Annotated in this window: 45 protein-coding genes (2 of these 45 cut by a window edge); 30 read left to right on the top strand and 15 right to left on the bottom strand. The window is 72.8% G+C overall.

Annotation, left to right across the window (positions count from 1 at the left end; all coding sequences use genetic code 11):
• A protein-coding gene (dnaE, locus tag Cs7R123_RS11155; RefSeq protein ID WP_212825798.1) for a DNA polymerase III subunit alpha crosses the window boundary here: on the top strand, window positions 1–2,048 show its 3' portion. Its footprint begins 1,480 nt before the window's first position; only the last 2,048 of its 3,528 coding nucleotides appear in the window; the start codon falls outside the window, past its left edge; its stop codon occupies window positions 2,046–2,048.
• Between the two features lie 372 nt (window positions 2,049–2,420).
• Here the strand turns inward: dnaE and Cs7R123_RS11150 are convergent, their stop codons facing one another.
• Both Cs7R123_RS11150 and Cs7R123_RS11145 read right to left on the bottom strand, forming a co-directional pair.
• A complete protein-coding gene (locus Cs7R123_RS11150) occupies window positions 2,421–2,807 on the bottom strand; it encodes a hypothetical protein (protein ID WP_212825797.1) in 387 nt (128 codons plus the stop codon).
• The gene (locus tag Cs7R123_RS11145) at window positions 2,804–3,241 is read right to left on the bottom strand and encodes a YbaB/EbfC family nucleoid-associated protein (RefSeq protein ID WP_212825795.1); all 438 of its coding nucleotides are present in this window, start codon (window positions 3,239–3,241) and stop codon (window positions 2,804–2,806) included. Before Cs7R123_RS11145 ends, Cs7R123_RS11150 begins: the two co-directional genes overlap by 4 nt.
• Before the next feature lie 148 nt (window positions 3,242–3,389).
• Here Cs7R123_RS11145 and Cs7R123_RS11140 point away from each other — a divergent pair, with 148 nt between their 5' ends.
• From Cs7R123_RS11140 to Cs7R123_RS11125, 4 genes are all read left to right on the top strand, one after another.
• Window positions 3,390–13,157 carry a toxin glutamine deamidase domain-containing protein gene (locus Cs7R123_RS11140; protein WP_212825793.1) on the top strand — a complete coding sequence of 3,256 codons (9,768 nt, stop codon included), beginning with the start codon at window positions 3,390–3,392 and terminating at the stop codon, window positions 13,155–13,157.
• Window positions 13,158–13,230: 73 nt separating this feature from the next.
• Entirely contained in the window at window positions 13,231–13,752 is a 522-nt protein-coding gene (locus Cs7R123_RS11135) for a hypothetical protein (RefSeq protein ID WP_212825791.1), read from the top strand.
• 9 nt (window positions 13,753–13,761) lie between these two features.
• Entirely contained in the window at window positions 13,762–14,391 is a 630-nt protein-coding gene (locus Cs7R123_RS11130; RefSeq protein ID WP_212825790.1) for a hypothetical protein, read from the top strand.
• Window positions 14,381–15,649, top strand: a complete 1,269-nt coding sequence (locus tag Cs7R123_RS11125) for an SUKH-3 domain-containing protein (RefSeq protein WP_212825788.1) — start codon at window positions 14,381–14,383, stop codon at window positions 15,647–15,649. The genes Cs7R123_RS11130 and Cs7R123_RS11125 overlap by 11 nt, the downstream gene beginning before the upstream one ends.
• Here the strand turns inward: Cs7R123_RS11125 and Cs7R123_RS11120 are convergent, their stop codons facing one another.
• Window positions 15,650–16,921: an SUKH-3 domain-containing protein gene (locus tag Cs7R123_RS11120; protein WP_212825786.1), complete on the bottom strand. Its 1,272-nt coding sequence runs from the start codon at window positions 16,919–16,921 to the stop codon at window positions 15,650–15,652.
• A 112-nt stretch (window positions 16,922–17,033) separates the two neighbouring features.
• On the opposite strand from Cs7R123_RS11120, the gene Cs7R123_RS11115 reads away from it, so the two are divergent.
• Entirely contained in the window at window positions 17,034–17,783 is a 750-nt protein-coding gene (locus tag Cs7R123_RS11115; RefSeq protein WP_212825784.1) for a DUF2567 domain-containing protein, read from the top strand.
• 11 nt (window positions 17,784–17,794) lie between these two features.
• On the opposite strand, the gene Cs7R123_RS11110 is transcribed toward Cs7R123_RS11115, so the two are convergent.
• On the bottom strand, window positions 17,795–18,478 hold the full coding sequence (locus Cs7R123_RS11110; RefSeq protein ID WP_212825782.1) for an LON peptidase substrate-binding domain-containing protein: 684 nt from the start codon (window positions 18,476–18,478) through the stop codon (window positions 17,795–17,797).
• 329 nt (window positions 18,479–18,807) lie between these two features.
• Here Cs7R123_RS11110 and hisD point away from each other — a divergent pair, with 329 nt between their 5' ends.
• From hisD to priA, 6 genes are read left to right on the top strand one after another with little or no spacing between them, the layout of a single operon-like run.
• A complete protein-coding gene (gene hisD / locus Cs7R123_RS11105) occupies window positions 18,808–20,163 on the top strand; it encodes a histidinol dehydrogenase (protein ID WP_212825780.1) in 1,356 nt (451 codons plus the stop codon).
• On the top strand, window positions 20,160–21,236 hold the full coding sequence (locus Cs7R123_RS11100) for a histidinol-phosphate transaminase (protein WP_212825778.1): 1,077 nt from the start codon (window positions 20,160–20,162) through the stop codon (window positions 21,234–21,236). Before hisD ends, Cs7R123_RS11100 begins: the two co-directional genes overlap by 4 nt.
• Window positions 21,233–21,847, top strand: a complete 615-nt coding sequence (gene hisB, locus Cs7R123_RS11095; protein WP_212825776.1) for an imidazoleglycerol-phosphate dehydratase HisB — start codon at window positions 21,233–21,235, stop codon at window positions 21,845–21,847. The genes Cs7R123_RS11100 and hisB overlap by 4 nt, the downstream gene beginning before the upstream one ends.
• Window positions 21,844–22,473 carry an imidazole glycerol phosphate synthase subunit HisH gene (gene hisH / locus Cs7R123_RS11090; RefSeq protein ID WP_212825774.1) on the top strand — a complete coding sequence of 210 codons (630 nt, stop codon included), beginning with the start codon at window positions 21,844–21,846 and terminating at the stop codon, window positions 22,471–22,473. The genes hisB and hisH overlap by 4 nt, the downstream gene beginning before the upstream one ends.
• Window positions 22,474–22,522: 49 nt before the next feature.
• Window positions 22,523–22,855 (top strand): hypothetical protein, encoded by a 333-nt coding sequence (locus Cs7R123_RS11085; RefSeq protein ID WP_212825772.1) that lies wholly within the window; start codon window positions 22,523–22,525, stop codon window positions 22,853–22,855.
• On the top strand, window positions 22,856–23,581 hold the full coding sequence (gene priA, locus Cs7R123_RS11080) for a bifunctional 1-(5-phosphoribosyl)-5-((5-phosphoribosylamino)methylideneamino)imidazole-4-carboxamide isomerase/phosphoribosylanthranilate isomerase PriA (protein WP_212825770.1): 726 nt from the start codon (window positions 22,856–22,858) through the stop codon (window positions 23,579–23,581).
• Here the strand turns inward: priA and Cs7R123_RS11075 are convergent.
• Window positions 23,578–24,486: a LysR family transcriptional regulator gene (locus tag Cs7R123_RS11075; protein WP_212825768.1), complete on the bottom strand. Its 909-nt coding sequence runs from the start codon at window positions 24,484–24,486 to the stop codon at window positions 23,578–23,580. The genes priA and Cs7R123_RS11075 overlap by 4 nt on opposite strands.
• A 72-nt stretch (window positions 24,487–24,558) precedes the next feature.
• Between Cs7R123_RS11075 and Cs7R123_RS11070 the strand changes: the two genes are divergently transcribed.
• Window positions 24,559–25,479, top strand: coding sequence for an EamA family transporter (locus tag Cs7R123_RS11070; RefSeq protein ID WP_212825766.1), 921 nt, complete (start codon window positions 24,559–24,561; stop codon window positions 25,477–25,479).
• Between the two features lie 67 nt (window positions 25,480–25,546).
• Window positions 25,547–26,320: an imidazole glycerol phosphate synthase subunit HisF gene (gene hisF, locus Cs7R123_RS11065; RefSeq protein WP_212825764.1), complete on the top strand. Its 774-nt coding sequence runs from the start codon at window positions 25,547–25,549 to the stop codon at window positions 26,318–26,320.
• A 117-nt stretch (window positions 26,321–26,437) separates the two neighbouring features.
• Here hisF and Cs7R123_RS11060 read toward each other — a convergent pair whose 3' ends face one another.
• On the bottom strand, window positions 26,438–27,166 hold the full coding sequence (locus tag Cs7R123_RS11060) for a Bax inhibitor-1/YccA family protein (RefSeq protein WP_212825762.1): 729 nt from the start codon (window positions 27,164–27,166) through the stop codon (window positions 26,438–26,440).
• 525 nt (window positions 27,167–27,691) lie between these two features.
• Here Cs7R123_RS11060 and Cs7R123_RS11055 point away from each other — a divergent pair.
• Window positions 27,692–28,408 (top strand): phosphatase PAP2 family protein, encoded by a 717-nt coding sequence (locus Cs7R123_RS11055; RefSeq protein WP_212825760.1) that lies wholly within the window; start codon window positions 27,692–27,694, stop codon window positions 28,406–28,408.
• A gap of 284 nt (window positions 28,409–28,692) precedes the next feature.
• Here the strand turns inward: Cs7R123_RS11055 and Cs7R123_RS11050 are convergent, their stop codons facing one another.
• Window positions 28,693–29,328: a YitT family protein gene (locus Cs7R123_RS11050; RefSeq protein WP_212829081.1), complete on the bottom strand. Its 636-nt coding sequence runs from the start codon at window positions 29,326–29,328 to the stop codon at window positions 28,693–28,695.
• 182 nt (window positions 29,329–29,510) lie between these two features.
• Here Cs7R123_RS11050 and Cs7R123_RS11045 point away from each other — a divergent pair, with 182 nt between their 5' ends.
• Window positions 29,511–30,962 carry a PLP-dependent aminotransferase family protein gene (locus tag Cs7R123_RS11045; protein WP_212825758.1) on the top strand — a complete coding sequence of 484 codons (1,452 nt, stop codon included), beginning with the start codon at window positions 29,511–29,513 and terminating at the stop codon, window positions 30,960–30,962.
• Between the two features lie 63 nt (window positions 30,963–31,025).
• Here the strand turns inward: Cs7R123_RS11045 and Cs7R123_RS11040 are convergent, their stop codons facing one another.
• Both Cs7R123_RS11040 and Cs7R123_RS11035 read right to left on the bottom strand, forming a co-directional pair.
• Complete coding sequence (locus Cs7R123_RS11040) at window positions 31,026–32,849, bottom strand: long-chain fatty acid--CoA ligase (protein WP_212825756.1); 1,824 nt, start codon at window positions 32,847–32,849, stop codon at window positions 31,026–31,028.
• Window positions 32,850–32,980: 131 nt separating this feature from the next.
• Window positions 32,981–33,613, bottom strand: a complete 633-nt coding sequence (locus Cs7R123_RS11035) for a TIGR03085 family metal-binding protein (protein ID WP_212825754.1) — start codon at window positions 33,611–33,613, stop codon at window positions 32,981–32,983.
• A gap of 209 nt (window positions 33,614–33,822) precedes the next feature.
• Between Cs7R123_RS11035 and Cs7R123_RS11030 the strand changes: the two genes are divergently transcribed.
• Window positions 33,823–35,616 carry an ABC transporter ATP-binding protein gene (locus Cs7R123_RS11030; RefSeq protein ID WP_212829080.1) on the top strand — a complete coding sequence of 598 codons (1,794 nt, stop codon included), beginning with the start codon at window positions 33,823–33,825 and terminating at the stop codon, window positions 35,614–35,616.
• Entirely contained in the window at window positions 35,613–37,409 is a 1,797-nt protein-coding gene (locus tag Cs7R123_RS11025; protein ID WP_212825752.1) for an ABC transporter ATP-binding protein, read from the top strand. Before Cs7R123_RS11030 ends, Cs7R123_RS11025 begins: the two co-directional genes overlap by 4 nt.
• A 70-nt stretch (window positions 37,410–37,479) precedes the next feature.
• Here Cs7R123_RS11025 and rpsD read toward each other — a convergent pair whose 3' ends face one another.
• A complete protein-coding gene (gene rpsD / locus Cs7R123_RS11020) occupies window positions 37,480–38,088 on the bottom strand; it encodes a 30S ribosomal protein S4 (protein ID WP_212825750.1) in 609 nt (202 codons plus the stop codon).
• A 141-nt stretch (window positions 38,089–38,229) separates the two neighbouring features.
• Here rpsD and Cs7R123_RS11015 point away from each other — a divergent pair, with 141 nt between their 5' ends.
• Window positions 38,230–38,631 (top strand): hypothetical protein, encoded by a 402-nt coding sequence (locus Cs7R123_RS11015; protein ID WP_212825748.1) that lies wholly within the window; start codon window positions 38,230–38,232, stop codon window positions 38,629–38,631.
• Here Cs7R123_RS11015 and Cs7R123_RS11010 read toward each other — a convergent pair.
• From Cs7R123_RS11010 to Cs7R123_RS40715, 4 genes are all read right to left on the bottom strand, one after another.
• Window positions 38,586–39,203, bottom strand: coding sequence for a TetR family transcriptional regulator (locus Cs7R123_RS11010; RefSeq protein WP_212825746.1), 618 nt, complete (start codon window positions 39,201–39,203; stop codon window positions 38,586–38,588). The two genes, Cs7R123_RS11015 and Cs7R123_RS11010, sit on opposite strands and share 46 nt — an antisense overlap.
• Before the next feature lie 61 nt (window positions 39,204–39,264).
• Window positions 39,265–39,993, bottom strand: coding sequence for an ABC transporter permease (locus Cs7R123_RS11005; RefSeq protein ID WP_212825744.1), 729 nt, complete (start codon window positions 39,991–39,993; stop codon window positions 39,265–39,267).
• Entirely contained in the window at window positions 39,990–40,712 is a 723-nt protein-coding gene (locus tag Cs7R123_RS11000; protein WP_212825742.1) for an ABC transporter ATP-binding protein, read from the bottom strand. The genes Cs7R123_RS11005 and Cs7R123_RS11000 overlap by 4 nt, the downstream gene beginning before the upstream one ends.
• A 128-nt stretch (window positions 40,713–40,840) precedes the next feature.
• Window positions 40,841–42,688, bottom strand: a complete 1,848-nt coding sequence (locus tag Cs7R123_RS40715; protein ID WP_212825740.1) for a hypothetical protein — start codon at window positions 42,686–42,688, stop codon at window positions 40,841–40,843.
• A 197-nt stretch (window positions 42,689–42,885) separates the two neighbouring features.
• Between Cs7R123_RS40715 and hisI the strand changes: the two genes are divergently transcribed.
• The 8 genes from hisI (at window position 42,886) to Cs7R123_RS10955 (ending at window position 49,874) form a co-directional block, all read left to right on the top strand.
• Complete coding sequence (gene hisI, locus Cs7R123_RS10990; RefSeq protein ID WP_374706929.1) at window positions 42,886–43,260, top strand: phosphoribosyl-AMP cyclohydrolase; 375 nt, start codon at window positions 42,886–42,888, stop codon at window positions 43,258–43,260.
• The gene (locus Cs7R123_RS10985; protein WP_212825736.1) at window positions 43,257–43,520 is read left to right on the top strand and encodes a Trp biosynthesis-associated membrane protein; all 264 of its coding nucleotides are present in this window, start codon (window positions 43,257–43,259) and stop codon (window positions 43,518–43,520) included. Before hisI ends, Cs7R123_RS10985 begins: the two co-directional genes overlap by 4 nt.
• Window positions 43,504–44,301: a spermidine synthase gene (locus Cs7R123_RS10980; protein ID WP_212825734.1), complete on the top strand. Its 798-nt coding sequence runs from the start codon at window positions 43,504–43,506 to the stop codon at window positions 44,299–44,301. The genes Cs7R123_RS10985 and Cs7R123_RS10980 overlap by 17 nt, the downstream gene beginning before the upstream one ends.
• A gap of 181 nt (window positions 44,302–44,482) precedes the next feature.
• Window positions 44,483–45,286 (top strand): indole-3-glycerol phosphate synthase TrpC, encoded by an 804-nt coding sequence (gene trpC, locus Cs7R123_RS10975; protein WP_212829079.1) that lies wholly within the window; start codon window positions 44,483–44,485, stop codon window positions 45,284–45,286.
• 40 nt (window positions 45,287–45,326) lie between these two features.
• Entirely contained in the window at window positions 45,327–46,559 is a 1,233-nt protein-coding gene (trpB, locus tag Cs7R123_RS10970) for a tryptophan synthase subunit beta (RefSeq protein ID WP_212825732.1), read from the top strand.
• On the top strand, window positions 46,556–47,335 hold the full coding sequence (gene trpA, locus Cs7R123_RS10965; protein ID WP_212825730.1) for a tryptophan synthase subunit alpha: 780 nt from the start codon (window positions 46,556–46,558) through the stop codon (window positions 47,333–47,335). The genes trpB and trpA overlap by 4 nt, the downstream gene beginning before the upstream one ends.
• A gap of 184 nt (window positions 47,336–47,519) precedes the next feature.
• Entirely contained in the window at window positions 47,520–48,608 is a 1,089-nt protein-coding gene (lgt, locus tag Cs7R123_RS10960; protein WP_212825728.1) for a prolipoprotein diacylglyceryl transferase, read from the top strand.
• 66 nt (window positions 48,609–48,674) lie between these two features.
• Window positions 48,675–49,874: an NAD(P)/FAD-dependent oxidoreductase gene (locus Cs7R123_RS10955; RefSeq protein WP_212825726.1), complete on the top strand. Its 1,200-nt coding sequence runs from the start codon at window positions 48,675–48,677 to the stop codon at window positions 49,872–49,874.
• A 158-nt stretch (window positions 49,875–50,032) separates the two neighbouring features.
• On the opposite strand, the gene Cs7R123_RS10950 is transcribed toward Cs7R123_RS10955, so the two are convergent.
• Window positions 50,033–50,884, bottom strand: coding sequence for a hypothetical protein (locus Cs7R123_RS10950; protein ID WP_244871754.1), 852 nt, complete (start codon window positions 50,882–50,884; stop codon window positions 50,033–50,035).
• A 541-nt stretch (window positions 50,885–51,425) separates the two neighbouring features.
• On the opposite strand from Cs7R123_RS10950, the gene gltB reads away from it, so the two are divergent.
• The 3 genes from gltB to Cs7R123_RS10935 form a co-directional block, all read left to right on the top strand.
• Window positions 51,426–56,003, top strand: coding sequence for a glutamate synthase large subunit (gene gltB / locus Cs7R123_RS10945; protein WP_212825724.1), 4,578 nt, complete (start codon window positions 51,426–51,428; stop codon window positions 56,001–56,003).
• Window positions 55,996–57,465 (top strand): glutamate synthase subunit beta, encoded by a 1,470-nt coding sequence (locus Cs7R123_RS10940; RefSeq protein WP_212825722.1) that lies wholly within the window; start codon window positions 55,996–55,998, stop codon window positions 57,463–57,465. The genes gltB and Cs7R123_RS10940 overlap by 8 nt, the downstream gene beginning before the upstream one ends.
• A gap of 179 nt (window positions 57,466–57,644) precedes the next feature.
• Window positions 57,645–57,671, top strand: the 5' portion of a protein-coding gene (locus Cs7R123_RS10935) for an LLM class flavin-dependent oxidoreductase (protein WP_212825720.1). The gene runs 867 nt beyond the window's last position; the window shows 27 of its 894 coding nt (coding positions 1–27); its start codon is at window positions 57,645–57,647; its stop codon lies off the right edge, out of view.

The following is a 57,671-nucleotide window of genomic DNA, read 5'->3' as shown; positions in this document are numbered from 1 at the left end:
GCCACCCCCGCTACCCGGAGGCGGTCGAGTTCCGGACGCTGTACGACACCGACCCCGACGCCAAGAAGGTCGTCGACACGGCCAAGGGCATCGAGGGCCTCAAGCGCCAGTGGGGCGTGCACGCGGCCGGCGTGATCCTGTCCGGCGAGCCGCTGATGGACGTGCTGCCGATCCAGAAGCGCGAGCAGGACGGCGCCATCATCACCCAGTGGGACATGGGTGCGTGCGAGTCCATCGGCCTGCTGAAGATGGACTTCCTGGGCCTGCGCAACCTCACCGTCATGGACGACTGCCTGGAGGGCATCCAGATCAACCGGGGCGAGACCCTGGTGCTGGAGGACCTGCCGCTGGAGAACCCGCCCACCTACGAGCTGCTGGCCCGCGGCGACACCCTGGGCGTGTTCCAGCTCGACGGCGGCCCGATGCGCGCGCTGCTGCGCTCGATGGTCCCCGACGGCTTCGAGGACATCTCCGCGGTGCTCGCGCTCTACCGGCCGGGTCCGATGGGCGCCAACGCCCACAACGACTACGCCGACCGCAAGAACAACCGCAAGCCGGTGGTGCCGATCCACCCGCAGCTGGCGGAACCCCTCAAGGACATCCTGGGCGACACGTACGGCCTGATCGTGTATCAGGAGCAGGTCATGGCGATCGCGCAGAAGCTGGCCGGGTACACCCTCGGCCAGGCCGACCTGCTGCGCCGCGCGATGGGCAAGAAGAAGAAGGAGATCCTCGACAAGGAGTACGTGCCGTTCTCGGGCGGCATGAAGGAAAAGGGCTACTCCGACGAGGCGATCAAGACGCTGTGGGACATCCTGGTCCCCTTCTCGGACTACGCGTTCAACAAGGCCCACACCGCCGGATACGGCCTGGTGTCGTACTGGACCGCCTACCTGAAGGCCAACTACCCGGCCGAGTACATGGCCGCGCTGCTCACCTCGGTCGGCGACGACAAGGACAAGTCCGCCGTCTACCTCGCCGAGTGCCGCCGCATGGGCATCAAGGTGCTGCCGCCGGACGTCAACGCGTCCACGGCCCGGTTCACCCCGGTCGGCGGCGACATCCGGTTCGGCCTGGCCGCGGTGCGCAACGTCGGCGGCAACGTGGTCGACGCGGTCGTGCGGGCCCGCAAGGAGCACGGCGCGTTCACCGACTTCTACGACTACCTGCGCAAGATCGACGCGGTGGCGTGCAACAAGCGCACCATCGAATCGCTGATCAAGGCCGGGGCGTTCGACTCGATGGGGCACACCCGCAAGGGCCTGCTGTCGGTGCACGCCGACGCCATCGACTCGTTCATGGGCGTGAAGAAGAACGAGGCCATCGGCCAGTACGACCTGTTCGGCGCAGCCTTCGCCGACACCGCCGGCGCGCCGACCATGGTCGTCACCCCGGCCATCCCGGCCGGCGAGTGGGACAAGACCGACCTGCTCGTCTTCGAACGCGAGATGCTCGGCCTGTACGTCTCCGACCACCCGCTGTTCGGGCTGGAGCACGTGCTCAGCAAGGCCGCCGACATGTCCGTCGCCGCGCTGAGCGAGGAGGGCTCGGTCTCCGACGGCCAGATCGTCACGCTGGCGGGCATCCTGTCCGGCGTCCAGCGCCGGATCACCAAGCAGGGCAAGGCCTGGGCCTCGGCCACCCTGGAGGACCTGGACGGCGCCGTCGAGGTGCTGTTCTTCCCCAACACGTACGACCTGGTCGGCCAGTACATCGCCGAGGACGCCATCGTCGTGGTCAAGGGCCGCGTCGACCGCCGCGACGACCAGGCCCGGATGATGGCGATGGACCTGTCCATCCCCGACATCTCGGCTCCCGACGACGCCAAGCCCGTCGTGCTCGCGCTGCCCGCCAACCGGTGCACCCCGCCGCTGGCCGAGCGGCTGCGCGAGGTCCTGTCCACCCACCCCGGGCCCGCCGAGGTGCACGTGAAGATCACCAACGGGCAGAAGTCCAGCACCTACCGGCTCGGCCCCATGCGTGTGGCGCCCGTCCCCGCCCTCATGGCCGACCTCAAGGCCCTCCTGGGCCCGACCGCCCTGGGCTGAGCCCACCCGTCGTCCGCGGTCGGCGCCACGGCCGACCGCGACTCGTCACTCTGCGATTCGCGGCGCGGCGCGGCGCGGGGTTCGCGGGGTTCGCGGCGTGGCGCGCGGTTCGCGGCGCGGTTCGGGGTTCGCGGCGCGGCGCGCGGTTCGGGGCGCGGTTCGGGGTTCGCGGTGAAGATCGCTGATTGAGGTCGGATAGTGTCGCTGAGCCGCAGATTCTGACCGCAGACGGCGATCACCAACCCATCGCGCGACCGCAGACGGCGATCATGAACCCATGGTGCGACCGCAGACGGCGATCATCAAGCCATGGGCGGCCGCCGGCGGCGATCATCCGAGTCGTACCCGGCGCCGGGCGGCCGGGTCGCGGCCTCAGACCGGGATGTCCGGGTGGCGGGTGCCGGCCTTGTCGACGTTTTCGCTGGTGGCGATGTCGGTGCCGGTGGTCTCGTTCGCGGCGGCGGTGATGTTGACGCCCATGCTCTGCATCGCCTCGCCGACCATGCGCCACATGGCCAGGATCGCCGGGCCGATCTGCTCGTAGTTCTGCTGGATCTGCTTGCCGGAGTCGTCGTTGCCCCAGGGGCGGGCGCCGCCGGCCGCCTCGATCCGCGCGCCGAGCCCGTCGCGCAGGCCGCTGACCTCCTGCCCGGCCAGGAACATGCGCCGTCCCGCGTCGCGGCCGGTGTCCGGGTCGAGGTGGGTGCCGTCGCCGGGCGGCCAGGACAGGTGCCGGACCGGGATCTCGTCGCCGCTCACGGGCGGCCGCCCTCGGGCTCCTCGGGCTCGTAGCCCATGATGCCGTCGTGGCGGCGCATCATCACGTTGATGTCGTTGGTGCGCAGGAACTCCGCCGCCCCGGAGCCGGCGGGCAGGACCTGCGACATCAGCGCGGTCACCCCGGCCCCGGCGGCCTCGGCGGCCCGCGCCGTCGTCTTGGTGATCTCCTCGGCGAGCTTGGCCGCGCCGTATTCCCGCAGGCTGCTCGGGTGCAGCTCCAGGTGCACCAGGCGCCCGCGTGCGTCGACCGTCGCCTTGATCAGGCCGTCGGCCGTCTTCGCGGTGCTGCGCAGGGCCGCGAGCTTGGTCTGCAACTCGCCCATCCCGGTCCGCAACCGCGTGTACTGGTCGTGCACCTGCGCGAAGCGCTCCCGCAGCGCAAAGTTCGCGTCGCGATCGGACTGCTGTGCCACGAAGTCCACCCCTCCCCGCGTACGGCCGTCCTGACTGTATCGTCCGCACCGGCGCTGCGCCGCAACGGCTTCGCCCAGGGTTGGCGCGCTCTTGGAGGCATCGAGTAACTTACCCAAGTCGTTGCTCGGCTCTTGGGGAGGGTGCGCGATGTCCTGGTTGCCTTCGCCGATCCCGCATCCGCTGTCCTACTTCGACGCTCCGGGCTGGTGCAAGGAGCTGCTCGACTGGGTCATCGGCATGGACTGGCCCGAGGGTGACGAGCAGGCCACCTGGGACGTCGCCGACGGCTGGTACACGGCCTCCGCCGAGCTCCAGGACCCGCTGCTGGAATCCGAACGCGCCGCGCTCGACGCCGTGATCGCCTTCGGCGGGGCCGAGGGCAAGGTCGCCGCCGCGATCAAGGACGCCTGGCTCCAGATCGGCAGCGGCTCGGACAAGTCGGCCCTCCAGGCGGCGGCGTTCGTCACGCACGCGCTCGGCGAGATGCTGGAGGGCGCGGGCTGCGACATCCAGGGCGCCAAACTGGAGTACTACGTCGAGCTCGGCCTGCTGCTCATCGAGCTGATCGCGATGGCGGTCGCCGCCTTCTTCACCTTCGGCGCCTCGACCGCCGCCGCCGGTCCGATGTGCATGGCGACCCGGTTCGCCATCAAGGAGATCCTCAAGCGGCTGCTGAAGTCGCTGATCGAGCGCGGCATCAAGCGGGCGGTCAAGGACAAGCTCAAGGACCTGGGCAAGGACTTCGGCAAGAAGCTCGGCAAGTGGGCGATCAAGGCGGGCAAGGAGGGCCTGGACGAGGCCAAGGAGGAGCTGCTGACCCAGGGCGGCATCCAGGCGTACCAGAACGCCATCGGCCGCCGCCACGGCGTCGATCTCGTGGACCTGGCCGTCTCCGCGGGAGCGGGGTTCGCCGGGGGCGCGGCCAGCACGCTCGCGGGCGGCCACAACGGGTCCTTCACCAGCAAGATGGCCCACGGCGCGCGGGCCGAGGTGCTGGGCGAGCTCGGCGGCTCCGCGGCCACCGGGCAGCTGCCCGGCCTGGACAACCTGGGCATGTCGGCGGTGTCCGGCGCCCGGGGCAGCGCGACGCACCACGTCACGCACGAGTTCAACGCGATGACGGACACCATCGTGGGCAACCTGGCCGCGATCCACCTCGACGGCGACGCGGGCATCTCCGCCGCGGCCGGGATCACCACGACGGGCGGCTCCCCGCCGAACACCCAGCCGGTCACCGTCACCGGCGACGACGGCGCCCAGTGGCCCAGCGCCCCGGCGGGCGGCACCGACGGCCACCACGGCGGCGGCTCGGCCTCGCTGGCCGGGATCACCCCGCCCGCCGACACCGGCCAGGCCCCGCCCGGCGCCACCGTCACCGCGACCGGCGCGGCCGCGCCCCCGGGCGGTCCCGCCATCGGCCCGGTCGTCGCCGCGCCCACCGGCATCCCGGCCCAGACCGGCCCCGCCTCCGGCCTGGCCGCCGCCCCCGCCACAGCCGCCCCGTCCACCGGCGGCGGCTCCACGGGCGGCGTCTCCACGGGGGTATCGGCCGGAGCCTCGCCCAGCACGGGCGTCTCCGCCGGCACCGGCACCTCGGCCGGGCTCGCGTCCACCACGCCCGGCACCAACACCAGCACCAGTACGTCGGCCAGCACCGGCACCCCGACCGGACCGAGCACGGGCACCACCAGTACGTCGGCCAGCACCGGCACCCCGACGGGACCGAGCACGGGCACCACCAGCCCGACGTCGACCAGCACCTCGACGTCGGGGTCGTCGCCCGCCACGCCGTCCAGTTCCGGCTCCCACGCGAACGGCCCTACGGCGGCCACCGGGCCCGGCGGCACGACAGATGCGGGCGGACACCGGCCCGCGACCGCGCCGCACGTGCGCCCGGCCGCTCCGGACCCGACGAGCGACGGCCAGACGACCGATCCGGCGGCCCCGCCGGCCGTGGTGCCCACCCCGGTCACGGTCGCGGGCGGCAGGCCCGACGGCGGCACCACCGGCACCGGGCCCGACCGCGGCGGGCTGCCCGACACCGAGGCGCGGCGGTGGAGCGACGCGTACCACGGCGGGCTGCGCGCCCAGCGCCGGGCCGTCCTCGCCTCGATGGGCGCGCCCGGCGCGCTCGCGGCGGCGGCCTGGGACGCGCTCAACCGGCACCGCGGTCCCGAGTTCACCACCGGCGGTGTCACCTCCGACGACGTCTCCGCGCTCACCGGCACCGGCACGCCGCCGCCCGTGGACGCCTCGCGGCGCTACCACCAGCGCGGCGGCTACCGGCCGGTGCTCGCCCGCCACCAGCGCGAGCTGGAGGACGCGGTCCCGCGCGGGGCCGACGGGCGGCCGCGCCGGTTCCCGTCGCTGTCGTCGGGCTGGCTGGGGCTGGCCAACGACGGCGGCCCGCAGGCCGACCCGAGCCGGGGCGTGAACTGCGTCGACGTCGTGCTGTCGGTCGCCGACACCTGGCTGCACGGGCGGCCCCGGTGCGCGGCGCCGCGTACGCTCGACGGGTTCTCGGCCGGGCGGCCGGTGCCCTCCGGCGGCGAACCCGGCGGGCCCCGCCGGATCGAGGACTTCTTCGGCGGCCGCCTCCAGCAGCTGTGCCCGAACACCCGGGGCATGGAGCCTGACCGGGCCGCCGACGCCGTCACCGACGCGTACGCGCGGCTGGAGCAGCAGCTGCTCGCGGCCGGACCCGGCGCGATGGCCGTGATCATCCACCAGGGTGCCGACGGGACCTCGCACACCTGGCCGGTCTTCAACGACGGCGGCGTCGTCATGTACGCCGATCCGCAGCAGCCGCCGGGCGAGCCCAGCACCACACCTCCGTTCACCGACGGCATCCGCCGGATGGACGCGCTGGTCGTGGCCCCGGACGGCACCCCGTCGACCATCGCCGACGCCCCGGCGGGCGCCTGGTCGCAGTACCGGCCCAGGCCGGGCGCGGCTTCGACCGGTACCCCCGACGCGTCCGCGGCCGCCGCGACGCCCGGCGCCGGCCCGCTCGCCCCTGCCACCGCGGACCCGGCGGCGGCCGGTCCCGCGACCGTCCCGGCCGCCGATCGGCCGACAGCCGCACCGGACCCGGACGGCGCCGCAGGCGACCGGGCCACAGGCGACGCGGTGCCCGACCCGGCCGGGACCGGCCGGGGTCCGGCCGAGCCGTCCGCCGACGTGATGCTGCGCAACCTCACCGACGCCGAGCTGGCCCGGCTGGGGGTGGGCGCGGCGACGCTGGCCGACCTCGGCTACCCGGACCCGGCGGAGCTGTCGCCGGCGCAGCGGGCCACGCTGGAGGCGATGCTGCCGCAGGTGGCGGTGGTGTCCACCCAGGACGTGCGGTTCACTCAGCGGTCGGTGAGCCCCCACAGCGGCAGCATGTCGCTGGCGGAGTTCGCCCGGCAGCTGGGCGAGACCGGCTGGCGCGGCGGTCCGGCCCACGTCGTCGCCTGGGGCGACGGCAGTCTGACCAGCCTGGACAATCGGCGGATGCGGGCCGCGCGGCTCGGCGGCCTGGACGCCGTGCCGGTGTGCGTGCACACCCCCGACGAACCGCTCGCGGCGCTGCCCGAGGGCGAGGACCCGGAGCGCGAGAGGTACCGCGCGCCGCTGACCACCGAGATCCGCAGGCTGCCCGACGGCACCCTGGCGGTGGGCGGCGACCGCGGCGAGGTGCTGTACGCGCGGGGCGCCGTCCCGGCCACGTTCGGCCAGGCGGCGATGTTCCGCGCCGCCGAGCAGCGCAGCCTCCTGCCCGGACGGCTGTTCGGCGCCGACGCCGCCCCGGTCACGATCGGCAGGCCGCCCGGCCCGCTGTCCGTCGACGGCGACGTCACCCCGGACGAGGCGCAGGTCCTGCGCGCGCTGCACGACCAGGCGACGGCCGCCGCCGACTCGATCATGGGTGACCTGTCCGGACTGGCCGACGCGGTCAGCGACCAGCTCGGCCTGGCCGACGGCGACCGGGTGCGGCTGCGCGGCACGGCTGAGCGGGTCAAGTCGCTCGCCTCGCTCACCCGCAAGTTCCTCGTCGAGGGCGGCGCGGTCGGCATCGACGCCTTCGCCGACGGCGTCAACGACGCCGTCCGGTTCTCCGTGCAGCTGCCGGGCGGTGCCGCGTACCGCCAGGCCTTCGACCGGCTGCGGGCGGGGCTGGAACGCGACGGGTACCAGCTGACGGGGCTGAAGAACTTCTTCCGGCCCGGCAACCGGTTCCAGGGCCTCAACGCCACCTTCACCAGCCCGGACGGCCAGCTCTTCGAGGTGCAGGTCCCGACCGCGGACTCGTTCCGCGCCTGGGAGCTGACGCACCACGCGTACGAGGTCATGCGCCAGGCGAGCGAGGACGACAACGAGCAGGCGCGGCCGGACGGCGCCGGGCCGGAGGTCGACGACCTCGGTCGCGGCGAGCTGCCGCCCCGCCGGGTGCACGCCTTCCTGTCCATGCTCGCCGTCAACGCGCAGCTGGGGCTCGACCAGGGCGTTCCGCCGGGCGTCGCGGACATTCCGGGGCCGGACGGCCGGCCCGTCGGCGCCGTCGACACCGGATTCGCCAAGTGGATCACGAAGAACCGCAGGCTCTGGGCGCGCTACCAGGCGTGGTTGGATGGCCAGGGCGCATCGTTCGACAGCTTCGCCGACGTGCTCGCCGAGTTCGGCCTCGACGCCGAGAACCTGCCGATCGAGCCGGGCACCGCCGTACAACTGGAGCGACTAGATGCTGGACTACTACGCGTTCTACGCGGTGGACAAATCGCAGCCGCCGCCCCGGGGGATCCTGATCTCGGACGGCCTGGACGCGATGATGTGGAACCATCGCCAGAAAGCCTGGGTGTACGACCCGGCGGGAGTGCACTGGCTGCTGGACAACCCGACGTACGCCGACCGGTCGGAGGTGATCACCAGGGCGGCGGCCGAGGAGCTGACCCTGCAGATCACCAACGGGACGGAGCCCCTGCCGGACGAGGAGACCATCCTCTGGATCTTCCAGTGGAAGGGCGCCCCGCCGCAGAGCGACGACTAGCCGAACCCGCCGCCGACGACACCCCGCCCGACCCGGCGGGCACAGCGCCGCGGCACGACCTGATGATGCGGGGCCTGTCGGACGCGGAGCTGGCGCGGCTCGGCGCGGGCCGGGCGACCCTGGCCGACCTGGGCTACGCCGACCCGTCCGAGCTGTCGGACGCCGAGCGTGCGCGGCTGGAGGCGCTGCTGCCCCGGATCGCGGTCGTGCCGACCGCGGACGTGCGGGTCAGCCAGCGGTCGGTGAGCCCGTTCAGCGGTGTGAAGTCGATGGCGGAGTTCGCCCGGGAGATGGGCGAGACCGGCTGGCACGGTGGCCCGGCGCACGTCGTGGTGTGGGGCGACGGGAGCCTGTCCAGCCTGGACAACCGGCGGTTGCGGGCGGCCCGGCTCGGCGGCCTGGACCGGGTGCCGGTGTGCCTGCACACCCCGGACGAGCCGCTCGGCGGGGAGAAGGGCGACACGCTCGCGGTCGACCTGCGCCGCCTGGATGACGGGACCCTGGCCGTCGGCGGCGACCGCGGCGAGATCGCGTACGCCAAGGGCACGGTGCCCCGGACGTACGGCGAGGCGGCCCTGTTCCGCGCCGCCTGGCAGCGCAGCCTGCTGCCCGGCCGCCTGTACGGCGCCGACGCGGTCCACGTCACCATCACCAAGCCGCCCGCGCCCGTCTCGCCCGACGTGCGGCTCACCGAGCAGCAGGCGCGGGTGCTGGCCGCGGTGCACACCGCCGGCCAAACCCGCGCGAAGACCGCGCTCGGCCACCTCAGAGGCATCCTCGCCGACCTCAACGGGCAGCGGGGGCTGGCGCCCGACGCGCCGCAGGCGCTGCGGCTACAGGGCACCCAGCACATGGTCAAGTCGCTGGAGTCCCTGCAGCGGAAGTTCTGGACCGAGGGGCGGCAGCGGGGTGCCGAGGCGTTCGCCGAGGAGGTGAACGACGCGGCCCGGTTCTCGGTGCAGCTGCCCGGCGGTGCGGCTTACCCGACCGCGCTGCGGCAGGTCATCTCGGGTCTCGAAGGCCAGGGTCACCAGCTCGTGCAGCTCAAGAACTTCTTCCGGCCGGGCAACCGCTACCACGGTCTGAACGCGACCTTCCGGGCGCCGGACGGCGGCCTGATGGAGGTGCAGTTCCCGACCGCGGACTCGTATCGCGCCTGGCAGCAGACGCACGAGGCGTACGAGGTCGTGCGGCGCGAGGACGAACTCCATCCGCGCCGGATCCACGCCCTGCTCGGCATGTACGCCGTCAACCGTGGGCTCGGCCTCAACGGCAGCGTGCCGCCCGGCATCGAGCAGCTCATCCGGGAACGCTTCCCGGACGCGCCGACGGTGCAGAACACCAGCCTGCTGCGCTGGATCACCCAGAACAAGCAGACCTGGCCGGGGTACCGGGCCTGGCTGGCCGAGCAGGGCGCTACCTTCGACGGGTTCGGCGCCGTGCTGGACGAGTTCGGACTGCACGGGGCCGACCTGGTGATGGACCCGGATCTCGTACGGGAGATGGAGGGCCGAGATGATCCACTACTTTCAGACCTACGCGTCCGACAGGAACGACGGCCGGCGCCGGGGGCTGTTCATAGTGGGGGAGACCGACCAGGACGCGATGCTCTGGGACTACGACCAGCAGGCGTGGACGTACGACCCGCGGTCGATAGCGGCGTTCCGCTTCAAGCCGGAGAACATGGACCGGTACGACGAGATCAGTCGGCAGGAGGCGGAAGCCGTCTTCCAGACGGTCAGTCACCAGGGCGACGAGTTCCCGGACGAGGAGACCATCCACTGGATCTTCCAGTGGAAGGGGGACATCCCGGAGAGCCCGGACTGGACGGACCAGCATCCGAGCTGACCGACGATGACACGCCGCCGGACCCGATGGGCCGGGCCTTCGAGCCCCGGCCGGACACCGGGCTCAGCGCCGCCGAGCGCGCCATGCTCGACGACGTCCACGAGCGGGCGGTACGCAGCTCCGACGTCATCCTCGACGACCTGACCGACATCGCCGGCGACGTCGAGCGCCGCCTCGGCCTGGCCCCGGGCAGCCTGGAGCCGCGCGACACCGAGTCCAGGGTCAAGAGCCGGGAGTCGCTGGAGCGCAAGTACCTCACCGAGGGCCGGCTGGCCGGACCGGACGCCTTCGCGGCGACGGTCAACGACGCGGTCAGGTTCTCGCTGGTCCTGCCCGGCGGCGCGGACTACCGGCCCGCGCTGGACCGGTTCCTCCAGGGCATGGCGGCGGCCGGCTACCAGCCGGACGGCCCGCCGAAGGACTTCTGGCGGCCCGGCAACCGCTTCTACGGCACCAACGCGACCTTCCGGGCGCCCGACGGCACCCTGTTCGAGGTGCAGCTGCCCACCGAGCTGTCCTACCAGGTCTGGCACGCGACGCACGCCCAGTACGAGGTGCTGCGCGACGACGACGCGGACCCGGAACCGCGGGTCCGGGCGCTGCTGCGCATGATCGAGATCAACCGGTCCACCGGTATGATCGACGCGATTCCGCCGGGCATGGGCGGGCAGTCCAAGGACACCGGCCTGGCCAAGTGGATCTCGGACAACCCGGCGGTCTGGAACGCGTTCGTGGACCGCCTCGCCGCGCAGGGCCGTACCCCCGACGACGTGATCGCCGAATACGACCTCGCGCCGGGCGACTTCCCGGTCACCGACAAGGTCGCCGCCGTGCTGGAGGGGCAGGATGCTGTACTACCAGGCGCTCTATCTCAAGGACGTCGAGGACTTCCCGGACCAGCAGCCGACGGGCCTGCTCATCCAGGGCGAGGGGTTCCGGGAGTCGATGATCTGGGATCACCGGGCGCAGGAGTGGCGCTACGACCCGGAGACGGTGCGCGAGTTCCTGAAGGACTGGCGCAACGACTCCCGGCGCAGGCCGGTCCTGCGGACGGAGGCCGAGCAGGCCGCCCTGACCGTCACCGGGGGGACCCGGCCGCTGCCGAGCGAGCCGGAGATCGCGGCGATCTTCGAGGAGTCGCACCGCAGACGCGCGGCGGGGACCCTGGAGTAGCCGCCGGGGCGGACCCCCGGACCGGACACGGCATCCCGGAGCAGCGCGGACCGGTCGACGGCGACGTGCCGCCGCCGGACCCGGCCGGGCAGCCGCGTCCGGCCCCCGCGGACCCGGCACACCCGCAGTGGTCGTACCGGGCGGGCCTGCAGACCCGGCTCAGCTCGTATGAGCTGCGACGCCGCCAGCAGGAGTCGGATTCGCTGGCGGACCGCTCGGCGTGGCACCTCAACGAGAGCCGGCGCCTGGACGCCTGGGCGCGCCACTACCGCGCCCAGGACCCGTACTCGTCCCAGGGTGCGGAGTGCGAATACTGGGCCGACCAGGCACGCGCCTGGTCGGTGGAGTACGGCAACCGTTCGCGGGCGGCGTACAACGGGACCTACACCGAGCACGAGGTCACCACGGTGCCCGCCGACCAGTGGGCCCACCTGAACACCGACAGCGGCGAGCTGTACGCCGATCCCGCGCCGGTCGACGGCAGGCCGTACCACCAGGTCGGCGGCCTGCGCCCGCCGCTGCGCGCGCACCAGGACGACCTGGCCGCCGCGATGCCGCGCCAGGCTGACGGCAGCCTCGAACCGTTCCCCGACGCGCGCACGGGCACCTGGTTCGGGCTGGCCAACGACGGCGGGCCGGAGTTCGACCCGTCCCGGGGCATCAACTGCCTGGACTGCATGGTCTCGCTGTGGCAGACCTGGCGCGGCAACCCGCGCGTCTCCGCGCCGCGCACCTGGGACCGCTACCGGGGCACCGATGTCACCCAGATCGACCGGGGCGAGGAGTGGGGGCGGGAACGGGCCGCCGCGGTGGCCGGGCGGCAGTGGGAGACCGTGTTCCCGGACATGTCGCGGCAGCTCGCGCCGGACCAGATGCGGCAGTGGTCGGACTGGGGCTTCGCGGCCCTGGTGCACCAGTTGCAGGCGGGCGGGCACGGGGCGGCCGCGTTCCTGGAGACGAGCTGGCAGGGCGGCGGCGGACACGCGTGGCTGGCGGTCAACCAGAACGGGACGATCCTGTTCCTGGATTCGCAGACTCGGCACATCAGTGAGAACGTCCCGATGTACAGCCACACGGGCGATCCGGACCGGCCGCAGAACGTGGTCGAGCTGAAGGCGATCTACCTGGACGCCCAGGGCACGGCCCAGCCGATCGCGGCCCTGTCCCAGACCTCCTGGGGCAGACAGGCCCAGCAGACCACTGCCCAGAACGGCACGGGCGAGAAAGCGGCGGACCTTGATCTGCTTGAGCCGCAGGTGGAGCAGGACCAGTCGGAGCGATCCGATTCCGAGAAGGTGTATGCGCCGGACGATGAGGCTCTGCCGGACCCGGCCGGGCGTATTCCGGACGGGCCCGCCGAGCACACTCCGGGTTCTAAGCAAAAGGACATGGACGACTACGTCGGAATCAGGGCTCTGCCGGACGACATCGAGCGGATCGCGCGCAACCTGGGTGTGCCGGAGGAGGTGGTGGCCCGTGCGCGACGAAATCTGTTCCTTGAGGTACATGATGTGGCGGACGGACCGGGGCCCGACTACTTCTACCGTGACCACTACTTCCGTGCGCACGACTTCATCGTCAATCTCTGGACCTGGTCCTACGAGGGTAAGTTCCCGTCCGCTCTCGAACGCGAGACGGCGCTGGCGATGCTGGCGCATGAATACATCGAGTCTAAGATCATGGAGTTGACCGACCTGCCCTATGCGCCCTCGGACCCGCGATACTGGGGGGTCGACGATGAGGGCACCTGGCAGGCCCGACCGACCCGAGAGTTGTTCGGGGCGCATGATCTCGCTCCGCTCCTGCGCTATGAGCATCCATTCGCGCACTACGCAGCCGCTTCGACGTCCACCCCCCGGACGTGACGATTCCCCTCGATCTGACAGAACTAGACCGTGTTGTCGACATGATTCTGCACCTGATGGGAGTGCCAAGGCGATGAAGGTCAACGAGCAGGCGACCCGAGTGGCGGCACGCCTCGAAGCGGTGGATTGGAAACTGCCCAATTTCCTCCACTCATCGTCGCGGGTGAGGCTGATGCGCGAGTATCTGCGCCGTAGTGCGCTGTGGGCTCGAGAGCTGGCTGTTCTTGACCTATATCCGTTCTTCGACGTGACGGCGCAGTTCGATCCGGTGGCGGCGCAGGACAACGGCTTCGCCGACTCGGTTCTCGACGGGTTGCTCGGCCGAGGGTTGGCACTCCCGCACCGTGATTTCTGTCGGTACATGCTCAATTTCGCGGTCTCCGTCGCTGAATGCCCCGACCTGCCCGATCCCTACGAGCCCTTGCTGCAGGTGTACGAGCGGGGCGGAGGCTTCGACCTGGAGCGAGGCGTGATCCTCATCGATCACACGCTGCGGGTGGCCGTCTGGCCGGCGGACCGCTACCTCACGCCTGAACTCAGCTACGACATCAGTCCGCAGGCGCTCGCCGACATCGACGCCAAGCACAACCAGTGAGGTCGGCGCATGACGAGCCCTGATCTCAAGCTTGCTCAAGCGGCGATGGCTGACGTCGACATGTCGCTGGTGAGCCCGCCGGTTCGGCGGCTGGCGCTGCGGTTGATGGAGATCGACTGGCCGCAGACCTACCTGCGTACCCCGTCACGGATCCGGCTTTTCAACGAGTACCTGCGGCGTAATGCGCTGTGGGCACGCAAGCTGGGGGCTCCTGCAAGCTACTTCTGGGACATCGCTGACCGCGTCGACTCGAAGTCATACATCGACGAGCAGTTTGTCCGGCAGGTATGGCGTGTACTGGACCTGCGCTGGGTGAATGCGCCACATCACCACTCCTGCCGCCATGCGCTGCGGTTCGCATCGCTCAAAGTTGCGCTGCCCGACCTGCCGGACCCCTTCGAGCCGCTCATCCGCTGCTTCGAACGCGGCGGGAACCTCGGCTTGAGCAGCTGCACGATCCAGATCGACAGCCGGGGACTCGCCTACTCGAATCTGGACAGTTTCGCGGACAGGGAGCCGTACGACATCAGCGAAGCCGTCCTCGACGCACTCGATGTACCCCATATGGCCCTGGTGGCCGAACGAAAGGCCGAAGCCGAGCGGGAAGCGGAAGAGGAAAGGGTGAGCCGTGGTCACTGAGCTGGAGGCGCGTCGGCTGGCCGAGCAGCTGGCCCGCGCCGCCGCCGAACCCGGCGACCCGCCGCTGCGGGCCCACGTCGCGGAGTTCCCCGAGTGCTTCATCGTCTGGGCGCTGCCCGACCCCGACGACGACGTCCCGCCCCCGCCCGGCGCGGGCGCCCGCACCGTCATCGACCGGAACACGGCCGCGTTGAGCACATACCCCTCGGTGCCGTTGGAGCATGTCCGCAGCCTGCACCGGGCCCGCCTGGCGGAGCACCCGCCCGCCCCGGTCACCGCCGACCCGCTGGCCCGGCTGCGCCGCGTGGGCGGGCTGGAGTTCCCGGGCCTCGCCGCCGAGCTGACCCCCGCCGACGGCCGCACCCGCCGCGCGACCGGCGCCAAGGGCGACCAGCTGCTGCGCCATCACCCGATGATCGCCGACTGGCTGGCCGACCAGCCCGCCGGTTCGCTGGTGCGGGGCGCGGCCCGGCACGCCGAGCTGATCGTGCTGTCGGACTGGCTGCACGAGCTGGACCAGCGGGCCGCTGCGGACGGGTCGCCGCCGATCGACCTCGCGGCGGTGCGCGGGCTGGCCGCGACGGTCGAGGACGTACGCCTCACGCTGCTGCGCGACCCGGACGACCCGCTGAACGACACTCCGGCGGGCCCGTGCGACACCTGCCTGGCGCTGTGGATCCACGTCGGCCTGGCCCCGGCGTCGGCCGCCCCGGCGCCGCGCGAGCCGGTCACCCCGCTCACCGGCATCCCGGCCGCGCTGGCGGGGCTGCCCGAGGACATCGCGGTGACCCTGGCCGCGGGCGGCTGGGACCGGCCGGTGCGGGTCGACGGCCGCGAGCTGAGCTCGGCGGAGTGGGCGGACCTGTCGGTGCGGGCGCTGGCCGCGCACGGGCACCCGCCGCTGGCCGCGCTACGCGAGGCGATCGTGAAGTTCCCGTACCTGGCGTCGGTGCGGCGCGGGCCGGGGGTGGCGCAGCGGGTGCGGCCGTTCGAGTTCGGCGCGGAGCTGGTGTCGGAGACGGCGGCCGTGTTGGCGCGGTTCGCCGAGGTGGTGCGTGCGCCGCTGGCGCCGATCGGGGCCGAGCACGACGGCGACGGCATCATCGCGATCGACGCGCACGGCCGGGTGTGGGTGCTGGACCAGGCCGGGGAGTGGTACGCCGGGCCGGATCTGGACACCGCGTTCACGGTGCTGCTGCAGGGGCATCCGATGCCGCGGGTGCGCGACGACGGCAACCTGGCCCCGCCGGGGCAGTAGTCACCAGCTCCCGTCGGCGCGCACGCGCGGGGTGGCCGCGCCGGTGTTCAGTGCGTGCAGCGCCGAGGGCAGGTCGGCGCCGAGGAACCACGCTCCGGCGTGGTCGACGGCGTACACGCGGCGCAGTTCGTCGACGGCGAGCAGCGCGTAGTAGCCGCCCTCCTCGGTGCCGATCGGGAACAGCCGCGCCCCGATGCGTTCGGCCAGGTCGCCCAGGGTGTCGGCGGTGTGCTGGTGGACCCAGGCATTCAGCGTGTACGGCTCCAGCCGCTGCTGCGCCCCGGAGGCGCTCTGCAGCACGGCCGTCATCGGCGCGTACGGCAGCAGCACCTCGACCAGGAACGGCAGCGCCGTCAGCCGGTGCCGCGCGCCGGGCACCGCCGCAGTCGCCGCGAACGCCTCGACCAGCAGCGGGACGACTATGCCGTCCCCGCCGGGCGGTCGCTCGCCCGGCGGCGGGGCGAGCAGGTCGCGGGGCGGCTCGCCGGGCAGGCCGAGCCCGGTCAGCACGGTGGCGCAGGTGTGGCAGGAGCGGGCGGGCTCGACCACCGCCGGGTCGGCGGCCTCGCGCAGGCGGCGCAGCTCCAGCCGCGCCCCGGCGAGCAGGTGCTGCGCCCAGGCCGGGTCGGCCTCCTCGCCGGACAGCGAGAACAGCGCTCGGGACGCGGCGACCAGCTCCGGGTGCCGCGCGGCGCCCCGGCTGCGCGCCCCGGGCTCGATCTCGGCCAGGGCGCGCAGGACCGCGGGGTGGTGGTCGTACTCGTCGTCGTCGGTGTGGGCGGCGGCCTCGAACGTCCGGCCGTCGACGGTCAGCGTCGCGACCAGCTGCGGCATCGTGGCCGGCACGCCGAGGCGGGCCAGCTCGGCCGCGGCCGCGGCGGCGCGCTCGCGCAGCACGGCGAGCGGCAGCGGCGCGGGACCGAACGAGGAGAACGGGAACGTCGGCGTCGGCGGCGCCGACCCGTCGTGGAACGCCGGGGCGGGCAGGTCGGGCAGGTCAGGCACGGCCAGGGGCCGGCGCGGGACGTACCGGTCCATCGCGACCTGGGGTGGCAGGCCCGGCACCACGGTCAGCTCGCCGGTGTTGCGGTCGATGATCACGGTATGGCCGCTGCCGGGCTGCTGCCGCGGCGCGTCGGCGGGCGGCTGCGCCCACACGACCCAGCCGCCGGCGAACTCGTGCAGCCGGGGCGGGCACGGGTAGCCCCGGCGCAGCGTCTCGGTGGCCTCCCAGTGCCGCACGATCTCCTGCAGCCGGTCCTGTGAAATCATTGCGGCTCCCGTGAATGTCTCGGTCTGGACAACCTATCGCAGGCGGGCACGAACGCCCTATCCCGCCGGATCTGTCCACGGGCACCGCCGCAGGGGGGACTACGGTATGGGAATGCTTTCCGACGACACGTCCTCGTACGAGGTGCCGCTCCAGGTCGAGCCGCGGCCCCGCCCGCCGGTGGGCGCCGAGGTGGGGTCCGCGGTGGTGGCGGCGCTCGTGGTCGGCGTGCTCGGACTGGCCCTGGGCTGGGCCTGGCACCTGCTCGCGCCGACCCTGCCGCTGAAGGTCGTGCAGGACGGCGCCGTCTACACCTCCAACGAGCCGGAGCAGCTCGCGGCGGCCGACGGCTGGTTCGTGCTGCTCGGGTTCGGGTTCGGGCTGCTGGCGGCGCTGCTGGCCTGGGTGCTGCTGCCGCGGCGCCGCGGGCCGTGGCAGCTCGCCGGAGTGGTGGTCGGCTGCCTGATCGCCGGGTGGGCGGCGTGGTGGCTCGGGCACAGCATCGGGCTGGCGCACTACCAGGACCTGCTGGCCCACGCGCCGGTCGACACCATGATCAATAAGCCGGTGGACCTGCGTGCCGTCAAGCACCTCGACGTCTTCCCGTGGGCGATCGGCGGCAGCCTGCTCGTCCCCGCACTGGGCGCCGTGATCATGTACGCGATGCTGGCGGCCTGGTCGCGCTGGCCGTCGCTGCGCCGCAACGAGGAGCCCACCGAGCTGTACGACGACGAGCCCGACTTCGACCCGCAGCCCGGCTTCCAACAGCAGCCCGGCCTCGACCGCCAGCCCGGCCACGACCCGCAGTCCGGCTTCGACCCGCAGCGCGGCCACGACCAGCAGCCGCCGCGCCAGGAAGCCTGACCGGCCCGCGCTCAGTTCACCGATGGCGCCGGTCCCAGCTGCGCCAGCTGGGCCGGCACCGCGCGCACCTCGCGCAGCAGCGACGTCTCCCGCGCCAGGATCTTCAGCTCCAGCCGCAGCCGCGACGCCGGATCCGGGGAGCTCAGCAGCTGCTGGCGGTCGGCCACGGTCAGCGAGGCGCTGGCCGCCACCAGGTGCGACAGCACCACCGGGTCGTCGGGCAGCTGGTCGTCGGGATTGCCGCGCAGCACGCCCAGGTACTCCCGGAACGAGGCGAGCACGCGGGGGGCCAGCGCGTCGGCGGCCTCGTCCGGCTCCGGCTCCGGCAGCCACTCCACCCCCACCACCGGGTACGGGTGCGGGCTCGGCACGAACCCGGTGATGCGGAACCGCCGCTGCCCCACGGTCACGATGTCGAACTTGCCGTCGGGATGCTCGGTGATCTGCCGCAGCTGCGCCACGCAGCCGACCTCGTGCACGACCACCTCGGAGGTGGCCAGGCCCTCGTTCGGCGGCGGCATCACCTCCAGCCCGCGCTCGATCGCCACCACGCCGAACTCGCGCGGCGTGCCGTCGGGCAGTGCCATCAGGTTGCGCACCAGGGTGCGCCAGCGCTCCTCGAAGATGTGCAGCGGCAGCACCAGGCCCGGAAAGAGCACCGTGCCCAGCGGGAACAGCGGCAGCGTGCCGGTCATTCGCTGAGACTAGCTCTCGCCGTACGGCCTCCGCCTCTGCGGGCGCACCGCGTTTTGCCGCCGCCGCGCCCAGACCGCCGCGCGCCCGGCCCTCGCGCACCGGCTCTCGCGCCCCGGGCTCTCGCGCACCGGCTCTCGCGTCCGACCCTCGCGCCGCCCGCACTTAGCATCGACGTTGGCCTATCCAGAGGACAGATCTTGGAAAATCGTCCTCCAGATAGGCCAGTGTCGATGACGAGACGGGGGTGGTGGTGCCGTGGCCGGGGTCACTGTCCCAGTGCCTGGGCGGGGGCGTCGGGGTGGGTGGGGGCGCCAGTAGACTTTGGGAAGTGTTGACCCGTATCGACCTGCGCGGACGGGATTTCGCCGGTCCCGGCGCCGATCCGCGAGCCCTGCTGCCCCGTGCCCAGCTCGACGTCTCCCAGGCGGTCGAGCAGATCCGCCCGCTGGTGGACGGGATCCGGCTCCATGGTGTCGAGGCGATCCGCGAGGCGACACATCGGTTCGACGGGGTGCGGCCGCGCGCCCTGCGGGTCCCCGCCGAGGTGATCAAGGAAGCCGAGCAGACGCTGGAGCCGCAGGTGCGGGCCGCGCTGCTGGAGGCCATCGCCCGCACCCGCAAGGTGCACGCCGAACAGCGCCGCACCGACCACACCACCCAGGTCGTCCCCGGCGGCACGGTGACCGAGCGCTGGCTCCCGGTCTCCCGAGTCGGGCTATACGTGCCCGGCGGCCTGGCCGTCTACCCGTCCACCGTCGTCATGAACGTCGTCCCGGCCCAGGCCGCGGGCGTGGAGAGCCTGGTCGTGGCCAGCCCGCCGCAGCGCGAGACCGGCCTGCCGGACGCGCGGGTGCTGGCCGCCTGCGCCCTGCTCGGCGTCGACGAGGTGTACGCGGTGGGCGGTGCCCAGGCCGTGGCCATGCTCGCCTACGGCAGCCGGGGCACCGCCGACCCGGCGCGCGAGCTGTCGCCCGACGACGACTGCGCCCCGGTCGACCTGATCACCGGCCCCGGCAACGTGTGGGTGACCGCCGCCAAGCGCCTGGTGCGCGGCGTGGTCGGCATCGACGCCGAGGCCGGGCCGACCGAGATCGCGATCCTGGCCGACGACACGGCCGACCCGGCGCACGTGGCCGCCGACCTGATCAGCCAGGCCGAGCACGACCCGATGGCCGCCAGCGTGCTGGTCACCGACTCGGCGGCGCTCGCCGACGCGGTCGACGCGCAGCTGGCGCTGCGGGTGGCCCGCACCAAGCACAGCGAGCGGGTGACCACGGCCCTGTCCGGCCCGCAGTCGGGCGTGGTGCTGGTCGACTCGGTCGAGGCCGGGCTGAAGGTCGTCGACGCGTACGCGGCCGAGCACCTGGAGATCCAGACCCGCGACGCCCGCGCCGTGGCGATGCGGGTGCGCAACGCCGGCGCGATCTTCGTGGGGGCGTTCGCGCCGGTGTCGCTGGGCGACTACTGCGCCGGCTCCAACCACGTGCTGCCCACGGCGGGCTGCGCCCGGCACTCCTCGGGCCTGTCCGTGCAGTCGTTCCTGCGCGGCATCCACGTGGTGGAGTACGACGAGGCCGCCCTGCGCGAGGTCGCCCACCACGTGGTGGCGCTGGCCGACGCCGAGGACCTGCCCGCGCACGGCGAGGCCGTGACCGCGCGTTTCGAGAGCGAGGGTGCGGCATGACCGAGTGGGTGCAGCAGCTGCTGCGCGAGGACCTGCGCGGCCTGAGCGCGTACGGGGCGCCCCAGCTGGACGTCCCCGTGCGGCTCAACACCAACGAGAACTCGTACCCGCTGCCCGACGAGGTCGTGCGCGCGGTGCAGCGGGCGATCGCGGGCGAGATCGCCGACCTCAACCGCTACCCCGACCGGGACGCGGTGAAGCTGCGTGCCGACCTGGCCGCGTACTGCGGGCACGGGCTGACCGCCGAGCAGCTGTGGGCCGCCAACGGCTCGAACGAGGTGCAGCAGCAGCTGTTCCAGGCGTTCGCCGGGCCGGGCCGCACCGCGCTGGGCTTCGGCCCGGCGTACTCGATGCATCCGCTGCTGGCCAAGGGCACCGCCACCGGCTGGGTCGACGGTGGCCGGGGCGAGCACTTCGAGCTGACGCCCGAGCACGCCGCGGAGCAGGTGCGGCTGCACCGGCCCGCGCTGGTGCTGCTGTGCTCGCCGAACAATCCGACCGGCACCGCGCTGGACTTCGCCGTCATCGAGGCGGTGCTGGCCGAGGCGCCGGGCCTGGTCGTCGTCGACGAGGCGTACGCGGAGTTCCGCCGCCCCGGCACGCCCAGCGCGCTGGAGCTGCTGGACTCCCACGAGCGGCTGGTGGTCACCCGGACCATGAGCAAGGCGTTCGCCTTCGCGGGGGCCCGGGTCGGCTACCTGGCCGCGCACCCGGCGATCGTGGAGGCGGTGCAGGTGGTGCGGCTGCCGTACCACCTGTCGGCGCTGACCCAGGCCGCCGCCCGCGCCGCGCTGGCCCACGCCGAGGTGCTGCTGGGCACGGTCGAGGCGATCAAGGTCCAGCGCGACCGGATCGTGTCGCAGCTGCGCACCGACGGCTGGGACGTGGCCGACTCGGACTCGAACTTCGTCCTGTTCGGACGCTTCGCCGACCAGAAGGCGGCCTGGCGCGCGCTGCTGGACCAGGGTGTCCTGGTCCGCGATGTGGGACTCGACGGCTGGCTGCGGGTCACCGCGGGCACCGCGCAGGAGACTGACGCCTTCTTGGCGGCTATGGAAGGGCTGAAGGCATGAGCAGGACGGGCCGGGTCGAGCGGATCACCAAGGAGACCAAGGTCGCCGTCGAGATCGACCTCGACGGTACGGGCCGTGCCGAGATCAGCACCGGCATCGGCTTCTTCGACCACATGCTCAACCAGATCGCCCGCCACGGCGGCTTCGACCTGACCGTGCGCACCGAGGGCGACCTGGAGATCGACGCGCACCACACCATGGAGGACACCGCGCTGGCGCTGGGCGAGGCGTTCGCGCAGGCCCTGGGCGACAAGGCGGGCATCCGCCGGTACGGCGACGCCGTGGTGCCGATGGACGAGGTCCTGGTGCAGGCCGCGGTCGACCTGTCCGGCCGGCCGTACGTGGTGCACGACGAGCCGATGGACCTCGCGCCCTACATCGGGCCGGTCTACCCGGTCTCGATGACGCGCCACATCCTGGAGTCGTTCGGGCAGACCGCGAAGATCACGCTGCACGTGTCGGTGCTGCGCGCGGCGCGGCCGGGGACCAAGCCCGACGCGCACCACGTGGTCGAGGGCCAGTTCAAGGCCCTGGCCCGCGCCCTGCGCACCGCCGTCGAGATCGACCCGCGCAGCCAGGGCGCCGTGCCGAGCACGAAGGGCGTGCTGTGACCGCGAACGTCGTCGTGCTCGACTACGGGTCGGGCAACCTGCGTTCGGCCCAGCGCGCGCTGGAGGCCGCGGGTGCGACCGTGACGGTCACCCCCGACCTGGGGCTGGCCGAGCGGGCCGATGGCCTGGTCGTGCCGGGCGTCGGGGCGTACGCGGCGTGCATGGCCGGCATCGACCAGGTCCAGGCCGCTCCGGTGATCGCCGAGCGGGTCATGGCGGGGCGCCCGGTGCTGGGCATCTGCGTCGGCGCGCAGATCATGTTCGAGGCGGGCGACGAGCACGGCGTGGTGACCAAGGGCCTGGGCCTGCTGCCCGGCTCGGTGACCCGGCTGGCCGCGCGCCGGGTGCCGCACATGGGCTGGAACCTCGTCGACGCCCCGGCCGGGTCGCGCCTGTTCACCGGGATCGACGCCGACGCGCGCTGCTACTTCGTGCACTCGTACGCCGCGGTGCCCACCGCCGAACTCGACGCCGTCGCCGTGGTCACCACGTCGACCCACGAGCAGGCCACGTTCGTGGCCGCCGCCGAGCGGGGCAGCCTGTCGGTGGCCCAGTTCCATCCGGAGAAGTCCGGTGCCGTGGGCGCCGCCCTGCTGCGCAACTGGGTCGAGGGTCTGGCATCTTGAACGCACGTGCTCGCCGACCGGGCGGGTGGGCTTCGATGCGGGTGATCCGGTGAGCAAGGAACGCAAGCTGCGCCGCGAGGCGCGCGAGCAGGCCGCGCGCCAGGCGCAGGAGACCGAGGCCAGGCGCGCGGCTCGGCGGCAGACCCGGCGCGACCTGTGGCGCCGGGTGTCGTTCTACGAACTGCGCCGCCGCAGCAACGGCAAGCTCTCCGTCGGCCAGACCCGGGCCCAGCGCGCGATCGTGGCCGTGTTCGTGCTGACGGCCCTGTTCGTGATCTGGCAGCTGGTGCCGTCGGTGGAGCTCGCCGTCGTGCTCACCCTGGTGCTGCTGCTGACGCTGCCCGTGTTCGTACTGATCGCATTCGATCGAAGGAGTTCGTAGATGGCACTGGACCTGCTGCCCGCCGTGGACGTCGCCGGGGGCCAGGCGGTGCGCCTGGTGCAGGGTGCCGCCGGCAGCGAGACGTCGTACGGCGACCCGCTGACCGCCGCGCTGGACTTCCAGCGGGCCGGGGCGCAGTGGATCCACCTGGTCGACCTCGACGCCGCGTTCGGCCGGGGCTCCAACGCCGCGCTGCTGGCCGACGTGGTCAGCCGCCTCGACGTGAAGGTGGAGCTGTCCGGTGGCATCCGCGACGACGCATCGCTGGCCGCGGCCCTGGGCACCGGCGCGGCCCGGGTCAACATCGGCACCGCCGCGCTGGAGGACCCGCAGTGGTGCGACCGGGTCGTCGGCGAGTACGGCGACCGCATCGCGATCGGGCTGGACGTGCGCGGCCGTACGCTGTCGGCGCGCGGCTGGACCCGCGACGGCGGCGACCTGTACGAGGTGCTGGCCCGCCTGGACAAGGCCGGGTGCTCCCGCTACGTCGTCACCGACATCCTCAAGGACGGCACGCTCCAGGGCCCGAACCTGGACCTGCTGCGCGACGTCTGCGCCGCCACGCCCGCCCCGGTGATCGCCTCCGGCGGCGTGTCCACCCTGGACGACCTGCGCGCCCTGGCCACCCTGGCCCCGGTCGGGGTCGAGGGCGTCATCACCGGCAAGGCCATCTACGCCGGTGCCTTCACCGTCGAGCAGGCCCTCGCGGCGCTCGCCGAGGCCTAGCCCGGGATGCCCGCCGTGGTGCGGGAGTGCCAGGCGCGGGTGAGGGCGTCGACGACGGCGGCCACGGCGGGGCGCTGCTCGGCGGCGCCCCGCCAGGCCACGCTGACGCGTCGGGTCGGCACCGGGTCCAGCGGCACCACGGCGGTGCCGGGCACGGCCGCGATCCGGGCCAGGCGCGGGATCAGCGCCACGCCCAGCCCGGCCGCGACCAGCGAGAACTGGCTCTCGAACTCGCCGACCAGGAAATCCGGCCGCAGGCCGGGCAGGATCCGCATCAGCCAGTCGTGGCAGATCGTGCCCTCGGGCGAGGCGATCCAGCGTTCGGCGGCAGCCTTCTCCAGCGGCACCGGGCCGGCCGCGGCCAGCGGGTGGCCCACGGGCACGACCAGGTCGGCGGCGTCCTCGCCCAGCGACCGCGCGGCCACGCCCGGCGGCAGCACCAGCCGCACCTCGCGCCAGTCGTCGATCACCGCCAGGTCGACCCGCCCCTGGTCCAGCGCTTGCAGGCCTTCGTAGGGGTTGCACTCGACCAGGTGCGGGCGCAGGCGCGGGTGCTCGGCGGCCAGCAGGGCCAGGGCCGGGGGCAGCAGCCCCCGGCACGCGGTGGCGAAGCTGGCGACGGCGACGGTGCCGGCGACCTCGCCCCGGTAGGCCTCCAGCGCCGCGGCCGCGGCGTCGGCGGCGGCCAGCACGGTGGCGGCATGTTCGGCGAGCAGCCGCCCCGCGCCGCTCAGGCGCAGGCCGCGCCCGTCCTTGTGGCACAGGGTGGTGCCGGCCTCGCGTTCCAGCTTCGCCAGCTGCTGCGAGACGGCCGACGGGGTGCAGTGCAGGGCGGCGGCGGCCGCGTGGACGGTGCCGTGCCGGGCGAGCGCGTCGAGGGCGCGCAGGCGGCCGAAGTCGAACATGCAGCCATGCTAAACGAATCGTGAAGAACTATTCGCTGGTGCTGCACGGTCGGGCCGGGCCAGGATCGGCTCATGCGACCCAGAGACATCCTGCTGGCGGTGGCCGTGGCCGCCGCGTGGGGCTTCAACTTCGTGGCGATCGAGGCCGGGCTCGACCGGATGCCGCCCTTGCTGTTCTGCGCGCTGCGGTTCGGGCTGGCGGCCGTACCGGCGCTGTTCTTCGTCGGCCGCCCGCAGGTCGCCTGGCGCTGGGTGATCGCGGTCGGCCTGATCCTCGGCGTGGTCAAGTTCTCCCTGCTCTTCGCCGGTATGGCCGCAGGCCTGCCGGCCGGGCTGTCCTCGCTGGTCCTCCAGAGCCAGGCGATCTTCACCACCGTGTTCGCGGTGGCGCTGCTGCGCGAGCGCCCCGCCCTGCGTCAGTGGGCGGGCCTGGGCGTCGCCCTGCTCGGTGTGGCCCTGGTCGCCGGACGGCTCGGCACCGACCGCCCGGTCGAAGGGTTCCTGCTGGTGCTGGCCGCCGCCGTGGCCTGGGGCCTGTCCAACATCGTGATGCGCAAGGCCGCGCCGCCCAGCGTGCTGCGGTTCATGGTGTGGGTCTCGGCGGTGGCCACTCTGCCGCTGCTCGGCCTGTCCCTGCTGTTCGAAGGGCCGGACCGGATCGCCCCGGCGCTGCGCGCCCTGGACCTGACCGGGCTGGGCGCCCTGGCCTACATCGCCGGGATCTCGACGCTGGCCGGATTCGCGGGCTGGGGCGCGCTCATCAGCCGGTACGGCGCCGCCACCGTCGCCCCGTTCTCGATGCTGGTGCCGTTCTTCGGGATGAGCTCGGCGGCGCTGTGGCTGGGCGAGCCGCTGCACGCCACCGACCTGGTCGCGGGCGTGCTGGTCGTGGGCGGGGTGCTGCTGGGCGCCGCCCGCCGGTCCCACCAGCCGGTCCCGCGGCCGGGCGCGGTCGGCCCGCCCGCGGCCTGCCAGGTAGCGTCGACGGCATGATCGAGCTCGGCGGCCGGGGCGGGGCACGGGTCACGCTCCCCGCCGACCGGCGCAGCGAGGAGAAGGCATGAGCGTCGCGGTGCGAGTCATCCCCTGTCTGGACGTCGACGCCTCCGGGCGCGTGGTCAAGGGCGTCCATTTCGTGAACCTGCGCGACGCCGGGGACCCGGTCGAGCTGGCCGCCGCGTACGGCGAGGCCGGGGCCGACGAGCTGACCTTCCTGGACGTGGCCGCCTCGGCGCAGGGGCGCGGCACGATCCTCGACGTGGTGCGGCGCACCGCCGAGACGGTCTTCATCCCGCTGACCGTCGGCGGCGGGGTGCGCTCGGCCGACGACGTGGACGTGCTGCTGCGCGCCGGGGCGGACAAGGTCGGCGTGAACACCGCCGCGATCCGGCGCCCCGAGGTGATCACCGAGATCAGCCAGCGGTTCGGCAACCAGGTGCTGGTGCTGTCGCTGGACGTGCGCCGGGTCGCCGACGCGCCGTACGCGCCGAGCGGGTTCGAGCTGACGACCCACGGCGGGCGGCAGTCGGCCGGGATCGACGCCATCGAGTGGGCGCGGCGGGTCGCGGAACTCGGGGCGGGGGAGATCCTGCTCAACTCGATGGACGCCGACGGCACCAGGGACGGCTTCGACCTGGAGCTGATCCGGCTGGTACGGGCGGAGGTGGACATCCCGGTGATCGCGTCGGGTGGGGCGGGCAAGGCCGCCGACTTCCCGCCCGCGGTCACCGCGGGTGCCGACGCGGTCCTAGCCGCGAGCGTCTTCCACTTCGGCGACGTCGCGATCGGCGAGGTCAAGTCGGCCCTGCGCGCCACCGGCCACCCCGTCCGCTGACCACCGCACGCGCCGCCCGCCGCAGACGTCGGCCGGCCGCGTCGGTGGCGGTCGGCCGGGTTCGTGGCTGCACGGACGCGCCGCCGGGCGCTGGCTGCACGGACGCGCCGCCGGGCGCTAGCGGCCGCGGACGTAGCTGAGCAGGCGGATGATCTGCCAGTACAGGAAGATCAGGCCGACCAGCAGGCCGAACGCCAGGTACCAGCCGTAGCGCGCGGGCAGGCCGCCGTTCACCGCCCGTTCGACCTGGTCGAAGTCGATGATGAAGGTCAGCGCGCCGACCACGATGCAGATGAGCGCGAAGATGATGCCCGTCGTACCGGGCTTGTAGATGCTCAGGCCCGTGCCGAAGAACCGCAGCACGAAGTCCACCAGTGACAGCAGCAGGATGCCGACCAGCGAGCCGACCACGATCTGGGTGAACCGCTTCGTGGCGCGCAGGACCCGCAGCCGGTAGAGCAGCGCCATCGCCAGGAACACCCCGAACGTGCCGATCACCGCCTGCACCACGATGCCGGGGAACTGCTGCTCCAGCTCGCGGCTGACCACGCCGAGGAAGACGCCCTGCAGGACGGCGTACCCGGCGATCACGAACGGGTTGGTGATCTGCTTGAAGGTGATCACCAGGACGAGCACCAGGGTGGCCAGCGTGGAGCCGAGCACGAACAGGCCGGTCCAGGCGGGGGAGCGCAGCAGGTTCCAGGATAGCGCCGCGGCGATGACGGTGACGGCGACCAGCACGAACGTACGCCCGGCCACGCCGTCCACAGTGGCCCGCCCGACCTCGCGGCGCTCGATCACGGGCGGGGTGATCGGCCGGGTCAGCACCGGATTGGAACTCTGCATCATGGCGACGTAGTCCCCCTGTTGTCCTCTCGCGACAGGATCGGTGCCGGTGGTGCCGCGCGATCCTCGTCCGCTTACTGGAACCTATCGGAATTCTCAGAGATCTCTCGGACAACTCCGTATATGAGTAAGTTTCTTAGTGTGCGCCCGACCGCGCGTGTTTCGCCTGGCTGGAGGCGGTGGGGCGGGTAGTCGGGGAGGCATCGGCTACGCCGCCGAGGCGCTCGCTGAGACAGCGCATGATCGCGGTCTGCGGTCTGCGGTCTGCGGTCTGCGGTCTGCGGTCGGCGGTCCGCGGTCGGTGGTCTGCGGTCCGCGGCTGCGGCTGCCGTTTCTTACCGCAGGCGGCGATCTCAGCCCGGTCGGCGGGCCGGGTGGCTGGCGGAGCCGACGGCGGGACCGCGGGGCGCGCGGCCGGTCGGGCATGGGCGCGCGGTGGGCCCCGGGCCGTGGTCGCCAGAGGGCCGGCAGCCGCGTCGGCCCGGTTGTCGAGGTATCTGATCGGCTGCTGGGGGAGGGTGCGCGTTGCCTGATCGTCTGCTGCGGCGCTGGCTGGCCTTCGGCGCCGTGGCGGTCGTGCTCGCGGCCTGGGTGTTCGGCTCGCTCGCCGACGACCTGGCCGCACCCGACGAGTCCGGCGCGACCGATCCGGCCGTGACCGGCTGGCTGATCGCGCACCGTACGGGCTGGCTGACCGGGTCGCTCCAGGTGCTCACCTGGCTGGGCAGCGGCTGGGTGACCATCCCGCTGCTGCTGGCGGCGGCGGTGGCGATCCCGCTGTGGCGCTCGCGCCGGTGGACCGCGCTGCTCGCGATCGTCGTCACCGTCGGCGCCGCCGCCCTGGTCAGCGCGGCGAAGCTGACCCTGGCCCGGTCGCGGCCCGAGGTGTCCGCGGCCCTGACCGCCGCGGGCGGGTACGCCTTCCCGTCCGGCCACACCGCCCAGGCGGCCGCCGCGTACGGCCTGCTCGCGCTGCTGGTCTCGCTGCGGGTGCGCGGCCGCGCCCGGATCGCGGTGTGGTGCGGGGCCGGGCTGGCGGTGCTACTGGTCGCCTTCTCCCGGGTGTACCTGGGTGTGCACTGGCTCACCGATGTCATCGGCGGCGCCGCGCTCGGGGCGGCCTGGCTGGTCGCGGTGATCGCGACCGCGTGCCTGCTCAGCCGCCGCTACGTCTGGCGCACCCCGGCGAGTGACGCAGGCCCGCAAGACCCGGAGTCTTCCGATCCGCGTCTGAAAGCCTGATCAACCCATCAAGATCGCAAATCGTGGACGCTGGATGTCGCGATAGCAGCACCCAGCGCCCACGATTCGCGATCTTGCCCGACCGCATCAGCCCGCCCTCAACCCGCGTCCCGATCGCGCCGCGCCGCGCCGCGCCGGGCCGGGCCGGGCCGGGTTCGTGCAGTTTCGGGGAAATTGCACGAACGCGGCCCAAGATTCCAGCACTTTCCCCGAAACTGCACCGTGCGGCGCGAGGCAAGAGGCGAGGCGAGGCGGGCCGGGGCGGGCGGGGCTGGGCGGCGGGTTCAGGCGGGGCAGGGGTCGGGGGTGGGGGAGGGTGCCGGGGCGGGGCGCGGGGTGACCGCGAGCATCGGCAGGAAGAACTGGGCCAGGGGGCCGATGGCCAGGGCGTACAGGATGGTGCCGATGCCGACGGTGCCGCCGAGCAGAGCACCCGCCACCACGACGGTGATCTCCAGCAGCGTCCGCCAGCCGCGCAGTGACCAGCGGCGGGCGGCGAGGCCGGTCATCAGCCCGTCACGCGGCCCCGGCCCGAGATTGGCTCCGATGTAGAGGCCACTGGCGAAGCCGCACAGCAGGATGCCGCCGAGCATGAACGCCCACCGCCCGGCGAGGTGGTCCAGGTCGGGCAGCAGCGGGTTCACCGCGTCGACGACCAGGCCGATGACGACGATGTTGGCGACCGTGCCGATGCCGGGCCGTTGGCGCAGCGGGATCCAGCACAGCAGCACCAGCGCGCCCATGCCGATGAGCACCGTGCCGACGGTCACCCCGAGGTGGCCGGCGATGCCCTGGTGCAGCACGTCCCAGGGCTGGTTGCCGACGTGGGCGTGCAGCATGAGGCTGATGCTCACCCCGTACGCGGCCAGGCCGAGGGCCAGCTGGAGCAGGCGGCGGGGGAGCCGGTCGCGCAGCGGCATGGGGGCGAGGCGGTGTCCGGCGCGGGGGGTTGTTGGCATGGTCAGTGGCTTGCTTGGGCCGGTCATGTCTGCCAGTCTGGAGGCCAATTGCATAGCCAGAAAGTGCCAATTCCGTCGAGGTGGCTTTCGCCAGGGTGCTGAGCTGCGGCGGTGCGGCGCCCCAACAGGACAGGGAGCGTGACATGAGCGTCTCGGTACGCGGCGGGCAGCTCGCCCGGCTGCTCGGCCGGTGGCATGCCCTGCCCGCCCGGCGCCGCAGCCCCGACTACGCCGCGCTGGCCTCGGCCGTGCGCGGGCTGCTGGCCGACGGCCGGCTGCCGCTGGGTGTGCGCCTGCCCGCCGAACGGGAGCTGGCCGAGGCGCTGGAGGTGTCGCGGACCACGGTCAGTGCGGCATACCGGGAGCTGCGCGACTCAGGCCACCTGACCAGCCGCCGGGGCGCCGGGAGCTGGACCACCCTGCCCAGCGGCCACCGGGTGGCCGGCAGCGGCCTGTGGCTGGCCGACGACGACCTGGACCTGATCGACCTGAGCTGCGCCGCGCTGGCCGCGCCGGACTGCCTGCTGGAGGCGTCGCGGGAGGCGGTCGAGGAGCTGCCGCGCTACCTGGGCGGGGCGGGCTACCACCCCAGCGGCATCGCGGAGCTGCGCGAGGCGGTGGCCGACCGGTATGCCGCGCGCGGCCTGCCGACCAGCCCCGAGCAGATCATGATCACCAACGGGGTGCTGCACGCCCTGGACCTGATCCTGCGGTTGCAGGTGCCCGTCGGGGCGCAGGTGCTGGTGGAGTCGCCGACGTACCCGAACGCGCTGGCGGCGCTGGCGGGGCGGCGGGCGCGGATCAGCACGCACGGGCTGGACGACGGCGGCTGGGACGCCGAGCTGCTGCTCGGGGCGCTGCGGCAGACCCGGCCGGGGCTGGCGTACCTGATCCCGGAGTTCCAGAACCCGACCGGCCACGTGATGCCCGCGCACCTGCGTGAGCAGCTGGTCGCCGCGGCCCAGCGCACCGGCACCGACCTGGTCGTCGACGAGTCTTTCGTCGACCTGCCCCTGGACGGGCAGGAGCTGCCGCCCGCGGTGGCCTCGTACGACCGGCACGGCCGGGTGCTGACCATCGGCGGCATGAGCAAGCCGTTCTGGGGCGGGCTGCGCATCGGCTGGATCCGCGCGTCGGCCCCGATCGTGCAGCGGCTGGCTGCGGTGCGCGTCGGCGTGGACACGGCCGGGCCGGTGCTGGACCAGCTGGTGGCGGTGCGGTTGCTGGCCCGCGCGGGCGAGGTGATCCCGCAGCGGCGGGCCCAGCTGGCGGCCCAGCGCGACGCCCTGGTCGCGGCGGTGCGCGAGCACCTGCCCTCCTGGCGGGTCACCGTCCCCTCGGGTGGGGTGACGCTGTGGGCGGAGCTGGACGGGCCGGTCTCCAGCGCGCTGGCGCGGTCGGTGGAGCCGCTGGGCCTGCGCCTGGCCCCGGGCCCGAGGTTCGGCCTCGACGGGACGCTGGAGCGGTTCGTCCGGCTGCCGTTCACGCTGCCGGTGCCGGAGCTGGTCGACGGCGTACGCCGCATCGCGGCCGCCCGCTACGACCTCGACCGCACCGGCCGCCCGCAGTGGAGCGAGCCCGCGCTGATCGCCTGAGGTGCAAAAACGCAGGGGCGGCTTGTGGCCGCCCCTGCGTACCTCACTTACGCGGGTGCCGAGTCAGATCTCGACGAGCGATCCCTCGTACATCTTCTCGATTTCGGAGGCGAAATTGGTCTCCACCGTGCGTCGCTTCAGCTTCAGCGATGGGGTGATCTCTCCGGACTCGATGGTGAGATCGCGCGGCAGGATGGTGAACTTCTTGATCGTCTCCCACCGGTTCAGCTTCGCGTTCAGCTCGTCGATGTGGCCGCTGACCATGGCCTTCGCCTCGGCGGAGCCGACGATCTCGGCGTAGCTCTTCCCCTCCAGCGGGCCGCCCGCCGCCCAGCCGATGATCGCCTCGGGGTCGAGGGTGACCAGCATGCTGCAGTAGTTGCGGGAGTTGCCGATCACCAGCACCTGCGAGGTGTACGGGCACAGCGCCTTGAACAGGCCCTCGATGTGGCTGGGCGCGATGTACTTGCCGCCGGAGGTCTTGACCAGGTCCTTCTTGCGGTCCGTGATCTTCAGGTACCCCGCACCGTCCAACTCGCCGATGTCGCCGGTGCGGAAGAACCCGTCCTCGGTGAAGACCGAGGCGGTCTCGTCGGGCAGGTTGTGGTAGCCGCGCATGACGGGGGCGCCGCGCAGCAGGATCTCGCCGTCTTCGTCGATCTTCACCTCGAGGTCGGCCAGTGCCTGGCCCACGGTGCCGATCTTCAGCTGGCCGGGGCGGTTGACGAAGTTGCCCGCGCTGCTCTCGGTCAGGCCGTAGCCCTCGCTGATGGGCAGCCCGGCGGCCGCGAAGAACTCGGCGATCGGCACCGACAGGGCGGCCGAACCGGAGACCATGTAGCGGATGTTGCCGCCGAGGCGGTCGTGCAGCTTGGCGAAGACCAGCTTGTGCGCGATGCCGTACTTGCGCATCAGCCCGCCCGGCACCGGCCTGCCCGCCTGCTCCAGCGCGGTCTTCTCGCGGCCGGTCCGGACCGCCCAGCCGAAGATCTTGGCCTTGAGGCCGCCGGCCGAGGTGGCCTGGGTGACCACGCGGTTGTAGACCTTCTCGAAGATGCGCGGCGCGGCGCACATCAGCGTCGGCCGGATCAGGCTCAGGTTGTCGATGATCTTGTCGACCCGCCCGTCGACGTACGTCGGCACGCCCACGTGCAGGATGCCGCAGATCAGCGTCTTGCCGAACGAGTGCGACAGCGGCAGCCACAGGAACTGCACGTCGGTGGGCAGCAGCACGCCGACGTCGGCCTGCGCCACGCCCTCCCAGCACCAGCCCCGGTGCAGCAGCTCGACGCCCTTGGGGCGGCCGGTGGTGCCCGAGGTGTAGATGAGGGTCGCCAGGTGCTCCGGGGCGATCCCGGCGACGATCGTGTCGACCAGGTCCGCCTGCCCGGCCAGCAGCTCGTTGCCGCGCCGCTCCAGCTCGGCCAGGGTGAGCTGAGGGATCGGGGCGCTCGGGTCGGCCTCGCCGTCGATGAGCACCACGTGCGTCAGGGTCGGCACCGACGCCGGGTCCATCTTCGCGGCCTGGGCCGGGTTCTCGGCGACCAGCACCTTCGAACCCGAGTCGGCCACGATGAAGCAGGCGTCCTCCGGCTCGGTGGTCGGGTAGACCGTCGTCGTCGCGGCGCTGGAGCACATGATGCCCAGGTCGGCCACGATCCAGTCGAGCCGGGTGCTGGACAGGATCGCGACGCGGTCCTCCTGTCCGACGCCCAGCGTGGTCAGCCCTGCCGCGATGGCCTTGGCCCGGGCGGCGATCTGCGTCCAGGTGAACCAGACGGGCTGGCCGTCGGCGCCCGGCGCGCCGAAGGCGCGACCGTCGGGCGACGCCGCCACCCGCCGCAGGAACATGTCCGGAATGGAACGGTACGGCACGTCGAGAGTCATGGGTGAAGGCCGCCTCTGAGGTAGGCAACGGTGACGGGGGACACGTTTTAACTTGGGTGTTACCGAAGGGTAATGCGGTGATCGGGCGGGCGGAACCCCTCGTGAAGATCTTTTCTCTGGTACTGGGCCGGTCAGACCCCGAGTCGCGCGGTGCGCAACCGCCCCGCCGCCTCCGGCGTCCCGTCGACGCTGGCCCGCGCGTGCGCCTGCCGCCCCGACAGGAACATCAGCAGCTCGCCCGGGGTCCCGGTCAGCGACAGCGGATGGGTGCCGGGGCGCCCGACGATGACGGTGCCGTGGCCGGGGGCCGACACCCGCACCTGCACCGGGTAGCGCCGCAGCACCAGGCGCGCCTGACGGCCCGCCGCCCGCCACAGCGCCTCCGACAGCCCGGCGGGCAGGTCGCGCGGCAGCCAGCCCGGCACCGCCCGGCGCACGTCCTCCAGGTGGATGAACATCTCGGTCAGGTTGGCCGCCTCGTCCACCAGCGGATTGCTCACCGGGCTCCACCACGGCGGGTCGCGCAGCTCGCGCAGCAGGGCGGCGAAGTCGCGCCCGGCGATGCGCCGCTGCACCCGCTCGGTGCGGCCGGCCAGGCTCCTGATCAGGATGCCGCCGGCGGCGTCGGGGCGCCGCTCGCGCAGCAGCAGGTGCGCCAGCAGGTCCCGCACCGTCCAGTCGCCGCACAGGGTGGGGGCGTCGGGTCCAGCCTCGGCCATCAGGTCGGCCAGGGCTAGCCTTTCGGCGAAGGCGTACCGGGTCATGTCGGCGATACTACGGATTCACGCACGAGTGTGACGCCCGGCACAGCGGTATCCCGCTCGCCTGCGGCGGGGCGCGTCGGTAAGGATAGGAAGCCAAGCTAATTACTTACCGATCCGACGGGGCTGTACAGGTGACGAGCGACGATTCGGCCGAATCGGCCAAACCCCAGGTAACTGGGCGCGACGTGCTGGCGCGTGGCGCCAGGGTGATGTGGCGCGGCATCCGGGACGAGCCCCGCCGGTTCACCGTCGCGGTGGTGGGCAGCTGCCTGTTCGGCAGCCTGGTCATCGGGCAGGCGTTCGTGGTCGGCGAGATCATCCAGGACGTGGTCGAACCGGCGCTGGCCCCCGGCGGCAGCGTCACCACCCGCGCGCTCGTCCTGTCCGCGCTCGCGCTGATCGCGATGGGCCTGGGCCGTGTGCTGGGCATCTTCGGCCGCCGGCTGGGCGCGGGGTTCATGCAGTTCGCGCTTCAGGCGCGCTACCGGCACGAGGTCACCGGCCGCTACCTGCGCCTGCCGCTGTCGTGGCACCAGCGCCACGCCACCGGCACGCTGCTGTCCAACGCCAACTCCGACGTCGAGGCCGCGTGGATGCCCGTCGCGCCGCTGCCGTTCGCCGTCGGCACCGTCTTCATGCTGCTCGTCGCGGTGACCGCGCTGTTCCTGGTGGACTGGGCGATGGCACTGGTCGGCCTGGTCGTCTTCCCGGTCCTGTTCGCGATGAACGTGGTCTTCTCCCGCCGGATGGCCCCGCGCACCGCCCGCGCCCAGCACCTGCGCGCCGAGGTCAGCGCGATCGCACACGAGAGTTTCGACGGCGCGCTGGTGGTCAAGACGATGGGCCGCGAGGACCTGGAGACCCGCCGGTTCGAGGCCCGCGCCTGGGAGCTGCGCGACGCGCTGATCAGCGTCGGGCGCCTGCGCGGCCTGTTCGATCCGCTGATGGAGTCGCTGCCGTTCCTCGGCACGCTGGCCGCGCTCGTGGTCGGCGCGTGGCGGTTGCAGGTCGGCGCGATCGACCTGGGCCAGCTGATCCAGGTGACCTTCCTGTTCACGGTGCTGGCGTTCCCGGTGCGGGCGATCGGCTGGGTGCTGGGCGACCTGCCCCGCGCGGTCGCGGGCTGGGACCGGGTCGAGCGGGTGCTGGAGGCGACCGGCGAGATGCCGTACGGCACCGCCGGCGCGACCGGCACCGGCCCGGCGCAGCTGAGCTTCCAGCAGGTGAACTTCAGCTACGACACCGGCGAGCCGGTGCTGCACAACGTCAGCTTCACCATCCCGGCGGGCAAGACCGTCGCGCTGGTCGGCCCGACCGGCTCCGGCAAGTCGACCATCGCCACGCTGGCCACCCGGCTGCTCGACCCGCAGCACGGCAGCGTCGCCCTCGACGGCGTCGACGTGCGGGAGCTGTCGTCGGGCGCGCTGGCCGGCAGCGTCGCGCTGGTCCCGCAGATCGCGTTCGTCTTCGACGACACGGTGCGCGGCAACGTCGCGCTGGACCGCCCCGGTGCCGACGACGACCGGGTATGGCAGTCGCTGACCACCGCCCAGGCCGACACCTTCGTCACCCGCCTGCCCGACGGGCTGGACACGGCGCTCGGTGAGCGCGGCACCTCCCTGTCGGGCGGCCAGCGCCAGCGGGTCACCCTGGCCCGCGCCCTGGCCGGGCAGCCGCGGCTGCTCATCCTCGACGACGCCACCAGCGCCGTCGACCCGCGCGTGGAGGCCCGCATCCTGGCCTCGCTGCGCGGGGCGTCGCACGCGGCGTCGATCCTGGTCGTGGCGTACCGCCGGGCCACCATCGCGCTGGCCGACGAGGTGATCTACGTCGAGCAGGGCCGGGTGATCGCCCACGGCACCCACGACGAGCTGCTGTCGACGGTCACCGGCTACGCCGACCTCGTCACCGCGTACGAGAAGGCCGAGGCCGAACGGGAACGAGACACCGGCTACGACGACTCAGACGAGTCCGCGGTGCGTGAGGAAGAGGTGGCGGCATGAGCACGCAGGCACAGGCCCAGCCAACCGGGACCTTCCGGACGCTGCGGCGAGGGCTGGCGCTCTCGCCCGAGCTGCGGGCCGGGCTGGCGGGCACGGTCGCGCTGGCGCTGGTCTCGATGATCGGCCGGGCGGCCGTCCCGGTCGCCATCCAGCAGGGCATCGACAAGGGCCTCAGCGCCGCGGGCGGCCCGGACGTGGCCGTGATCCTGCGGATCGTCGGCGTCACGGTGGGCATCCTGGCGATCACCACCACCTGCGGCTACTTCATGATGCGGCGGCTGTTCACCGTCAGCGAGACCGCGCTGGCCAACCTGCGGGTGCGCGCGTTCCGGCACATCCACGACCTGTCCATGCTGCACCAGCAGTCGGAGCGGCGCGGCACCCTGGTCTCCCGGGTCACCAGCGACATCGACACCATCACCCAGTTCCTCCAGTGGGGCGGGGTGATCCTGCTGGTCAACGGCGGCCAGCTGGTGGTCACCACGATCGTGATGTCGTTCTACTCGTGGAAGCTCACGCTGGTGGTGCTGGCCGCGTTCGTGCCCGCGATCGTGGTCATCCGGGCGTTCCAGAAGCGCCTGGCGGGCGCGTACGCCGAGAGCCGCCGCCGCATCGGCGTCATGCTCGGCGCCGTCTCCGAGTCGGTCGTGGGCGCCAGCGTCATCCGGGCGTACGGCATCTCCGAGCGCAGCGGCGCGAAGCTGTCCGAGACCATCGACGACTACCAGCGGGCCCAGCGCCGCGCCATGCGGCTGAGCGTGACCAGCTTCTCCACCGGCGAGATCGCGGCCGCGCTGGCGCTGTCCGCGGTGGTGGTCGTGGGCACCAGGCTCGGCGTGGCCGGGCAGATCACCCTCGGCGAGCTGACCGCGTACCTGTTCCTGGTGACGCTGTTCATCCAGCCGGTGCAGATCGCCACCGAGGTGCTCAACGAGCTGCAGAACGCCACCGCCGGCTGGAGCCGGGTGCTGGACGTGCTGGCGCTCAAGCCCGACGTGGCCGACCCCGCCCACAACGGCGTGGACCTGCCCGAGGGTCCGCTCGACGTGCGCTTCGACCGGGTCAGCTTCGCCTACCCCGGCGGGGAGCCGGGTCAGACCGGGCCGCGCGTGCTGCACGACGTGCACCTGGACATCCCGGCCAAGACCCGGGTCGCGGTCGTCGGCGAGACCGGCAGCGGCAAGACCACGTTCGCCAAGCTGCTCACCCGCCTGATGGACCCGACCGACGGCACGGTGCACCTGTCCGGCACCCCGCTGACGTCGGTGCGCTTCGGCTCGCTGCGCGCCCGCGTGGTGATGGTGCCGCAGGACGGCTTCCTGTTCGACGCCTCGATCGCCGCCAACGTGCGCTTCGCCCGGCCCGACCTCACCGACGAGCAGCTCACCGCGGCCTTCGCCGAGCTGGGCCTGCTCGACTGGGTGCAGGGCCTCACCAAGGGCCTGGACACGCAGGTCGGGGAGCGGGGCGAGGCGCTGAGCGTGGGCGAGCGGCAGCTCGTCGCGCTGGTCCGGGCGTACGTCGCCGACCCCGACCTGCTCGTGCTCGACGAGGCCACGAGCGCCGTCGACCCCGCCACCGAGGTGCGTTTGCAGCGCACCCTGGACGCGGTCACCCGGGGCCGGACCACGATCGCGATCGCGCACCGGCTGTCCACGGCGCAGGCCGCCGACGAGGTCATCGTCGTCGACCGCGGCGTGGTGGTGCAGCGCGGACCCCACGACGAGCTGGTCACCCACACCGATTCCATCTACGCCAAGCTGTACGCCAGCTGGCTCGAACAGACCCGCTGACCCCGGTAGGGAAGGGCACCTTCTTTTCGCCATACGCGGTAGAAGGTGCCCTTCTTGACGTTCAGCCCTTTCAGCGGGAGTAGAACTCCACGACGAGCTGCTCGTCGCAGATCACGGGGATCTCGCCGCGCCGGGGCTCGCGGGTGAGGGTGGCGCGCAGGTCGGACAGCGACACCTCCAGGTACGGCGCGGTCGGCCCGTCCAGGTGCGCTCCGGCCGCCGCGATCTGGAACGGTGCCTTGGCGCGGCTGCGCTCGCGGACCCGGATCGTCTGCCACGGCGCCACCCGGTACGACGGCCGGTCGACCTTGCGCCCGTCGACCTCGATGTGCCCGTGCGCCACGGCCTGGCGCGCCTGGTAGACGGTGCGCGCGAACCCGGCCCGCAGCACCAGCGCGTCCAGGCGGCACTCCAGCGAGACCAGCAGCCGCTCACCGGTCTTGCCGGTGCCGCGCGCGGCCTTGTCGAACAGGTTGCGCAGCTGCGTCTCGCTGACGAAGTACTGGTGGCGCAGCCGCTGCTTCTCCAGCAGCCGCACCTGGTAGTCGGAGTGCTTCTTGCGGGCCCGGCCGTGCACACCCGGCGGGAACGGCCGGCGCTCGAAGTACTTGACGCACTTGCGCGTCAGCGGGATTCCGAGCGCACGCGACAGCTTCGCCTTGGGCCGGGACTGGTTCACGAGGGTCCTCCAACGAGCGGACAGTGGTATAAGTTAGGCTGGCCTAACAAAGGTTAGCCTAACTTATGTTGGAGGTACGCCGTGTCGCACCCCGCCACCGCCCGGACCGTCGCTTGCGGACACCACGCCGGCATCGCACAGGTGCCGTGGGCAGAGAGCCCGTTCCGGGTGCGCCATGCCGTCGATTCGGTGGGCCGCCCGCTGCTGCTCGTACGCGGAGGGGGTGCGCTTGACCGCGCGCTCACGCCCCGCGACGGCGACGAGGACGTCGCGATGGTGCTCATGGTCGGCGGCGACCGCGGCCGGGTCTGGATCTCGGGCTGGGCGGCGGAGCTGGACGGCCTGGCCGCCCGCGCCGCCGCGCTGGAGTTCGCCGGCATCAACCCCGTCAGCGACCTGCTCGATGTCGGCCGCGGCTTCCGCCTCTACCGGCTGGAGGTGGCCGAGGTGCGGTTGCAGTGCCCGGCCGGGCACCTGACCGAGGTGGACGTCGACGACTACGCCGCGGCCGAACCCGAGGTGTCGAGCTCACCCGTGAGGTAGCGCTGCACGTTCGGGGCGATCATGGCGACCAGCTGCTCGGAGGGCAGCGACGCGATCGGTTCGAGCTTCAGGATGTACCGGGCGAACGCCAGCCCGCCGATCTGGCTGACCACCAGGCCGGCCCGCAGCTGCGCCTGCGCCGGGTCGAGCTGGAGCTCGGCCAGCACCCGGCGCAGGATCTGCGTGGTGAGGAACTCGCGCAGCAGGCGCAGCGTCCACTCGTTGCTCACCGCCGACCGCAGCAGCGACGCCCCGATGGCGCCGACCGGCGAGTCCCAGATGTTCAGGAACGTGCGGACCAGCCGGGCCCCGGCCTCGTCGCGGCCGCCGGAGGTCACCTGCGCGACCAGCTCCGCCGGGTCCACCGGGAACTGCATGGCCGCGATGAACAGCTTCTCCTTGGTGCCGAAGTAGTGGTGCACCAGGGCGGGGTCGACCTCGGCCTCGGCTCCGATCGCGCGCATCGTGGCCGCGTCGAAGCCGCGCTCGGCGAACAGGTTCCGGGCCGCGGCGAGGATCGATTCGCGGGTATCGGGATTGCCCGGTCGGCGGCCCGATCGGCTGCGCTTCATCTGATCCTTCCCGTGGCGGCCCTGTCCGGTCCGATTCTTCCGGACAGGGCCGACTGCGCCGCTACGGGGTGCGGCGGCGCAGCGTCGCCGCGGCGGCGAGCAGCGCGACCACGACCGCGCCGACCACCACCGCGAAATCGCGCCACATGGTCGCGGTCGGGTCGGCGTGCGCCCCGACCTCCTGCAGCGCCTCCACGGCGTATGTCAGCGGCAGCGCGTTGCTGATCGCCTCCAGCCACCCGGCCATCTGGCCGCGCGGCACGAACAGCCCGCACAGCAGCAGCTGCGGGATGGCCACCACCGGCATGAACTGCACGGCCTGGAACTCAGTCTTGGCGAACGCGCTGGCCAGCAGGCCCAGCGCCATGCCGAGCACCGCGTTGGCCACGGCGATCATGATGACCAGGGCGGGGCTGCCCTGGGTGTCCAGGCCCAGCAGCAGGTACGCCAGCGCGCTGGCCACCGCCGCCTGGATCGCCGCGGCCACCCCGAACGCCAGGCCGTACCCGAACAGCAGGTCGGTCTTGCCCAGCGGGGTGGTGAGCAGCCGCTCCAGGGTGCCGGTGGTGCGCTCGCGCTGCATCGCGATGCTGGTGATCAGGAACATGATGATGAAGGGGAAGACCCCGAGCATCACCAGCGCCAGGTGGTCGAAGAGCATGCCCTGGCCGTCGAACATGTAGTAGAGCAGCGTCAGCAGCAGCGTGGGCACGGCCACGAGCATCGCGACGGTACGCCGGTCGTGGCGCAGCTGGCGCAGGATGCGCCCGGTGGTCGACAGCAGGATCATGCGGGCACCGCCTCCCGACGGCGGATCAGGGTGAGGAACGCCTGATCGAGGTCGTCGGTCCCGGCGGCGGCCTTGACGGCGGCCGGGGTGTCGTCGGCGATCAGCTCGCCCTCGCGGATGAGCAGCAGCCGGTCGCACCGGTTGGCCTCGTCCATCACGTGGCTGGACACCAGCACCGTCGACCCGTTGCGGGCCAGGCCCCGGAACTGCGCCCACAGCTCGTCGCGCAGGACCGGGTCCTGCCCGACGGTGGGCTCGTCCAGCACCAGCACCTTCGGCTTGCTGACGACGGCGCAGGCCAGCGAGGCGCGGCTGCGCTGGCCGCCGGACAGGTCGCCGACGAGCTGCCCGGCCGCCCCGGCCAGACCCACGTCGCGTACGGCGGCGTCGGCCTCGGCGGCGCCCAGGCCGTACAGCGAGGCGAAGTAGCGGGCGTTCTCGCGGACGGTCAGGTCCGCGTACACACTGGGGGCCTGCGTCAGGTAGCCGATCTCCCGGCGCAGTGCGGCGTGGCCCGCGGGGCGGCCCAGCACGGTCACCGTCCCGGACCGGACCAGCTGCACGCCCACGACGGCACGCATCAGCGTGGTCTTGCCGCTGCCCGAGGGGCCCAGCAGCCCGGTGATGCTGCCGGCCTCGATAGCGCAGGTCAGCCCGTGGAGCACGGGCCGAGATCCCCGATGCACGACGAGGTCGGTGACCTCGATCGCGGTCGTCATCGACATCCTCCTAATTCAACACTTGTTGAACTCAACGCTAGATGAATTATCGGGGGTGGCGCAACCCCGTACGTCCACCGCACCCCGGGGGGGTCGGGTCCGTACGGAGCCGCGCCGTCAGGCGCAACTCAGAGCGCGAGCACGCGCTCCAGGAAGTTGCGGTAACCGCGCATCGCGATCCGCATCGCCTCCGTGTCGGCGGCCGCGGCCTGGCGCGGGTCCAGCCCGTCCTGCTCGGCCAGCAGCGATGCCGCCAGCGACTGCACCGCCAGCGCCACCAGCTCCTGCGCCTCGCCCAGGGCCGCCTCCGGCTCGTCCACGAACCGCGCCTGCGCCTCGCGGAACGCGTCGCGCAACCGCTGCGCCGCCTCCGGCTCCCAGATCGCGATCGGAGTCTCGACCAGGTCACCCGGCCGCAGCGCGGTCGCCGTCGGCGCCACCGACAGCACCTCCTCCAGATCGGCCTCCACCACCACGAGCGTGGTCTCCAGCGCCTCGCCGGGGGTCTCGACCACGGTGATCGCGACGAGCTCGTACGACTCCTCGGCCACCTCTGCCGCCTCGGCCGCCTCCGCGACCGGTTCCGGAGTGACCTCCGGCGCCTCCTCGGCCGCCGGTGCCTCCGCCTCGACCTCTTCGATCGCCTCGGCTGCCTCGGCATCCTCGGCTGCCTCGGCATCCTCGAACACGGCGTCGACGACCTCGTCGGCCGCCGCCACCGGCTCGTCCGCCTCGGGTGCCAGCCAGACCGTGACGGGGACGGCCACGTAACCGAGATCCAGGGCGTCCTCAGGCTGCGCCTCGGCGGCCGCGCCCGTCTCCGCTTCCGGCTGCTCGTCCGCCTCCGCCTCGTACACGTCCTCAGCCGCGTCAGCCTCGGCCTCGGGCTGCACGATCGCCGCGGCGTCCGCCTCCGGCTCCTCGACCTCGGCGGCCGCCTCGGCTTCGGCCTGCGGCTGCTCCGCGTCGTCGCCCTCCGCGTCGTCGCTCACCGCGCCGTCGGCCTCGGGCTCGGCCTCCGCCTCCACGACGGGTTCGGCCACCGCGTCCGGCTCGTCGTCCGCCTGCGCGTCGACGCTGCCGCCGTCGGTCACCGCGGGCGCCTCATAGACCCCGACCTCGGGCGCGACCTCGTCGGCCGCCACCTCGTCGGTTCCGGCCTCGATGGTTCCGGCTTCGTCGGCCTCGGCCTCCGGTGCCGCCACCTCGGCAGCTTCGGCGTCGACAGCCTCCTCCGCCTCGCCCGCCTCGGCGTCGGCTGCTTCGGCCTCGACCGCTTCGGCCTCGACGGGCTCGGCCTGGTCCGGCTCGGCCTCCACCAGCTCCGCCTCGACGGACTCCGGCTCGGCCTCGGCGTCCTCGTCGTCGGCCTCCGCGTCGGTGTCGGCGACCGGGGCCTCGTCCGACCCGGACTCCGCCACCTGCTCGTCCGCGTCGTCCGTGTCGTCCGCGTCGGCCTCGGCGACCTCCGTCACGGCCTCCGGCGCGGCGTAGACGTCGTCGTCCTGCGGCGCGACGGCCAGGTCCGCGATCTCGGGAACGACGAGTTCGTCGGTGACGTCCTCGTCGGCGGCGAGCTCGGCGGCCGGGTCCTCAGCCGACTGCTCCTCAGCCGACGGAGCTTCCGCAGCCTCCGCCTCCGCCTTCGCCTCCGCCTTCGCCTCCGCCTGCGGCTCGTCGGCGTCGACAGCCTCGGCCTCGGGCTCGTCGGTGTCGTCGGCGGCCTCGGGCTCGTCGGCCGTCGCCGCCTCGGGGGTGTCCGCGTCGCCGTCGGCCTGGTCAGCCTCGGCCGCGGGGGGCTCGGCCGGGTTGGTCAGCGTCGGCAGTTCGCTGGTCGGTTCGAGCAGCGCCGCGTCGTGCGCCGCCGGGGTGTCTGTATACGGCTCGACGGTCTCCGCGGCGGGCGGGGCCGGCGGGGCCGGGGGAATGTAGGAAGGGATGCGTGGGGGCATGGGCGCGAAGTGGGGATTGGTCATGCTTCCTCGGCTCTCGCGGTGGGGTTTCGCCGCACGCGGCGCTGCGCGTAGATGCCCGTCAACGTACAACCAGGGTCTGTGAAAGCGCTTCATACCAGCGGGCACAACTGTGATGTGGCCCACCCGTTGCCGTGCCGTTACCGGGCGGGCGCCGCACCGCCGTAGGGGGCCGGTCCGCGATGGGGGAGGATGAGTTCGTGGCAGGGATCGAACAGCTGGACCAGGACATCGCCGGCAGGCTCAAACGTGACCGCGACGGGCTGGTCGCGGCCGTGGTCCGGCAGTACGACACCGGCGAGGTGCTGATGCTGGCCTGGATGGACGACGAGGCGCTGCGCCGCACCCTGACCACCGGCCGGGCCACCTACTGGTCGCGCAGCCGCGGGGAGTACTGGGTGAAGGGCGACACCTCCGGCCACATCCAGCACGTCAAGGCCGTGGCGCTGGACTGCGACGGCGACGCGCTGCTGCTCTCGGTCGACCAGGTCGGCCCGGCCTGCCACACGGGCACGCGCAGCTGCTTCACCGACGAGTTGCCGGTCACCGTCGACGTGCCCGCGGCCACCCGATGAACAGGCTGCGGTGGCTGCTGCTGGCGCTGGTCGCGGCCCTGGCCGTGCTGTGGTTCACCCCGGGCGCCTCGGTGCCGTGGCTGCGCCCGGTGCTGCTGGCGCTCGGCGCGGGCGTGGTGGCGGTCTGGTACTGGCGGCGTTCGGCGGGGTACGGCGCGGCGTCCCGGGCCGCCGCCCCGGCGGCGGGTGCGGTCGGCACCCGCGACCTGTGGGACGCCCTGGACCGGGGCGAGGATCCGACCGATGATGCGCGCCGGTGACCGGGCCCTGGTCGTACGGGTGGACACCGGCACCGCCGAGCTGATCCCCGATCCCGACCTGCCCGACGCGTGGCTGCTGCGGCTCAACGGCACCGCCCAGTCGCACGTCAACCTGAACGACCCCACGCTGATCGCGTTCGACTACATCCGCCGCCTCGCCGACGCGATCGACACCGTGTCGCCGCCGGGCGCGCTCGACCTGCTGCATCTGGGCGGCGGGGCGCTGACGCTGCCGCGCTGCCTGTCGGTGCTGCGGCCGGGCAGCCACCAGCGGGTGGTCGAGATCGACCGGGCGCTGGCCGAGCTGGTGCTGACCCGGCTGCCGGTGCCGGACGAGCTGACCGAGCTGGTCATCGCCGACGCCCGGACCGCGCTGGAGGAGGCCGAGCCCGCCTCGGCCGACGTGGTGGTGGCCGACATCTTCGCCGGTTCGAAGGTGCCCGTGCACGTGACGACGGTGGAGTTCGCCCGCGCGGCGCGGCGCGTGCTGCGCCCCGGGGGGTGGTATCTGGCCAACGTGATGGACAGCGCGCCGCTGCTGTTCGCCCGCCGCCAGGCGGCCACGCTGCGGGAAGCCTTCGGCCAGGTCGCGGTGGTGGCCGACGCGGCGCTGCTGCGCGGCCGGGGCACCGGCAACCTGCTGCTGGTCGCGGGCGAGGACCCCGAGGGGGTACGCCGCCTGACGCGCCGCATCGCCGCCGACCCGACCCGGGCCCGGGTCGAGCAGGGCGCCAAGCTGGCCGACTTCGTCCGTAACGCCCAGCCGAGGTGGGACGAATGAATGACGTGAGTCGGCGGAGCGGCGCATTATGCCCTAGCCCACTAGGTGAGGCACGCCATACCCCGTTAACCTTGCGCGTCGGGGCGATGCCTACAGTCTGCGCATGGCATCCGAGGAGCTGAGCAGCATGGAGCCAGGTGAGCCCGGCCCGACCGCATCGATGGGTGACAACGGCGGCAGTGTGCTCGACGAGATCATCGCGGGGGTCCGTGAGGACGTCGAGGCGCGCCAGCGCCTGGTGTCCCTGGACGAGATCAAGCAGCGCGCGGCGGCGGCGCCCCCGCCCCTGGACGCGTACGCGGCCCTGCGCCGCTCGGGCGTCGGTGTGATCGCCGAGGTGAAGCGCTCGTCGCCGTCGAAGGGCCCGCTGGCGGAGATCCCCGACCCGGCGGAGCTGGCGGCCGAGTACGAGGCGGGCGGCGCCCGCGCGGTCAGCGTGCTGACCGAGGGCCGGTGGTTCGGCGGCTCACTGGACGACCTGGCGGCGGTCCGGGCCCGCATCGGCATCCCGGTGCTGCGCAAGGACTTCATCGTCTCGGCGTACCAGGTGCACGAGGCGCGCGCCTTCGGCGCCGACCTGGTGCTGCTGATCGTCGCGGCGCTGGAGCAGAAGGTGCTGTCCGGCCTGCTCGACCGGATCGAGTCGCTCGGGATGACCCCGCTGGTCGAGGTGCACACCGAGGAGGAGGCCGACCGGGCACTGGAGGCCGGCGCCCGCGTCATCGGCGTCAACGCCCGCAACCTGCGTACCCTCGAAGTGGACCGGGCGGTCTTCGAGCGCATCGCGCCCGGCCTGCCCAACCACGTGGTCAAGATCGCCGAGTCCGGCGTGCGCGGCCCGCTCGACCTGATCAAGTACGCCTCCGCCGGTGCGGACGCGGTGCTGGTCGGCGAGGGCCTGGTGACCAAGAAGAGCCCCCGCGACGCGGTGGCCGAGCTGGTCAACGCGGGCAACCACCCGGCCACGCCACGTCCGACACGCTGATCCTCACCGAGGTTCGGTCGTACTGCCCGAGGAGGGGCGCATGCTGCCCGACGAGAAGGGCCACTTCGGCCCGTACGGCGGCCGGTTCGTGCCGGAGGCGCTGATCGCGGCGCTGGACGAGCTGGACGCGCACTACCGCAAGGCCATGGCAGACCCCGAGTTCACCGGCGAATTCGAGCGGATGCTGCGCGACTATGCGGGCACCCCGTCGCTGCTGTACGACGCCACCCGGCTGTCGGCGCGCGTCGGCGGCGACACCGGTACCAACCCGCGTATCCTGCTCAAACGCGAGGACCTCAACCACACCGGCGCGCACAAGGTCCGCAACGTGCTCGGCCAGGCGCTGCTGACCAAGCGCATGGGCAAGCCCCGCGTGATCGCCGAGACCGGCGCGGGCCAGCACGGCGTGGCCAGCGCGACCGCCGCGGCGTACCTGGACCTCGAGTGCGTGGTCTACATGGGCGAGGTCGACACGCAGCGCCAGTCGCTGAACGTGGCCCGGATGAAGATGCTCGGCGCCACCGTGATCCCGGTGACGGTCGGTTCGCGCACCCTCAAGGACGCCATCAACGAGGCGCTGCGCGACTGGGTCACCAACGTCGACAGCACGCACTACCTGCTGGGCACCGCGGCCGGGCCGCACCCGTTCCCGGCGATGGTCCGCGACTTCGTGCGCGGCATCGGCGTCGAGGCGCGCGAGCAGTGCCTGGCGCTGACCGGCGCGCTGCCCGACGCGGTCGCCGCGGCGGTCGGCGGCGGCTCCAACGCGATCGGCGTGTTCCACGCGTTCGTGCCCGACGCCGACGTCCGCCTGTACGGCTTCGAGGCCGGCGGCGACGGCGTGGAGACCGGCCGCCACGCGGCCAGCATCACCGGCGGCAGCCACGGCGTGCTGCACGGCGCCCGCACCTTCCTGCTCCAGGACGACGACGGCCAGACCATCGAGTCGCACTCGATCTCGGCGGGCCTGGACTACCCGGCCGTCGGCCCCGAGCACGCCTGGCTGCACCAGCAGGGCCGGGCCCGCTACTCCCCGGTGACCGACGCCGAGGCGATGGAGGCGTTCGCGCTGCTGTGCCGGACCGAGGGCATCATCCCGGCGATCGAGAGCGCGCACGCGCTGGCCGGTGCCATCAAGGTCATCCCGGCGCTGCGCGAGGAGCTCGGCCACGAGCCGACGGTGATCGTGAACCTGTCCGGGCGCGGCGACAAGGACATGCACACCGCGGGCGAGTACTTCGGCCTGTTCGGCTCGGGAGATGAGATTCGATGAGCGTCGGCGTGGCGTACGAGAAGGCGCGCGCCGAGGGGCGCGCGGCCCTGGTCGGCTACCTGCCCGCCGGGTTCCCGACCGTGGCCGGGGGCATCGGGGCGGTCACCGCGATGATCGAGGCCGGGGTCGACCTGGTCGAGATCGGCCTGCCGTACTCCGACCCGGTCATGGACGGCCCGGTCATCCAGCGGGCCACCGAGACCGCGCTGGCGGGCGGGGTGCGCACCCGCGACGTGCTCGCCACCGTCGAGGCCACCTCGGGCCTGGGCGTGCCGGTGCTGGTCATGACCTACTGGAACCCCGTCGAGCGGTACGGCGTCGACGCGTTCGCGCGTGACCTGGCCGCGGCCGGGGGCGCCGGGCTGATCACCCCGGACCTGATCCCGGACGAGGCCGACGAGTGGCTGGCCGCCTCCGACGCCCACCAGCTGGACCGGATCTTCCTGGTCTCGCCGTCGTCGACCGACGAGCGGATCGCGATGACCGTGGGCCACTGCCGCGGCTTCGTGTACGCCACCGCGGTCATGGGCGTCACCGGCGCCCGCGACAACACCTCCAGCGCCGCTCCGACGCTGGTGGACCGGATCAAGCGCGTCTCCGGCAGCCTGCCGATCGGCGTCGGCCTGGGGGTGCGCAACGGCGCCCAGGCCGCCGAGGTCGGCGCGTACGCCGACGGCGTCATCGTCGGCAGCGCCCTGGTCTCGGCCCTGGCCGACGGCGGCACCCCCGCCCTCCGCACCCTGGTCACCGACCTCCGCACCGGCCTCTCCGCCTGACCGGGTGCGGTGAAGATCAGCGCCTCCGGTCAAGGGCTGCTGCTGTACGACGTGGTTTGACCGTAAACGGCGATCTCGCTCCGGGATCGCCGTTTCGGCGTCTTCGGGCGCAGTCGGCAGTCGATCAGGAAGCTGTGGCGGCGACACTCCGCCGAACCGTGCCAAAAGTTCATGATCGACATAAATGTCGGGGCGGGCGGGGGTGTGGGGGAGGGGGGTCGGGGCGGTATCGTTCGTGCCCGTGAACCTCGCCTCCATCCCGTCGCCGTCTACCGCGGTCTGGCACCTCGGACCGGTCCCGCTGCGTGCGTACGCGCTGTGCATCATCGCCGGCATCATCCTCGCGTGCTATGTCACCGATCGCCGGATGCGCAGCCGGGGCGCCCCGCCGTGGGCCGTGCTCGACGTCGCCGTGTGGGCGGTGCCCTTCGGCATCGTCGGCGCCCGGATCTACCACGTGCTGACCTCGCCGGACGCGTACTTCGGCGCCGACGGGCACCTGGTCAAGGCGCTCTACATCTGGGAGGGCGGCCTCGGCATCTGGGGCGGCGTCGCCGGTGGCGCGGTCGGCGCCTGGCTGGCCTGCCGCCAGCTGGGGATCACCTTCACCTTCGTGGCCGACACCATCGCGGTCGGGCTGCCGCTGGCGCAGGCCGTGGGCCGGCTGGGCAACTGGTTCAACAACGAGCTCTTCGGCGGCAAGACCGACCTGCCCTGGGGCCTCCAGGTCCACGTGATGTCGGACGACACCCCGGGCAAGGCGCTGACCGGCCCGGACGGCGAGCCGGTGCTGATGCCGGGCCTCTACCACCCGACCTTCCTGTACGAGCTGCTGTGGAACCTCGGCGTCGCGGGCGCGGTGTACTGGCTGGACCGCAAGTACCGCTTCGGCAAGGGCCGCGCGTTCGCGCTGTACGTCATGCTCTACACGCTGGGCCGCGGCTGGATCGAGGCGATGCGCACCGACACCGCCACGATGATCGGCGGCATGCGCCTCAACGTCTGGACCTCGATCATCGTGTTCCTGGGCGCCGCGGCGTACTTCTTCCTGGTCAAGGGTGTGCAGGAGTTCCTGATCCCGGCGGTCGACGCCGCGGGCGAGCCCGCCAAGGGCTTCCAGTCGGTGACCCGGGCGCAGTTCGAGGCCTTCCAGTCCAGCGGCCTGCGGCCCGAGGACACCGTGGTGGCGCCGGTGAAGCCGGCCGAGGCCGATCACGGGACCGACCACGAGCACGACCACGAGCACGAGAGCAGCACGTCGGCGCGCGAATGACAGCGGCGCCGGCGCGGCTCGCGGGGGCGGGCCGCACCGGCGGCGGATGACGAGGGGGAGAGTCTGATGCGCAGCGCGGTGGTGGTCGGAGCAGGGGTCGGCGGGCTTGCCACCGCCGGGGCGCTGGCGCGTACCGGCTGGCGGGTGACGTTGCTGGAGCGCGCCGACCGGCTGCGCGCCGACCCGGCGGCGCTGCTGCTGTGGCCCAACGCGGTGGCCGCGCTGCGCTCGCTGGGCCTGGGCGGCGGCCTCGACGCCATCGCCACCCCGGTGCCCGCGGGCGGCCTGCGCCGCGCCGACGGCCAGTGGCTGGCCCAGCCCGCCCCGCAGGGCGCGGCCGCGCCCGTGGTCGTCCACGCCGAGGACCTGCACGACACGTTCATCGCGGGGCTCGGCGATCACATCGAGATCCGCACCGGCGTGTCCGTGCGCTCCGTGCAGGCGCGGGCGGGGGAGCGGCCCGCGGTCGGCGACGGCCGGGTGACCTGGGAAGCCGACCTGATCGTGGCGGCCGACGGCGCCGACAGCGCGCTGCGGGCGCGGCTGGCGCCCCAGTCCATCGCCGTCAGCTCGGGCTACGCGGCGTGGCGCGCGGTCATCCCCTGGTACCGAGCCCCGAAGCTGGCCGAGGACCTGGTCCTGGCCGGGGAGACCCTCGGCGGCGGTTACCGCTTCCTGGCGGCCTCGCTGGGCAACCGGGGCAGCTCCGGCGCCTCCACCCGCGGCGGCATCTACTGGACCGCGACCGTGGCCGGGGCGGCCCGCCCCGAGCCCAAGGCGACCCAGCTCAACCTGCTCAAGCGCTGGTTCGCGGGCTGGCACGCGCCGATCTCGGACCTGCTGGCCGCGACCGAGCCCGACGACCTCATCCAGCAGGACGGCCGCCAGCTGCGGCCGCTGCCCACGGAGCTGGCGTTCCCGTACGGGCCGGGCGGGTTCGTGCTGCTCGGCGACGCGGCCCACGCCATGCCGCACCACCTGACCCAGGGCGCGGGCCTGGCCCTGGAGGACGCGGCCACGCTGCGGGCGCTGGTGCTGCCGTCGGTCCCGGGGCCGGGGCTGAACGCGGCGCTGGCGGCATACTCGGCGGCGCGGCGGCCGCGGGCGGCGCAGGTCGGCAAGCAGACCCAGCGGGTGGGTGCGGTGCTGGCCCCGCGCGGGACCCTGGTCACCCGGGCCCGCGACCGCGCCTTCGGCGCCCTGGCACCCCGCGTGCTGGACAAGGCCGCCGAGGTCGCCGCCCAGTGGCAGCCCCCGGCGGCCTGACACCCACCCTGACCCACCGTCCGCACGGCACGGCAGCCGTCCCCCGCTGCGTTTTTCATAGACGTTGGCCTATCGCATCGAGAATGATCTCGAATCAATCGATGTGATAGGCCAACGTCTATTCAAAACGGGGCCGTGGGTCGTGGGCGGGAGGTGGGTCAGCGGTCCTGGCCCGGCTTCAGCTCGGAGCGCAGGCGCTCGGCGGCCTCCTGGGACAGGGAGCGGGCGTCCGACGGGGTCTTGACGTCGGTCGGCGCGGTGCCCGCGTACGGCGGCTGGATCATCCCGCCGTCGCCGGCGGGCTTGGCGCCGGAGACGGCCGCGGCCTGCTGCTCGGCGGCGCGGGCCTTGAGGTGCGCCGACACGCGGCCGCTCTCGACCTCGACCTTGTCCAGCATCCGCTCCCAGCGGGCCCGCATCGGCTGGATCAGGCCGCCGCCGAGACCGACGATCAGGATGCCGGAGATGGTGCCGAGGATCGCCCACAGCACCGGCGCGGTGAGCGCGGTGGCGACGCCGATCTGGTTGAGCGCGGCGATGGCGCCGAACAGGATGATGGCGACCTGGGCGATCCGGCCCAGCATCCGGCCGTACGAGAAGTGCGACAGCGCGTTGGTGATCACGTCGAAGACGGCGTTGGCGATCGCGATCGCGACCACCATGATCACGCAGGCGACGATCAGGCGCGGCAGCCAGGCGATGACGGTGTCGAGCAGGTCGCTGATCGGGTTGGGCCCGAAGACGCTGAACGCGAGCTGGAACGTGAACAGCAGCAGCGCGTAGTAGACGAGCCTGCCGACCAGGCCGCTGGCGGTGTATTTGCCGGTCCAGCGGTCGAAGTGGGTGCGCTGGGCGAGGTGGTTGAACCGTGCCTTGGCCAGGCCCTTGTCCACCAGCGAACCGATGATCTTGGCGATGATCCAGCCGACGATCAGAATCGCGGCGCAGGCGATCGCCTTGAGCGCGATGTACGACAGCAGGCTCAGTGTGTTCTGCAGGGTCGGGTTCACGTACTCCCACCTTCCGCCAGGGCGGAGCCGGCGGCGGCCGGTCGCGGTCGGCGGCCGGGCTCGGACCCCGCGTGCAGTGGCCCTGTGCGGGCCCTCAGCCGCAGACTAGGGCTGTTTGCGGCTGCTATCGGCGGAAATGTCGAAACTGGTGGTGACCTGCGGCGGCACGGTTCGTTAACGCGGCCGATGTCGATGTCATCTGGCCGAAACTCGTCCGCAACGCGTATGAACGCAGCGCTGCCTGCCTGGGCTGGACCGTCCCGCTTCACACAGACTGGGAAGTAGCATCCCGCCATTTGGACGTGTGATCAATCTGTGTCTGGTGGACACCCCTGCCGGTTAACGTAGACTCAACACTCACAGACTCATCCCCATACTCGTGCGCGGCACGAGGGAGTCCGTGCACCGCCGAACCAGCGCACGATTGCACCGCATTCAAGCGACAAGCAGTTCAGCGAAATAGGGCCGACGTCGTCCCGCTCGGAAGAGGCATCGATCGCCTCCGAACCGAAGTTCTTTCCCCGTGACGACAGGAGGCCCGGTGGCATCGCCGTACCCGCACCCCCTGCAGCCCCTCAGTGCGGCCCCCGCCGCCGTCGGTCTCTACGACCCCGCCTTCGAGCACGACTCGTGCGGTGTCGCGTTCGTGGCCGACGTGCACGGCCGCCAGAGCCACGACGTGGTCGCCAAGGGACTGGCTGCCCTGTGCCGGCTCGACCACCGCGGTGCCCGCGGTGCCGAGACCACGACCGGCGACGGCGCCGGCCTCCTGCTCCAGGTGCCGGACGCGTTCCTGCGCGAGGTGGTCGACTTCCCGCTGCCGCCGGCCGGGCAGTACGCCACCGGTCTGGTCTTCCTGCCGGTCAACGGCGCCGACGAGGCCCGCGCACTGACCGTGCTGGAGAAGTACGCCCTGGTCGAGGGCGCGCAGATCCTCGGCTGGCGCGACGTGCCGGTCGACGCCGAAGGCCTGGGCGCCACCGCCGAGCAGGCCCGCCCGCGCATCCGCCAGGTGTTCCTCGCCGCGCACAGCATCGCCGCACACCGCTACGGCGAGCCCCTCTCCGGCATCGAGCTGGAGCGCGTGGCGTACTGCGTGCGCAAGCAGACCGAGCGCGAGACCCGCGAGCGCGGCGTCGCGGCGTACTTCCCGTCGCTGTCGTCGCGGACCATGGTCTACAAGGGCATGCTCACGCCCGACCAGCTCGCCTCGTTCTTCCCGGACCTGTCCGACGAGCGCGTCGTCAGCGCGATCGCGCTGGTGCACTCGCGCTTCTCGACGAACACGTTCCCGAGCTGGCCGCTGGCGCACCCGTACCGGTTCATCGCGCACAACGGCGAGATCAACACGATCCGGGGCAACCGCAACTGGATGCAGGCCCGCGAGGCGCTGCTGGCCAGCCCGCTGCTGCCGGGCAACCTGCGCCGCCTGTTCCCGATCTGCACCCCGGAGGCCTCCGACTCGGCCAACTTCGACGAGGTGCTGGAGCTGCTGCACCTGGCCGGGCGCAGCCTGCCGCACGCGGTGCTGATGATGATCCCGGAGGCGTGGGAGAACGACGCCGTGATGGATCCGGCGAGGAAGGCGTTCTACCGGTTCCACGCCAGCCTGATGGAGCCGTGGGACGGCCCGGCCAGCGTCGCGTTCTCCGACGGCACCATCGTCGGCGCGGTGCTGGACCGCAACGGCCTGCGCCCCGGCCGCTGGTGGCGCACCTCCGACGGCCTGGTCGTGCTGGGCAGCGAGGCGGGCATGCTCGACCTCGACCCGGCGACCGTCGTGGCCAAGGGCCGCCTGGAGCCGGGCCGCATGTTCCTGGTCGACACCGCCGCGGGCCGCGTCTGCTCCGACGAAGAGATCAAGAACGAGCTGGCCGCCTCCGCGCCGTACGGCGAGTGGCTGCACGGCGGGCTGATGCACCTGGAGGGCCTGCCCGAGCGCCAGCACATCGTCTACACCCACGACTCGGTGCAGCGCCGCCAGCAGACCTTCGGATACACCGAGGAGGAGCTGAAGATCCTGCTCGCGCCGATGGCGCGGGCCGGGGCGGAGCCGCTGGGCTCGATGGGCACCGACACGCCGATCTCGCCGCTGTCGAAGCGCCCGCGCCTGCTCTACGACTACTTCCACCAGATCTTCGCGCAGGTCACGAACCCGCCGCTGGACGCCATCCGCGAGGAGATGGTGACCAGCCTGTCGCTGACCATCGGGCCCGAGGGCAACCTGCTGGACCCGGGGCCGGGCAGCTGCCGCCAGATCGTGCTGCCGTACCCGATCATCGACAACGACGAGCTCGCCAAGATCCTGTCGATCGACGAGGACGGCGACCTGCCCGGCTTCAAGGCGGTGCGGGTCTCCGGCCTGTACCCGCTGCGCGACGGCCACGCGGGCCTGCGCGCCCGGCTCACCGAGATCTGCCGCCACGTGTCGGAGGCGATCGAGGACGGCGTGCGCATCCTGGTCCTGTCGGACCGCGACTCCACCGCCGACCTGGCGCCGATCCCGTCGCTGCTGCTCACCGCCGCGGTGCACCAGCACCTGGTGCGCGAGCAGACCCGCACCCAGGTGGCGCTGGTCGTCGAGTCCGGCGACTGCCGCGAGGTGCATCACGCCGCGGTGCTCATCGGCTACGGCGCCGCCGCGATCAACCCGTACCTGGCGTTCGAGGGTGTCGAGGACCTGATCGCGACCGGCATGCTGCCCGGCATCGCGCCCGAGAAGGCGATCCGCAACGTGGTCAAGGCGCTCGGCAAGGGCGTCCAGAAGATCATGTCGAAGATGGGCATCAGCACCGTGTCGTCGTACTGCGGCGCGCAGGTGTTCGAGGCCGTCGGCCTGGCGTCGAAGCTGGTCGAGCGGTATTTCACCGGCACCCCGAGCCGCATCGAGGGCGTCGGGCTGGCCGGGATCCACGCCGAGGTCGTCGCCCGCCACGCGGTGGCGTACCCGACCAACCCGGCCGAGCAGTCGCACCGGCGCCTGGAGGTCGGCGGCGAGTGGCAGTGGCGCCGCGAGGGCGAGGTGCACCTGTTCAACCCGGAGACGGTGTTCCTGCTCCAGCACGCCACCCGCTCCGGCCAGGCCGACGTGTTCCAGCGCTACACCGACACCGTCGACGGCCTGGCGGCCGAGGCGGGCTCGCTGCGCGGGCTGTTCGCGTTCAAGCAGGCCACCCCGATCCCGATCGAGGAGGTCGAGCCGGCCAGCGAGATCGTGAAGCGGTTCGCCACCGGCGCGATGTCGTACGGCTCGATCTCGGCCGAGGCGCACGAGACCCTGGCCATCGCCATGAACCGGATCGGCGGCAAGTCGAACACCGGTGAGGGCGGCGAGGACGTCGAGCGCCTCTACGACCCCCTGCGCCGCTCCGCGGTCAAGCAGGTCGCGTCGGGCCGCTTCGGCGTCACCACCGAATACCTGGTGCACGCCGACGACATCCAGATCAAGATGGCGCAGGGCGCCAAGCCCGGCGAGGGCGGCCAGCTGCCCGGCAACAAGGTGTGGCCGTGGATCGCCAAGACCCGGCACGCCACGCCCGGCGTCGGCCTCATCTCGCCGCCGCCGCACCACGACATCTACTCGATCGAGGACCTGGCCCAGCTCGTCTTCGACGTCAAGTGCGTCAACCCGGGCGCCCGGGTGCACGTCAAGCTGGTCAGCGAGGTCGGCGTCGGCACGGTCGCGGCGGGTGTCGCCAAGCTCAAGGCCGACGTCATCCTGATCTCCGGCCACGACGGCGGCACCGGCGCGTCCCCGCTGAACTCGCTCAAGCACGCGGGCACCCCGTGGGAGCTCGGCCTGGCCGAGACGCAGCAGACGCTGCTGCTCAACGGGCTGCGCGACCGCGTCACGGTGCAGGTCGACGGCCAGCTCAAGACCGGCCGCGACGTGATCGTGGCGGCCCTGCTGGGCGCCGAGGAGTTCGGCTTCGCCACCGCGCCGCTGATCGTCGCGGGCTGCGTCATGATGCGCGTCTGCCACCTGGACACCTGCCCGGTCGGCATCGCCACCCAGAACCCGGTCCTGCGCGAGCGGTTCAACGGCAAGCCGGAGTTCGTGGAGAACTTCTTCTGGTTCCTGGCCGACCAGGTGCGCGCGTACCTGGCCCAGCTGGGCCTGCGCAGCATCGACGAGGCCGTCGGCCGCGCCGACCTGCTGGAGGTGGCCCCGGCCACCGACCACTGGAAGGCGCACGGGCTGGACCTGACCCCGGTGCTGGCCGTGCCGGTGTCGCCGTACGGCGACGCGCCGCGCAAGGTGCGCGAGCAGGACCACGGCCTGGACGCCGCACTGGACAACCAGCTGATCCGCGACGCCGAGGCGGCGCTGGTCGGCGGGCTGCCGGTGCGCATCGAGGCGGCGGTGCGCAACGAGCACCGCAGCGTCGGCGCGATGCTGGGCGGCGAGGTCGTGCGCCGCGCCGGTGGCGCGGGCCTGCCCGCGGGCACCATCGACGTGACCCTGCACGGCACCGCGGGCCAGTCGTTCGGCGCGTTCGTGCCCTCGGGCGTGACCCTGCGCCTGCTCGGCGACGCCAACGACTACGTCGGCAAGGGCCTGTCCGGCGGGGTGCTGGTCATCCGCCCCGACGAGCGCAGCCCGTTCACCGCCGAAGAGCAGATCATCGCGGGCAACACGCTGCTGTACGGCGCGACCTCCGGTGAGGCGTTCCTGCGCGGCCGCGCGGGCCAGCGCTTCGCGGTGCGCAACTCCGGCGCGACCGCGGTGGTCGAGGGCGTGGGCGACCACGGCTGCGAGTACATGACCGGCGGCACCGTGGTCGTGCTCGGCCCGACCGGGCGCAACTTCGCCGCGGGCATGTCCGGCGGGGCCGCGTTCCTGCTCGACCTGGACCCGATGCTGGTCAACCGGGAACTGGTCGACCTCGGCCCGGTCTCCGACGTCGACGCCGAAGCCCTGTACGAGCTGGTCGAGCGGCACCACGCCGAGACCGGCTCGGCGGTCGCCGAGAAGCTGCTGGCCGACTGGGCGGGCAGCGTCGAGCGGTTCACCGCCGTCATCCCGCGCGACTACAAGCGCGTGATCGAAGCAATGCGCGCCGCCGAGGCTGCCGGCCGCGACGTCAACGCCGCGGTCATGGAGGTGGCACGTGCCTGACCCCAATGGTTTCCTGCGCTACGGCCGGCGGATGCCGGCCCGGCGCCCGGTCCCGGTGCGGATCATGGACTGGCGCGAGGTGTACCCCTCCGCCGACGACGAGCTGATCCGTGAGCAGGCGGGCCGCTGCATGGACTGCGGCGTCCCGTTCTGCCACGAGGGCTGCCCGCTGGGCAACCGCATCCCGGACTGGAACGACCTGGTGCGCACCGGTTCGTGGAGCGCGGCGATCCAGTCGCTGCACAGCACGAACAACTTCCCGGAGTTCACCGGGCGGCTCTGCCCGGCTCCGTGCGAGGCGTCGTGCGTGCTGGCGATCGGCGACGACGCGGTGACCATCAAGCAGGTCGAGGTCGAGATCATCAACCGGGCGTACGCGAACGGCAAGGTCCGGCCGGAGCCCGCCGCGACCCCGTCCGGCAAGGCGGTGGCCGTGGTCGGCTCCGGCCCCGCCGGACTGGCCGCCGCCCAGCAGCTGGCCCGCGCCGGACACCAGGTCACCGTGTACGAGCGCGACGACGCCGTCGGCGGCCTGCTGCGCTACGGCATCCCGGACTTCAAGCTGGAGAAGCACCACATCGAGGCCCGCGTCGAGCAGCTGACCGCCGAGGGGGTGCGCTTCCGCACCGGCGTCAACGTCGGGGTGGACGTCTCCGCCGCGCAGCTGCGCGCCGAGCACGACGCGGTGCTGCTGGCCACCGGGGCCCTGGCCGGGCGCCAGACCGACACCCCCGGCCGGGAACTGGCCGGGATCCACCAGGCCATGGAGCACCTCGTGCAGGCCAACGTCGAGGTGGCGGGCGGCGCGGCCGCCACGGTCACCGCGGCGGGCAAGCACGTGATCATCATCGGCGGCGGCGACACCGGCGCGGACTGCCTCGGCGTCGCGCACCGGCAGGGCGCAGCCTCGGTGACCCAGCTCGACCGGTACCCGGAGCCCCCGCAGGCCCGCGACGCCGAGCGCGACCCGTGGCCCACCTGGCCGTGGATCCTGCGCAACTACGCCGCCCACGAGGAGGGCGGCGACCGGGTGTTCGCGGTCGCCGTGCAGCGGTTCGTCGGCGACGACGCCGGGCACGTCAAGGCGATCGTGCTGGTCGACGTGGTGGTCGAGCGCATCGAGGGTCGCGGTGTCGTGAGCGAGCTGGCCGGCACCGAGCGGGAGATCCCGGCCGACCTGGTGCTGCTGGCCATCGGTTTCGAGGGCACGGACGCGCTGACCGCGCTGGAGCAGCTCGGGCTGGCCCGCAGCCGCCGCGGGACGGTGGAGTGCGGTGCCGACTGGCAGACGGAGGCCGACGGGGTCTTCGTCGCCGGGGACGCGCACAAGGGGGCGTCGCTGATCGTGTGGGCGATCGCCGAGGGGCGCTCGGCCGCCGCGGCGATCCACTCGTACCTCGGCGGCGCGGGGAGCCTTCCCGCCCCGGTCCGCCCCGCCTCCCGCCCGCTCGCCTCCGTCTGAGCATGTCGGCGCGGCGCGGTTCGGCACCCGCCTAGCATCGACGCTGGCCTATCTAGAGCACGGATCTTGGAAAATCCTCCTCTGGATAGGCCAGCGTCAATGACAAGCCGGGTGTGATCCGGCTGACCGAGGGCGTGGACGGGGCTGTTCCGGCAGAGCGGGCTGCTAGCGTCGAGATGGTGCGAGTCAGTGCTCTGATCCTGCCC

Source organism: Catellatospora sp. TT07R-123, assembly GCF_018327705.1.
Taxonomy (GTDB): domain Bacteria; phylum Actinomycetota; class Actinomycetes; order Mycobacteriales; family Micromonosporaceae; genus Catellatospora.
Note: the sequence above shows the minus strand (reverse complement) of the source record. Positions and strands in the feature narration are given on the sequence as shown.

Excerpts from the sequence above, each read along its gene's own strand:
- Cs7R123_RS11140 (WP_212825793.1), top strand. The coding sequence starts at position 3,390 with ATGTCCTGGTTGCCTTCGCCGATCCCGCATCCGCTGTCCTACTTCGAC.
- Cs7R123_RS11135 (WP_212825791.1), top strand. The coding sequence starts at position 13,231 with ATGAAGGTCAACGAGCAGGCGACCCGAGTGGCGGCACGCCTCGAAGCG.
- Cs7R123_RS11130 (WP_212825790.1), top strand. The coding sequence starts at position 13,762 with ATGACGAGCCCTGATCTCAAGCTTGCTCAAGCGGCGATGGCTGACGTC.
- Cs7R123_RS11120 (WP_212825786.1), bottom strand. The coding sequence starts at position 16,921 with ATGATTTCACAGGACCGGCTGCAGGAGATCGTGCGGCACTGGGAGGCC.
- Cs7R123_RS11115 (WP_212825784.1), top strand. The coding sequence starts at position 17,034 with ATGCTTTCCGACGACACGTCCTCGTACGAGGTGCCGCTCCAGGTCGAG.
- Cs7R123_RS11110 (WP_212825782.1), bottom strand. The coding sequence starts at position 18,478 with ATGACCGGCACGCTGCCGCTGTTCCCGCTGGGCACGGTGCTCTTTCCG.
- Cs7R123_RS11100 (WP_212825778.1), top strand. The coding sequence starts at position 20,160 with ATGACCGAGTGGGTGCAGCAGCTGCTGCGCGAGGACCTGCGCGGCCTG.
- hisB (WP_212825776.1), top strand. The coding sequence starts at position 21,233 with ATGAGCAGGACGGGCCGGGTCGAGCGGATCACCAAGGAGACCAAGGTC.
- priA (WP_212825770.1), top strand. The coding sequence starts at position 22,856 with ATGGCACTGGACCTGCTGCCCGCCGTGGACGTCGCCGGGGGCCAGGCG.
- Cs7R123_RS11075 (WP_212825768.1), bottom strand. The coding sequence starts at position 24,486 with ATGTTCGACTTCGGCCGCCTGCGCGCCCTCGACGCGCTCGCCCGGCAC.
- Cs7R123_RS11070 (WP_212825766.1), top strand. The coding sequence starts at position 24,559 with ATGCGACCCAGAGACATCCTGCTGGCGGTGGCCGTGGCCGCCGCGTGG.
- hisF (WP_212825764.1), top strand. The coding sequence starts at position 25,547 with ATGAGCGTCGCGGTGCGAGTCATCCCCTGTCTGGACGTCGACGCCTCC.
- Cs7R123_RS11060 (WP_212825762.1), bottom strand. The coding sequence starts at position 27,166 with ATGCAGAGTTCCAATCCGGTGCTGACCCGGCCGATCACCCCGCCCGTG.
- Cs7R123_RS11050 (WP_212829081.1), bottom strand. The coding sequence starts at position 29,328 with ATGCCGCTGCGCGACCGGCTCCCCCGCCGCCTGCTCCAGCTGGCCCTC.
- Cs7R123_RS11045 (WP_212825758.1), top strand. The coding sequence starts at position 29,511 with ATGAGCGTCTCGGTACGCGGCGGGCAGCTCGCCCGGCTGCTCGGCCGG.
- Cs7R123_RS11040 (WP_212825756.1), bottom strand. The coding sequence starts at position 32,849 with ATGACTCTCGACGTGCCGTACCGTTCCATTCCGGACATGTTCCTGCGG.
- Cs7R123_RS11035 (WP_212825754.1), bottom strand. The coding sequence starts at position 33,613 with ATGACCCGGTACGCCTTCGCCGAAAGGCTAGCCCTGGCCGACCTGATG.
- Cs7R123_RS11030 (WP_212829080.1), top strand. The coding sequence starts at position 33,823 with ATGTGGCGCGGCATCCGGGACGAGCCCCGCCGGTTCACCGTCGCGGTG.
- Cs7R123_RS11025 (WP_212825752.1), top strand. The coding sequence starts at position 35,613 with ATGAGCACGCAGGCACAGGCCCAGCCAACCGGGACCTTCCGGACGCTG.
- Cs7R123_RS11010 (WP_212825746.1), bottom strand. The coding sequence starts at position 39,203 with ATGAAGCGCAGCCGATCGGGCCGCCGACCGGGCAATCCCGATACCCGC.
- Cs7R123_RS11005 (WP_212825744.1), bottom strand. The coding sequence starts at position 39,993 with ATGATCCTGCTGTCGACCACCGGGCGCATCCTGCGCCAGCTGCGCCAC.
- Cs7R123_RS11000 (WP_212825742.1), bottom strand. The coding sequence starts at position 40,712 with ATGACGACCGCGATCGAGGTCACCGACCTCGTCGTGCATCGGGGATCT.
- Cs7R123_RS40715 (WP_212825740.1), bottom strand. The coding sequence starts at position 42,688 with ATGACCAATCCCCACTTCGCGCCCATGCCCCCACGCATCCCTTCCTAC.
- Cs7R123_RS10985 (WP_212825736.1), top strand. The coding sequence starts at position 43,257 with ATGAACAGGCTGCGGTGGCTGCTGCTGGCGCTGGTCGCGGCCCTGGCC.
- Cs7R123_RS10980 (WP_212825734.1), top strand. The coding sequence starts at position 43,504 with ATGATGCGCGCCGGTGACCGGGCCCTGGTCGTACGGGTGGACACCGGC.
- trpB (WP_212825732.1), top strand. The coding sequence starts at position 45,327 with ATGCTGCCCGACGAGAAGGGCCACTTCGGCCCGTACGGCGGCCGGTTC.
- trpA (WP_212825730.1), top strand. The coding sequence starts at position 46,556 with ATGAGCGTCGGCGTGGCGTACGAGAAGGCGCGCGCCGAGGGGCGCGCG.
- lgt (WP_212825728.1), top strand. The coding sequence starts at position 47,520 with ATGTCGGGGCGGGCGGGGGTGTGGGGGAGGGGGGTCGGGGCGGTATCG.
- Cs7R123_RS10955 (WP_212825726.1), top strand. The coding sequence starts at position 48,675 with ATGCGCAGCGCGGTGGTGGTCGGAGCAGGGGTCGGCGGGCTTGCCACC.